We start from the raw sequence: 56,948 nt of genomic DNA, 5'->3' as shown, positions 1-56,948 counted from the left end.
ACAGCACAGACCTATCGTGGTTCCTATTGTCATTGATGGTTTTCGTCGTTCGTTTGATCGCAAAGGATTGCGTATTAAGAAGAAAGGTATTTTACAATCATTTGTAATTAAAGAACCTTTAAAAATTGATTATGATAATGCAACGGTTGATGAAGTAGTGGAAATGATAGAATATGCTATTGAGCAACATCCATCCTTTTTAAAGGTAATTCCTTCTGAAATTTTAGACGAACAAGCAAAACTTGATAAAGAAAGAATGTGGAAATATTAGCATAAAAAAAGAGAAGCAATTGCTTCTCTTTTTTGTTTTAATTTACAGCTTCAACCTTATAACCTTTTTTTCGAAGTAATTTAATTACACCTTCATCTCCAGCTAAGTGGCCAGCGCCAACACCAAAGAACGTTGGCATTTCTTTAGCCGTTTTAATAATTATTGGAATCCAATTTTTATTTCTATTGTTTAATAAAACATCTTTATTATCCGCAGTGATTTTATTATCCGAGTCATCCATCATTTTCAACATCCCTTCGATATCTTTGCTGTTATAGCTATCCATTATTTTCTGGAATTCTATTTTGTCTTTTTCTAAACCGTTTTTTGCAGTTTTTAATAGTTCATCTGCTTGCGTTTGGTATGGAATTGCATCAAAAACTTTCATTTGTTCTTCGACTTTTTCCAAACCATATACTTCTTCATTTTGCTCTTTCGTCACGCGCATTAGCTCTGATTCTACTGATGCATATTTACAGTCTAATAATTTTGGCATCAACATAGCACTAACCATAAAAGGCTTGAATGTATCAAACATTTTGGCTGACATTTTTATGTTTTCCTTCAAAAATACATCAACAATTTCAAAGTCTTCAGCACTTAATAATGTAGAAAGTTTCTCATCATCATTCATTTTCATATACTTCATCATCTGCATAGGCATCGCCTCGTCGTCCATATCAATCTCTAAAAACAGTTGCTCTGTTTCGTCTAACGCTTTTAAAGTATTCGCGTCTAATGTTGCATCACAAGTAGCGTGAATGGTACCAAATAAATAAGACGGACTCTTCAAGCCTTTACCTGATATTTTCCATAACAAGCTCTTTTCTAACTCCTGAGCATTAGCAAATAGGGAAGCAAAAATCCCAACAAATAAAAATAACTGTTTCATTAAAAATCAATTTTTTTAAGTTCGTAATAATTCTTTTGAAGTCGCTTCATTAATATTCCGTATAACAACCTATAAAACAACCAAATAAGTCCAATAAAAACAGCAATTACAATAACAAAAATCGTAATTAAAAAAATGGCCTGAAAATTATTTGAATTTTCATTTTGCATCCCTTGATTCAATAATTTTTGAAACTCTGAATCATACATAAACTGGTAGGTGAAGCCAAATATTATTAAAGAAGATAACATTCCTACATTATACCACACATAATATTGTACCGTTTTTCTAGTTTTTAGAATGCTTTGCATTAATTCTTTGACCGTGTCTGTAGTATTAATTGCTTTATAATTTTTATAAAACAAGTAGATGAAAAACAAGATAACAGCATAATGCAAGAGGTCTATAACAGCTATTATTTTGTCTAAATGGATTTCTGCTAAGGTGTTTGAATACGTGTCGTTTGGAACTAAAAAAGAAAATATATTCCACAATACAAGTTCTAAAACACTAATAATCAATATCCATTTCACAATCGACGACGATCGTTTATGCAGCATGCCATAAATATCTTTTTCGGTTACTTGGTCAAAAATGTTTTCGTTTTTTTTCCAGTCTTTTTTTAATATTTCTAATTCATCCATAATTACGGATTTAATATTTTTCTTAATTTTCCTTTCACACGGTTCATTTTTACCCGTGCATTTACTTCACTAATACCTAATGTTTCAGATATTTCAGTATAATTCTTGTCTTCTAAATACAAGAAAACCAGCGCTTTCTCAATGTCATTTAACTCACTTATGGCGCTGTATAATAATTTTAATTTTTCTTCTTCCTCAAAATTGTAATCCTCCTGCGTTACCTTGTGGAACGTGTTGTCAAACTCAATGGTGTCAATCGTTCTTTTCTTTTTTCGGTAAAGTGTAATCGCAGTGTTTAATCCCACTCGGTAAGCCCAAGTGGTAAATTTAGAATCGCCTCTGAAGTTCGGAAAAGCCTTCCACAACTGAATCGTAATTTCCTGAAACAAATCTTTATGAGAATCGGCATCAGTAGTATACAACCGACAAATTTTGTGGATTATATTCTGATTTTCTTTTAACTGCTGTACAAAGAGTGCTTCCGATTCTGATTTCATATACAATAAGTAGTTGTTTGGGCTATTATGTTACAAGTATACTTCTTTTTTGGAGCAATTTCCTGCTATCCATTACAAGTTTTTACAAACAATACTTTTTTTGTAAGTTCTAAAAAGAGCTTCTTAGGTCGCTTTTTTACAACAACAAAAAATAGCATTCTTTCATAAAAAGCTTTCCATTACTATCAGGGCTATGAAATAGTAGTGCTAAAGAAATTATATTTTTTATTTTTTCAAAGTAATATTCCTGCAAAAAAATCTAAGAATGGTTAATCAAAACCGTATCTTCGTATCAATTATTAGTGCTTAAAAAAATGAATGTACCTCGTAGTAGTTTTCCTCGAATTGTAATCGTTGGTGGTGGTTTTGGTGGCATCTCTTTAGCTAAAAAATTACGCAATAAAAACGTACAAGTAGTTTTACTAGACAAACACAACTATCACAATTTCCAACCCTTAATGTATCAAGTCGCAACTGGTGGATTGGAACCTGATTCTATTGCTTACCCAATTCGGAAAATAGTTCAAGAATACAAAGATTTCTATTTCAGAATGGGCGAAGTACGCGAAATTGACGGCGAAAAAAATATTATTTATGCCGATATAGGCGAATTGAAATACGATTATTTAGTTATTGCAACCGGTTCAAAAACCAATTATTTCGGCAATAAAGAAATCGAAAGCAACAGTATGGCTATGAAAACGATTCCACAATCGCTAAACATTCGAAGTCTAATTTTAGAGAATTTCGAACAAGCTTTACTAACAAATGATATTGACGAACGCCATAGTTTAATGAATTTTGTTTTGGTGGGTGCCGGACCAACAGGAGTAGAGCTAGCCGGAGCATTGGCCGAAATGAAAAAAGCAATTCTACCAAAAGATTATCCTGATTTAGACGTACGAAAAATGGAAATCAACTTGGTGCAAGGTAGTGATCGCATTTTAGATTCAATGAGCAAAAACGCTTCAGAGAAAGCCGATAAGTTCCTAAAGGAATTAGGCGTTAGTATTTGGAAAAACGTTCGCGTAACCGGTTATGATGGTAAAATAGTGACTACCACCACAGATTTGTCATTTGATTCCGCTACTGTTATTTGGACGGCGGGCGTGCAAGGCGCTTTGCCTCACGGATTAAAAGCCGATAGTTTTGTAACAAGAATCAATCGGATTAAAGTCAATCAATTTAATCAGGTCGAAGGTTACGATAATATTTTTGCCATTGGCGATATTGCTTTAATGATTTCCGATAAAAATCCGCAAGGACATCCAATGATGGCGCAACCTGCGATGCAACAAGGAAAATTATTAGGCGAAAATTTAGTCCGTTTATTAGCCAAAAAGCCAATGAAACCTTTTGTCTACAAAGACAAAGGCTCAATGGCAACCATTGGTCGCAATAAAGCGGTTGTAGATTTACCAAATTATAAATTCAGCGGCGTTTTTGCTTGGTTTGTTTGGATGTTTGTGCATTTGTTTTCGCTAATCGGATTTAAAAACAAAGCGGTTGTCTTCTTAAATTGGGTTTACAATTACGTCCGATTTGATCGCGAAGCACGATTAATAATGCGACCTTATAAGAAAAGAAAGCAGATTAGTTTTACAAGTGATGAAGTTTAGTAATTACTGAACACAATTTATTGCTCACTGCCAACTTTCTCATAACCAATCGCTAAACCGACAAATTTGCTGTAGCCTTCCATTCCGTCTTTTTGTTGGTTTAGTTTTAGGAAATTATCGTAAAAATATTCGAAGAATGTATTAATTGGCGTTTTGTATTCGTTCCAGAAAACCTCGTTTTCGTCAAAGTTTTTCAGCACTCCTTTGTTAATTTTTGCTACATAAGGTTTAGAACTTCCTTCTTTTAAATGCTCTAGATTATTCAAACCATAACGCAAAGCAAAACTATAGGCCGAATACTGAAAATATATATCATCATTTTTAGAAGCGGTTATAAATCCAATGAAATTACATTCACTTTCACTTCCAATTCCCGTTTGATGTGCCATTTCGTGACAAGTAGTTAAAGGCGAAGTATATTTTGGTTTCAAATAATTCACTTGTGCTTCATTTGTAAACGGATTCAAATAACCACCAAATCCCATATAACTCAGCGGAAGACTAAACAAAGAAGATTTAATACTTTTGTTTTCATATCGAAACTCCTTTAAATCTTCAGGCAATTTGTTATAACCTGCTAACGATTTTTCGTAAATTTCTGCATCAGAATAGGGAATCACAACAATTGCTGTGTCATTTTTAGTGATTTCGAATTGCAAAGTATTCGTTTTCGATATCATTTTTTCAATGAAAACTTCTAATTCTTGCTGGGAATATTCTTTTTCAATTTGTAATTTTTCATGCAAAGGAACTCGGTAATAATTCATTCCCCACAACAAATGAAAGAAAAAGTAGAAAAGCGAAATCCAACTCAAAACTGCCAATCCATTATTTTTCCATTCCTTAAAAAAACCAATGCGGTGTTTCCAAATCCATCGAACTAACAAAATAATTAGAATTAAGTAAATCACATCGCCAAATGAAAACGGTAATTTACCTAAAATGCTTCGCGATAAAAAAGCCAACTTCGGATAAAAACCGTTGCTGTACCAGTTTTCAATAAAATCAGGAAATAGCCCAATAGTTTTTACAAGGATAATTTGGACGATTAAAAATATAGGAAGTAGGAATTTTCTTTTCACAATGCGTTTTTAAAATGTAAATATAATCACAAATCAATTTGTAAAGAAATTAAACTTTGTAACTTTGTTGCATTGATATTTAACACACACACAAACATAATGAGTCAAGAAGTTAGAAATTTAGAGCCGAAAGCACTTTGGAATAAATTTGCCGATTTAAATGCCGTACCAAGACCTTCTAAAAAAGAAGAACGTGTTATTGCTTTTATGATGGAATTTGGGCAAAAATTAGGATTGGAAACGTTTGAAGATGATATTCGTAACGTAATTATTCGCAAACCTGCAACTCCAGGAATGGAAAACCGCAAGCCAATTGTTTTACAAGGACATTTGGATATGGTGCACCAAAAAAATAACGATACTGATTTTGATTTCGATACCCAAGGAATTGATATGTATGTTGATGGCGATTGGGTTCGTGCTAGAGGAACAACACTTGGTGCTGATAATGGGTTAGGAGTAGCGATGATTATGGCTATTTTAGAATCTACTACAATCAAACATCCAGCTATTGAAGCTTTGTTTACTATTGACGAAGAAACTGGAATGACAGGTGCTTTAAACCTTAAAGGAGGAATTCTTAAAGGGGAAATCTTGTTAAATATGGATACGGAAGAAGATGATGAAATTGACATCGGTTGTGCCGGTGGAATTGACGTTACTGCAACGAGAGATTATAACGAAGAAGAAACTCCAGAAGGTTCTGTAGGTTATACCATTACTGTAAAAGGATTGAAAGGTGGTCATTCGGGAATGGATATTCACAAAGGATTAGGGAATGCAAACAAGATTATGAACCGTTTATTATTTGACGGATTTGAAAATTTTGGCTTGCAAATTGCCGAAATCTCAGGCGGAAGTTTGCGTAATGCCATTCCTCGTGAAAGCGTTGCCCAAGTAATTATTGCATCAATTTATGACGAAGCGTATGTTTTTGATATGCAAGAAATCATTGGCGATATCAAAACTGAATTCAAAACAATGGAACCGAATTTGACAATCGAAATTGTTAAAAACGATACACTTCCTGCTAAAGTTATGGATTTAGGCGTTCAAGAAGGATTAGTAAGAGCAATTTATGCAGCACACAATGGCGTTTATAGAATGTCAGCGGATATGGAAGACTTAGTAGAAACTTCGAACAATATTGCAAGAGTAATTGTAAAAGAAGGTCAAATTACGATTCAAAACTTAACACGTTCATCAGTAGAAACTTCTAAAATGGACTTGGCAAATGCCTTGCGTTCGGCTTACGAATTATTCGGTTGTGAAGTTGAATTTGCAGGAAGTTACCCAGGTTGGACACCAAATGTAAATTCTGAAATATTAGACGTCTTGACTTCTATTTACGAAAAACAAAATGGTGAAAAAGCGAAAGTAGTAGCTTGTCACGCAGGATTAGAATGTGGAATTTTAGGCACAAATTATCCGGAAATGGATATGATTTCTTTTGGACCAACAATTCACGGAGCACACAGTCCAGATGAAAGAGCTTCAATTAAATCGTCTCAAAAATTCTGGGATTTTGTTTTGGAGATTTTAGAGAATATTCCGGTTAAAGCATAAAGATTTAGAAATTCTAGAGAAACCGCTGAAGTGATTCAGCGGTTTTTTTTGTATAAATTCAAACTAAACTCTTACATCATATAGCTTAAAAAAAGGCTCACTTTCGTGAACCTTTCTGTTTACTTAACTCAAAATAATTAAAACTATCAGCGGAAAAATTATTCCTGCTGCGGCTAGTTTCCAACCGCGTTTTTTGAATGTATTTTTACCGTGCGTAACCATTAAGGTTCCTGTGATGGCAATTAATATCAATGAAATTCCAAAAATATCAGAGTAGTAAATCCACCAATTGGAAGTGCTTTTATGTAATTTCATTGTTTGACTAATGATTGGCGTTTTGTTAAATGCTACGATTTCACCAACTCCCGTTTCCATATCGATTTCTACATCGTGCTTTTCAAAAGAAATTTTAAAAGTGCCTTTCTTCACACTTTGACGACGCATTTTATCATCTATGCCCAATTCTTTTCCTAAATTTTCAGCAAATTCTTCAGTAATCTGACTTTTATCAGGAAGCGCAACTTTTATTACTTTTGTATTGACAGTATATTTTTCGGGATGCCAATTTTCTCTGTGGTTCATTAAAATTCCTGAAAAAGCAAAGGAAACTATTAGGCCAACATAAAAGTAGCCAAAATCGCGGTGAATATCTCTGATTAATTTTTGTTTCATAGTAAAAAGGTATCTTGTTTAGAATTAAAATCTATAACGTACTGAAGTCATTACTTGTCTTGGTGCAATTGGATTCACACTGTAATTTTCGTGAACTGTATAATTTAATTCGTTGGTAATATTCGATAGTTTACATAAAATCGAGATATTTTGCCAATCGTATCCAATAGAGGCATCAATAGTTGTATAACCATTTAAAGGTATTTCACGGTCATAAATTCCATTAGGTTTTGTTGGGTCAATTTGATTGTTATAACCTCCTAAACGATTTCCAAGATAGTTTCCAATTGCGCCAAAAGAAACATTTTTAAACATTCCGCTTGGTAATTTATAAAAGAAACTCAAATTTGCAGTATGTTGTGGTGTTCTTGTTAAACGATCGCCTTCAATAAAACTTCCGGTTATTCCTGATGTTTCTGTATAACGCATATCGTTGTAGCTATAACCTGCGTTGATATTAAAGTCAGTTTCAGGTTTGTAGGTGATGTCGATTTCAAATCCTTTACTAGTAGTTTCGCCACTTAAAGATTTTACTTGATTGTTTGTATTTATGTTTCCATTAGCATCTAATTCTGCCATTTGTGCCAAATTACTATTTACGATTTGATAAAACGTAAGATTAGTAGTTAATGCTCCATTTAAGAATTCATTTTTGATTCCTGCTTCAAATTGGTCAATAATTGATGGTTTGATAGCTTCGTTGTCAATTGTAACTCCAGTATTTGGCGTAAAAGAATTGGAATAACTTGAGAACAAAGTAAGCGTTTTTAAAGGTTGATAGATTAATCCTACTTTAGGAGAAAAAGCTCTATCATTTCTAATTGTTTCTTCTTTAACCGTATTTGCATCTAAATCGTACGTTACGGGTTTCGCTTCTTGATACGAATATCGAATTCCTGCTAATACTTTAAATTGATCTGTAAATGAAATCAAATCTTGTGCATAAATTCCATAACGTCCTGTTTCTGTTTTTACTATTTTAGTTGCTCTCGATGGTAAAACAGGACCTTCATTTGCTTGATCGTATGATGCAGGATTGAAGATATTAACTTGATCATAATTTGTTACAAATGCTCCTGTTGTAGCATTGAAGAATTTAAAAGTATAAGCATCGGTATTGGCTAATTCCGTGTCGATTCCTGTAAATAGTTGGTGTTTTATTTTTCCAGTTTTGAAATTTCCTTGCAAGCTAATTTGGTTTGCGAAAATTTGCTCTACTGCTTTATTTCTTCCGTAAGGACGATCCCAATTGCCATTTACTTCTGGTCGAATACGTTCGGTTGCAATTGATGTTCTATCATAATCCTGAAAAGAGCTGTTGAAGTTTAATTTCCAATTTGAATTAAATTCGTGGTTTACTAATATAGAAGTTGTTGCTTGTTTGGTAGTTCCATTTGACCATTTAGCACCTAAAAAAGCACTTCTTGGTACAGCAGCAATTTCTTTTCCAATAAGTGCAGTTCCGAAATCAGGTGTCCAATCGTCACTCATATAATCTCCTTGAACTGTGATTTCTGTTTTATCATTGAGTCTAAATAAGAACGAAGGATTAAAGTAATAACGTTCTTTAGTTACGAAATCACGGAAACTTTCTGAATTTTCATAGGAAGCATTTAAGCGGTAAGCAATTGAATTATTAAAAGCGCCATATAAATCTAAAGCAGGTTTATAAAAATTGTAACTTCCAGTTTGCATCGTAATTTCGCCACCCGTTTTAAAGTTTGGCGTTTTAGTTACCATATTTAGAATTCCTCCTGGCGTAACATTTCCATACAATAAGGCAGCACTTCCTTTTAAGATTTCCACTTTTTCTAATGAAGAAACTTCAGGAATGGAACCACTAGAAAAACGGAAACCATTTTTAAACATATTATTAGACGACATATCATAACCTCTAGACCAAAATGATTCTTGGGCACCACCACGCGCCGAACCTACATAGACTCCATTTGCATTTTTGATAATATCACTTAAGCGAATGGATTGTTGTTGTTGAATAATTTCGGAACCAATTACTTGAACGGCTTGTGGCAAATCCATTGTTTTGATTCCCGATCGGTTAACTGAAGATTTTGTTGGATTGTTTTTTGAAACCACCACCACTTCTTTTAATCGTTTCACCGAATCATTTTCTGTAAAGTAGTTTTCGCTGGTATCATTAATGCTTTCTTGTGCAAAAGCGTTAAAGGATAATAATAGAACTGTAGTTATAAAGATATTCTTAAGCATCTCTTATTTAGATTTAATTAAAATAACGATGCAAATATAAAAACTCCTTTTCAAATAATAAAACTTATTTAGATTAAATTTAAATAAAAATTATAAATTACTGATTTTCATAAAAATACAAACAATTAATATTACGAATATCATTGGTAAGCGTTGATTTTAGTATGAATTAAAAAAAATTGAATTAAAAAAAAGGCTTATGAAAGTAAGCCTTTTTAAATAAATTATTTCTTATTTTTCTTATAAATTGGTATGAAATAACTTACTGTATAATTTATACCAGCTCCAAATTTTCCATCATAAGTCCGGTTAAATCCGGGAATATATAAGTTTTCAAAATTATCAGGTTGTTTGTTGGTTACTAAATAATTTAAACGGACCGAGAATCCTAAATATAAATTATTGAACAACTCTGCTTTGATTCCGCCAACAACTTCTAACCAACTTGCGCTTAATCCATCAAATTTTTCACCAGAAGTAATAATAGTTTCACCATAATAATTAGAAGGATCATAAATTTTATATGTATTTAGCGTTTGGCTCATACTACTTACACCATAACGCATTCCTACATAAATCATATTTTCCATATCCAACCAATTTTCAAAGGAGTTGTAATCAAAACCTACTTTAAAATAAGTTCCTTTTGTAGTGAAGTTCAAACGATCGTCATCAACTGTTTTATCTTCATTACCTATTTCTCCTGCTATATAAAAGCGATTTGTTAAGCGATAATCGGCAACAACTTCTAAGCCTTTATAATTGCTATCGTACAATGATTTTGTCAAACGGTGTAAGTCAACGCCAATTCGCAAACCATAACGCTCCGGATAAACCACTTTTGTAGTATCTTTGGTTTGTGCAGTCCCTAACAGTGAAAAACACAATAAAGCGAGACTAAAAATAAATTTTAATGTGTACTTCATTTTCGTTTGTAATATTAGGTTGAGAAACTTGTATGTTTTGAATCCAGTTGTTGGCATCTGCTGTTAATTCAACTGCATTAGTTGTATTTAATTGAAAAATAGTTTTATAACCACAAGCTCTTGAAAGATAAACGTCGTTTGTATCATAATTAAATTTGATTACATCAATATTTTCTGATGTATCTCCGGCATTCAATAAGAATTCAAATCCAGATTGTGTAGCATTCGAATTTAAAGGAATGGAAATCTTACTAGCATTCGACAAATACCTTTCTACATTATCAGCAGCTAAATCTTTATTAAAAACTACAGCATTAGTGGTTCCGTTTAGTAAAACTTTTAGATTCGTAACGTTCTTTAAAACAGTAGGATTAGCAGCATCATAAAATTCTATTACCATAAAAGGGGTATTAGCATTTCCGTCTGCACAAATGTCGTCTTTCTCGCAATTCCAAAAGGAAACGGCTAAAAGTAAAACCAATAAAATTGAACTAAATTTTCTCATCTGAATTAGTTTCTTTTTTCTAATAAAACCACATTTTCTACGTGATGTGTTTGCGGAAACATATCCACCGGACGCACACGAACCACTTTATATTTTTCATCCATCAAAGCTAAATCTCTTGCTTGTGTTGCTGAATTACAACTTACATAAACCACACGATTGGGTGCGATTTTCATAATTTGTTCTACTACATCTTTATGCATTCCATCGCGAGGTGGATCGGTAATAATTACATCTGGATGACCGTGTTGTGCAATGAAGTCGTCATTAAAAACGTTTTTCATATCCCCAACATAAAATTCACAATTTGTGATATTATTACGAGTTGCATTCGCCTTAGCGTCAATAATTGCTTCTGGAACTGCTTCCACACCAATTACTTTTTTGGCTGATTTTGAAACGAATTGAGCAATAGTTCCCGTTCCAGTATATAAATCGTAAACAATTTCATTTCCGGTTAAACCAGCAAACTCTCTTGTGATTTTATACAATTCATAAGCTTGGTCTGAATTGGTTTGGTAAAATGATTTCGCATTGATGCTAAACTGTAAACCTTCCATTTCTTCTAAAATATGATCACGACCTTTAAATAAAATAATGTCTTGATCATACAAAGTATCGTTTAATTTCTGATTGATAACATATTGCAACGAAGTAATCTGTGGAAAACGTTCGGCAAGAAAATTCATCATCAATTCGATAGCTGTTTTATCCTTTTCAAAAAACTGAAGTAACACCATCAATTCACCGGTTGAAGCGGTACGAATCATTAAAGTTCGCAATAAACCTGCAACAGCTCTTGGATTAAAAAAGCTTAAATTGTTTTCGTTTGCAAAACGTTTGATTTCGTTTCTAATTTCATTCGAAGGATCTTCTTGCAAATGACATTTTTCAATATCTAAGATTTTATCCCACATTTTTGGAATATGAAAACCTAAGGCATTTTTATTTTCAAATTCGGTTCCCGATTGAATTTCTTCATCGGTCATCCATCTTGCATTTGAAAAACCAAATTCCATCTTATTTCTGTAGAAGAATTGCTTTTCTGAACCTAAAATAGGCTCAAAATCGGGCAACTCTATTTTACCAATACGTTTTAAATTATTGAAAACTTCTTGATTTTTATAAAATAATTGCTGACTGTAAACCATATTTTGCCATTTGCAACCACCACATGTGCCAAAATGTTGGCAAATAGCTTCAATACGATGTTCCGAAAATTCGTGAATTTTTATAGCTTTACCTTCGTAATATGCTTTTCTTTTCTTCACAGTTTGTACATCTACCACATCACCGGGTACAACATTTGGTAAGAAAATTACTTTGCCATCAGGTGCTTTTGCGACTGATACACCTTTTGCACCTGCATCAAGGATTTTTACGTTTTCGAATACGATTCTTTCTGTTTTCTTTTTTCCCATAGGGCAAAAATAAGAATTGTTATCTTCTTTTAATCTATTTTTTTAATTAATGGTGAATTTTTAATTTTAAAAATCATTTTGTTCGTAATTTAGCTTGTAAAATAGCTGTAATTATGAGTAAAACATTCAAAAGTGCCATTTCGAATATTGATTATCCCGAAAAGAGTCGCATTGCGGCAAAAACTATTCGTACTTCAATCCTGAAATTGATTATAAATGACTACCCAGATTTTACTTTGAATGATTCAATTTCGGTAGATGAATTAAATATTTATCGTGAAAAATACATTGCAAAATTTTTACAAACCGAAATTTCGGAATTATCCGATTTAGAAAAAAATGTCGTGGATTCAATTGGCAAAGATACTTCGTTTGTAGCCCAAGTTGAAGATGAACCCGATGTTCGAAACACAGGTCAGGTAATTGCCGATAAAGTAGCCTCATTTGGAGGAAGCTGGACCTTTATCATTTCATTTTTCGTTTTTATTACCATTTGGATTGGTTCAAACGTGATTCTTTTCCTCGACAAAGGATTTGATCCGTATCCTTTTATTTTATTGAATTTAATTTTGTCTTGTTTGGCGGCTCTTCAGGCTCCAGTAATTATGATGAGTCAAAATCGTCAGGAAGAAAAAGATAGAGAACGTTCTAAAAAAGATTACGTAATCAACCTGAAATCGGAATTAGAAATTAGAATGTTAGATGATAAGATCGATCATATAATTATGCATCAACAACAAGAATTGATCGAAATTCAAAAAGTGCAAATTGAAATGATGAATGATATTTTAAACCGAATTAAATAGAAACGACTATTTTTGCAGTAAATCAGAAATTTATTTATGAAAACGCACTTAGCTTTACTTCGAGGAATTAACGTTTCAGGCCACAGTATGATTAAAATGGATGCATTAAAAATGGCTTTGGAACGCATCGGATTTAAAAATGTGAAAACCTATATTCAATCAGGCAATGTATTTGTGGATTCGGAAGAAGAAAATGGTCCAAGTGTTGGATTTATCATAAAACAAGAAATTTTCAAAGTGTTTGGTCACGAAGTTCCAGTAGTTGTAATTGGAAAAACAGATTTAGAAGCTTGTTTAAAAAATAATCCTTATTTAAAAGAAAATGATTGCGATTTAAAGAAATTATACGTTGCTTTTATTGGAAAAGAATTGTCAAGTGGCTCTTTAAATGATTTAAGGATAAGTCAATTTAAACCCGATGAAGCGGCGATTGATAGTAGTAGAATTTACATAAAATATGCCGTCGGTGCTGGCAAAACTCGATTAGACCAAAAATACATTGAGAAAAAATTAAATACGGTCGCTACCATAAGAAATTGGAATACTGTAACCACTTTATTAGAAATGTATCAAGAATAAATTCTGTTAATTTTTAATTAAGGTTTTCTTATTCATTTTGTTAAGTTGTTGGTTATTAATAACTTTGAGAAACAACTAAAAAAAACACTATGAAAAGAAATGCAACAGCAGTCTGGAAAGGAACTTTGAAAGAAGGAAATGGAACATTAACCACGCAAAGTACGGTTTTAGAAAATACGCAATATTCATTTAAAACGCGTTTTGAAGATGGAATCGGAACAAACCCTGAGGAACTAGTTGCTGCGGCACATTCAGGATGTTTTACCATGCAAATCGCTGCATACTTATCAGAAGAAAATTTCGAAATTGAAAATATAGAAACGAAATGCGAAATTAATTTAGTTGATCTCGTAATTGTTGGTTCACATTTAAAAGTGGAAGCAAAAATTAAAGGGATTACAGATGATAAATTTCAGGAGATTGTGAAAAAAGCAGAAAAAAATTGTTTGATTTCAAAATTATTCAACACCAAAATCACTTCTGAGGCGACTTTGTTGTAATGGATTAATTAGAACCTTTCTAGATTGTAATAATTTTTACTTTATTGTTTTTTTAAGTAGGAGCTAAATGAGGTAAAATTTATATTTTTGTATCATTAGGATGATTTCTCTCCAAAAGAAGGAATTGCGATGTAACTATCAATAAAATTAAAATTTATGTCAGTTTTAGAAAAAATGACTTCGGCAGAAGCAATTGCATTAGAAGAAAAATACGGAGCTCATAATTATCACCCACTTCCTGTTGTATTAAATAGAGGAGAAGGTGTTTATGTTTGGGACGTTAACGGAAAAAGATATTATGATTTTTTATCAGCCTATTCAGCTGTTAATCAGGGTCATTGTCATCCAAAAATTGTTGGCGCTATGATGGAACAAGCGCAAACATTAACTTTAACATCAAGAGCATTTTACAATGATAAATTAGGAGTTTATGAAGAATTTGTAACGAACTATTTTGGATTTGATAAAGTATTACCAATGAATACTGGTGCAGAAGCGGTTGAAACTGCTTTAAAACTGTGTCGAAAATGGGCTTACGAGAAAAAAGGAATTAATGAAAATGAGGCGCAAATTATTGTATGTGATGGAAACTTCCACGGAAGAACTACTACAATTATCTCGTTTTCAAATGATGAAAATGCACGTAAAAACTTCGGACCTTATACTGCTGGTTTTATTAGCGTTCCTTACGATGACGTAGCAGCTTTAGAAAAAGCCATCAAATCATCAAAAAATATTGCTGGATTTTTAGTAGAACCAATTCAAGGTGAAGCTGGAGTTTATACGCCAGCAACTGATTATTTAGCAAAAGCAAAAGCACTTTGTGAAGCTAATAACGTTTTGTTTATTGCTGATGAGGTACAAACAGGAATTGCTCGCACCGGTTCGTTATTAGCCGTTTGTGGCAATTGTTCTTGTGATGCTACTTGTGAAAAACAAGCCACTTATGTGCAACCTGATGTTTTAATTTTAGGGAAAGCTTTATCAGGTGGTGCTTATCCTGTTTCGGCAGTTTTAGCTAATGATTCGATTATGAATGTAATTAAGCCCGGACAACACGGATCTACTTTTGGTGGAAATCCAGTTGCGGCTGCTGTTGCAATGGCTGCTTTAGGAGTGGTTACTGACGAGAAATTAGCTGTAAATGCTCGTAAATTAGGAAAAATTTTCCGTGATGAACTAGATGCATTTATTGCTACTTCAAATATTGCTACTTTAGTTAGAGGAAAAGGTTTATTAAACGCAGTAGTTATTAACGACACAGAAGAAAGTGAAACCGCTTGGAATATTTGTATGCGTTTAGCTGAAAACGGTTTATTAGCAAAACCTACACACGGAAACATTATTCGTTTTGCTCCACCATTGGTAATGACAGAAGCAGAATTGAGAGCTTGTGTTGAAATTATTATCAGTACTTTAAAAGAGTTTGAAAAATAAGATTCTGAAAGTATAAGTGGTTCAAAAAAATAAAAAAACTCCGATTGAAATATAATTTTCTTTCGGAGTTTTACTTTTATAAAAAATAATTGACTATTTATTCCAAAGTTTCGGGAATTCGCTCAAAATCTATTTTGTCCATTCTATTTTTCGAGAGAAATACATTACGGCGGCTAAGATTAGGAATAATCCAATGCTTCCAACTAATAAGGCGTAATCTTCGAGCTGGATTATCACGTAAATAAATGTGTATAAAACGGTTAGTGAAATTGCGATAAATAGCGGGAATTTTTTGTCTTTTAAGATGGAGATGGAATACAGAGAAATTAAGGCGATTACGGAAGTTCCTGAAATGGCATAAGCCAATGAAAAACTACTGTGTTCGGTGATGGAAATTAGCAAGGTATAAAACATAATTAAGGCTATTCCAATCATAGAGTATTGAAAAATATGGATGTTGATTTTACTAATCGATTGAATTAAAAAGAAGATTAAAAACGTTAATCCAATTACTAAAAAACCATATTTTGAGGCTCTCTCGTTTTGTTGGTATTCATCAACTGGCGTTATAAAATCGACTGCTAAACTGTGTTGGTATATGGAAGGTAAATTGCCAAAATACTGTTGGGAAAACGGTCTGTTGAAATGTAGAATTTTCCAATCGGCTTTGAATCCTTTGTTCGTAACCTCTCTTGTTATTGGAGCGTGATTGCCATTAAAACTCGGGGAATTCCAGTTCGAATTCATAGTTACAGAGGTTGTTTTACCAATTGGAACTACTTTAATTTGCTGACTTCCTTTGAATGAAATATCAAATTTGAAATTCACGTCATTTTGACTCGAACCATAATCGAAATAGTTGGTTTCTAAACTTTCAATGCTATCGCCTGAAGTCGTATTTGCCGGTTCGAAAGTGAGTTTTTTGGAATTGAAATTTATACTTACTTCGTCTTTTAGACTTTTTAAATTGGTAGTTTTGATGATGATTTTAGACTGATCCCAATGGATATTTTCAACGGGAATGTTTTCGAAATTTGGTTTCGAAAATTTCCCGTCGAATTTCATTTCACTAGTAAAAACGTTGGATTTATAAATGCTTCGTTCTAATGGTTTTTCCATTGTGGTTTGAATGTTTGCTTTCAATTCTTCGGGAAAAAAATAGGCGAAATTATTTTTCTTTGTAACAGGATCGGTATAAAGTATTTTTAAAATGGGTCCTTGAAATGCTATTTTTCCACCCCATTTTGATGTGGTTTCGGTAACTACTTCCTTTTGACGAAGGCTTCTTTCTGAGATTAAATTTTGTACTAAAGAAAGCGGAATTAGCAATACCAAAGTTAAAATCCCGACCAAAATCATTTTGGCTGTCGATGATTGAAAAATTGAAGTTTTTGGTTGAATTTCTGGCTGAATTTCTGGTTGATTTTCCATAATTGTTAAAGTTTAGAATGGTGAATTTGATATGATATTATTTGAAATGATAAAAAAATAAAGTATTGCAATTGGAATATTTGCGAGTACGACTAAGCCTTGTTTTTCGATGGAATATCTATTAGTTGGATTTGTTATCCAATCATAAATAAGTTTTAGAAACATTATTCCATTCACGAAAATTGCGGTTAGCGTATAATATAATCCGATCACAAATAAAGTATCGGAACGTGGAATGAGGAAATGCGTACCAAATAAAAGTGTTCCAATTGTAAATGAAATAAAAGCGATTTTCGTAGAAATTGATAAGTTTAAAAAATAGTTTTCCATAGTTGCATTAGTTTTTATTGATGTTAAATGAGTGTTGAAGTGTTACCAGCGGAAGGGATAGCATATTCAGAAAATCCAAACCATAAAAGGGATGAGCTCTTTTACCTTTTTTAAATTCCTTTTTGAAATAACTATTTTTTGTGGGATAAAATAATGTTCCAGAAAGAATTACCAGTAGCAAATACAAACTTCTTTTTCCGTTTCCGAAAAGATAATATTGCATTCCAATTTCTTCGACAACTGAAATTCCGGTGTTGGTTAAGACGTGAATTACATCGTGATCTTCTAGTTTTGGTTGGATTTCAAAATTGTATTTCAGCAGGAAGCAACCCAAATGATATCCCAAACTATCCGCCGGAAGTAGAATTAATTCAGGAATATTTATTTCCCAAGCTTTTCCTTTTTTGATTAACTTTTGATATGGTTTTTTGCTGAGTTCATACATTTTTTCAATAAATAAATCTTTCATAATTTTAATTTAAAAGTACTTTGAATTTCAAAGTAAATAGACAAAAAAATAGTTTTAGCTTTTCTTAATTAATTTTTCAAGTGCTTCAATGTGAGCAGTAAAGGCAATTCTTCCTTCTTTTGTTGCACTATATTTTGTATTAGGTTTTTTACCAATAAATTGTTTTTCAATCTGAATGTAATTTTCTAATTCCAACGCTTTTGTATGCGAAGCTAAATTGCCATCGGTTACGCCTAAAAGTTCTTTTAGCATATTAAAATCGGCACTTTCATTGACCATCAATATCGACATAATCCCCAAACGAATTCGGTGATCAAAGGCTTTGTTGATATTTTGGATGATGTTTGGCATTGGTATAGTTTAAAAGTTTATGGTTTAAAAATTATTGTAAATAGTTTGCACTAATACAGATTCGTAAAGTTGTGATGGAGCTACAACAGCTTCATTATAAGGGATTTTACTACCGTAACGTTCTTTCATTAGTTGCTGAACTACCGGATGATTTAAATTAAAATCTTTCAATTTTTTAGTCTGGCACAATTCAATATTAGCTCCGTTTTTATATATTTTCCAAACTAATTCAGAACAATATATTTTATCGTCGCTCCAACCAAAATACAAATCATAACTTTTGTTGTTGAATGTTTTGCCATACGTTTTCATTTTATTCAGAATTTCCTTTGACAATAGTTTATCTGAATTCTTTAGACGTTGGACCACATATTTAGAATCTTTTCCTTGTGCTATCCAATCTTTTAGTAATGTCATTTTTACAGGTTGAACCGCTTCATAAACGTAAGATTTTCCATTTTCGATAAAGATAATTCCACAATGAGAAAATGCTGATTTTGTAGCAATTTTAACAGCTTCACACTGTTTTGAATTTGAAGATTGAAATATAATATCTCCATCCTGAAAAGCAATAGTTGCGATTTGTTTAAAATTAAAGGAATAGCAAACCAAACTTAAAATAAGTAAACCTAATAGCTTTTTCATATTACTTTCTTTCGTATTTAAAATACATTAAACTGCCATATAAAATATGACATCCACCAAAACCTAATGCCCAAAATAACAAACCATAACCTAAAAACCAAGTCGATAACAAACCTAAAACAATCATCGTTAGGCCGAGATATCGAACATCTCCAATCGTATATTTGCTTGCATTTACTACTGCTAAACCATAAAAAACAAGTGTTAATGGTGCCACTAAGCCTAACATTTCTTTCTCAATTAAGAACAATATAAAAAAACCTCCAGTAGCTAATGGAATCATAAAGTTGATTGCTAATCTTCTCGTAGCCGCGTTCCAAATGTGCTCGTTGCTCTTTTTAGCTTTCTTTATGCTTAAGATTATTCCCGTCGCAATTGAAGCAATCAATACTAAACCTGCAATGACTAATAATTTAATAATTGCTTCTTCCGAAATCACTAAGTTTTTGTAAGTACCAAGTGTTGAATTATCAAAATAAATGGTCTTGTAAGCAAACCAAGCACCAATTAAGGCATAAGTTCCAGCTAAAATTCCAGACAAACCGCTCAATGAAATAAAGCGTGCCGATTTGTTCATCAAGTTTTTGATTTCGGTAATGTCGTTCAGATATTTTTCGTTTTCCATTTTTAAAGTACTTTGAACTGCAAAGTAAATAAATGTTTTTCAATTTGAAGTTATTTATTTCAATTATTTTTTAATTTAATGCTTAATTGTTGATTTTCAAGTGTTTAAATGTTATAAATGAATACTAAAATTTAAGATATTGTCTTGCTGAAGTCGTTTCAGCATCTAAATGTATACATCAATTTACAGACTTTACTGTACTAAATTACTTTTTCGAATCGAAGTAGTTATCTTTAACTAAACTTTAATAATCGTTAGCATTTTGTTTAATGATTTATGCCTAATTTTATAATTATGAATAAAATACATAAATCAGGATTCTATTTTAAAAATTACGAAGCACCTTTTCAGTCGCCATTTGATAAGTTGTTTCCGATTTTTAAAGAATTAATCACACATACTTCAGGAGATTTTGACGAAGCTATTGATTGGTTACGCCAATTGGATGTGGAATATAAACTAACCACACCAGAATATACAATTGATGATTTCATTGAAGATTTAAAGAAAAAAGGCTACATCAGAGACGAGTTAAAACCAGACGGATCGGGCGGAACAGCAATTACTGCAAAAACCGAACGAGCAATTCGCCAATCGGCTTTAGACCAAATTTTCGGAAATCTGAAAAAGACTTCACAAGGAAATCACAAATCGAAACAAGTTGGAACAGGCGATGAACAAACTGGCGATTTTAGGGAATTTAATTTCGGTGATTCTGTCGAACAAATTTCGTTAACCGAAAGTCTTAAAAATGCCCAAATCAATAATGGAGTAGGCGAGTTTATGCTCACAGAACGCGATTTAGTTGTGGAAGAAAGTCATCATAAATCGCAAATGAGTACGGTTTTGATGATCGATATTTCCCATAGTATGATTTTGTATGGCGAAGACCGAATCACTCCAGCGAAAAAAGTGGCGATGGCTTTGGCCGAATTAATTACGACCCGATATCCAAAAGACACCTTAGATATTTTGGTTTTTGGAAACGACGCCTGGACTATTAAAATCAAGGATTTACCTTATTTGCAAGTGGGACCTTATCATACCAACACCGTTGCAGGATTGCAATTGGCGATGGATATTTTAAGAAGAAAACGAAATACCAACAAGCAAATTTTTATGATTACCGATGGAAAACCGAGTTGCGTTCGCGAAAAAAACGGTGAATATTATATGAACAGTAATGGTTTGGATCAGTATATTGTGGATAAATGCTACAGTCAAGCGGCTCAAGCCCGAAAATTACACATTCCAATTACCACTTTTATGATTGCTCGCGATCCGTATTTGCAACAATTTATAGATCAGTTTACAGAAGCCAATCAAGGAAAAGCATTTTACACCGGATTGAAAGGTTTGGGCGAAATGATTTTTCAGGATTATGAAACCAATAGAAAGAAGAAAATTAAGTAAAAAGCAGTGTTCAGTTTTAAGAGTTCAGTTAACAGATTTTAAAAATTTCTTTAATCTGTTTTCTAAAAAAATAAGATAATTCAATTTACAAGATACAACAATACAATTTACACAATTAAGATGATGAAAGAAAAGACTTTAGGCGAATTAAAAAAATCGGGATATCAATCTCAAAATATAAAAGACGAATTAAGAAGCAATTTACGAACCAAAATAAAAGCGGGTGAAGCTACTTTTGAAGGAGTTCACGGTTTTGAAAATACAGTAATTCCGGAATTGGAAAGAGCTATTTTATCGCGACATAATATCAATTTATTAGGACTTCGTGGTCAGGCTAAAACCCGTTTGGCTCGTAAAATGATTGAACTTTTAGACGAATATATTCCGGTGGTGGAAGGTTCGGAAATTAATGACGATCCATTAAATCCAATTTCAAGATTTGCTAAAGATTTAATTGCCGAAAAGGGTGATGAAACGCCAATTACTTGGTTGCACAGAAGCGATCGTTTCTTTGAAAAATTAGCGACTCCAGATGTTACGGTTGCTGATTTAATTGGTGATGTTGATCCGATAAAAGCGGCCAATTTAAAACTGAATTATGCTGACGAACGCGTGCTTCATTTCGGGATGATTCCAAGAGCCAATCGCTGTATTTTCGTAATTAACGAATTGCCCGATTTACAAGCTCGAATTCAAGTGGCTTTATTCAATATTTTGCAAGAAGGTGACATTCAAATCCGAGGTTTTAAATTACGAATGCCTTTAGACTTACAGTTTATTTTTACGGCTAATCCAGAAGATTATACCAATCGTGGAAGTATTGTTACGCCGTTAAAAGACAGAATTGGATCTCAAATTTTAACGCATTATCCAGAAAGTATCAAAATTGCTAGAAGAATTACGGAACAAGAATCGAAATTGGACAGCAATCAATCGGAAACGGTTTATGTGCCCAATTTAGCCAAAGATTTACTAGAACAAATTGGATTTGAAGCTAGAGATAGCGAATATGTAGATTCAAAAAGTGGTGTTTCTGCCCGAATGAGTATTACGGCTTATGAAAATTTAATTTCAACCGCAGAAAGAAGAGCTTTGTTAGCAAATGAAGACACAACGTCCGTTCGGTTGTCTGATTTTATTGGAATTATTCCCGCGATAACGGGTAAAGTAGAATTGGTTTATGAAGGCGAACAAGAAGGAGCGGCAACTGTTGCTCAATATCTAATTGGCGACGCAATTCGTACGTTGTTTCCAGGTTATTTCCCGAAAATTGAAAAGTTAGAAAAAGAAGATGCTAAAAATGCTTATTCTGATTTACTAGAATGGTTTTTTAACGAAAGTGGTTTTGAATTATTAGATGACGCTACGAATTCTGAATACCAACAAATTTTAGATGAAGTGAAACCTTTAGCTATTTTGGTTAAAAAGTACCAACCAGAACTTCCCGCTGAAGATGTTTATTTTATGAAAGAATTCATTTTATGGGCTTTGGTAGAATATAAAAAACTATCCAAAAATCGATTAGATTCAGGCTACCAATACAAAGATTTATACAGTAATTTCATCAGTAAATTGTAATAAAAAAAGTCGCTTTAAATGAATAAAGCGACTTTTTTTTATGATTTTTGAAAATTATATTCTAAAAATTCCACCAACAGTTATGATGCGTTGTAAGAACCAAAATTCTTGTGAAGCAGAATCAGCACTGCTTTTTGTAGTTTTAATATCATTCATATTGATGTAACCTCCTTTTAATTCCGTTTGGATGAAAAAGTGTTTCAAAAAGGTAAAGTTTAATCCGGCTTTTGCCGAAAGTCCGTAACCTGAAATATGAAAATCATCGTGTCTGTCTTTTCCTAAAAGTGTGGTATTTGTTTTTGGATATAACAATCCAACGCCTAATCCACCAACAGTATTTATTTGAAACATATCCGTATTTGGCAATCCAAATAAGCTAGAAATATCATCAACACGAGCAATTTCGGTGTTCACATAATTCAATCCATCAGTATGTTCAAATAATAAGAAATCTTCGGTTAAGGTTAATTCATTTCCGACAGGATTTTCACCATAAGAACCTGCATTTGGATAAGCTCCTGAATATTGAACTCTTCGATCGTTATACATTACATATTTCATATGATCCACACCAATCGAAATATTATAATGATCGTTGATGAAATAACCAATTCTTAAATTCGTTTGCGGAATTGTCATACGAGCCGGATTAATATAATCTAAATGCCATCCTTTTGGCTTGTCGTGTGCTTCCACATCATAAAGTGTGAAATCATAATCAGTTCCTTTGAAACGAATGTCAGATTTTGAGAAATTTTCACGATTTCCACCCCAATAAACATAAAATTTACCTTTGTTGTGTGCTGTGTATTTTTCAGGATTTTCAACTGTTTCTTGCGAAAAGGTGTACTGTGAAAAAACACAAAAAGTTAGTACAACCATTAAAAATGGATGCTTCATTTGAAATATTAAATAATTAAAATTGATTTATTGTTTTGCGAATGGCTACTAATTTGGTCATTAAACCTTCAAAATAGTCTAAATGCAACATATTAGCACCATCGCTTTTTGCATTAGCTGGATCAAAATGAGTTTCGATGAAAATTCCATCTACACCAACAGCGATTCCTGCTTTTGCAATAGTTTCAATCATATCTGGACGACCACCAGTTACGCCAGCCGATTGATTTGGTTGTTGTAATGAATGTGTTACGTCTAAAACAGTAGTCGCATATTGTTGCATCGTAGGAATTCCTCTAAAATCAACAATCATATCTTGGTAGCCAAACATTGTTCCTCTATCCGTTACCATAATGTTTTCATTTTGGCAATCCAATACTTTTTGGACGGCGTGTGTCATACTTTCCGGACTCATAAATTGTCCTTTTTTTAAGTTTACTGTTTTTCCTGTTTTGGCAGCAGCAACAACTAAATCAGTTTGGCGTACTAAAAACGCAGGGATTTGTAAGATATCTACATAAGCAGCAGCCATTACAGCATCTTCATTCGTGTGAATATCAGTTACGGTTGGAACGCCAAATTCCTTCGATACTTTTTCTAAAATTTTCAACGCTTTCTCATCTCCAATTCCAGAAAAACTATCAATTCTTGAACGATTGGCTTTTTTGAAAGAGCCTTTAAATACGAAAGGAATTTCTAATTTGTCAGTTACGGAAATTAATTTTTCTGCAATTCGCATTGCCATTTCTTCCCCTTCAATAGCACAAGGCCCAGCTAAAAGAAAGAAGTTACCGCTCTGTGTATGTTTAATTTGTGGAATGTTATTTAAATTCATTTGTGTTGATTTTGAAGTTGCAAAGATAAAAAGAAAAACCTTCTAAACAGCAGTTTAAAAGGTTACTTATGTTACATAAATCTTAAATATTTTTCATTATTCTTTTTTGATAGGGTTTTTGATTTTGAAACCTTTCGGACAAACGATTTTACCTTTTTCGAACGTATTAAAATACATTATCAGTTTTTTTGAATCTCCTTCAAATGTCACTTCATAAATACCAATTGTTCCTGCTCCCATAGTCGTGTTTTTTGAAGGAAAAGGACAACAAGTATCTATTTTTTGGAAATTGATTTTTTCGCCATTCGGACCTTCTAAACCATTGAAATAATATTGAATATTTATAGTTTCTTGATTTTCCCTAAGCGGACCGATATTTACGGGATAATCTTCATCAAAACCATATTTACTATCAGCAGCATATTCTGTTATAAAATACATGTTATTTGAAAAAGATGGACGTTTTGCCGTGCTATCCACGTTTTTTAAGGTCGATTTAGTACTTATGCAACTGGCTAATGTAATCAAGGCAACCATTGAGAATAGATATTTCATTTTATTTTGTTTTAGGGTTTAGTAATGGAGTTTTTGTTTTTAAGATATAGGCAACAATTGCACCAAGGACGATGCCATAAGATAATCCAGAAGAGATACTTTGCCAAGTAGAAGCGGACAAATTGAAATAACTTTTTGCTTCTTCTTCCGATAGTCTTTTGCTCTCTACTGATAAAGCTACCATTTTATCGAAAAAATCAGGTACGATGAATTCGTAAGTGATAAATTGCGTAAACGGACTAAAAATAACCACAATAAATGAAATAACTATTCCTGATATAAAGCCTTGCTTCCAAGTCATTTCACCATTGTAATAGTTTTTTTTCTTATCGCGAATCGCCAAAAAGTACAACACAAAGTTTGGTATAATAATTAACATGCCAAAAAACACTTGCCATTTTAACTTTTCATCGTGAAAACCCAGTTGTTTCTCTAAAGTCATCCAGGCTAAAAATATAATCATTATTACAACAGCCCATTTGAACTCAATTTTGAATTTTTTCATTTATAAAAGATATTTAAAGAGTTAAAATTACGCTATTTTGTAACAATTGTTACAAATGCGGATCTTAATTTCTATTTTTGCACAAAATTGCGAAAAAAATATGGAATTTATCTATGGAACTTGGCATTGGTCGGTATCTGGTTTTTTAATTGGTTCGATAATGCTTCTTTTGACTTACTTTGGAAAGAATTTTGGAATGTCTTCAAACCTAAGAACTATGTGTTCAATGGCTGGAGCAGGGAAGTTTAGCGACTTCTTTAAATTTGATTGGAGAGAACAAAAATGGAGTTTAGCGATTGTTTTAGGTGCTATTCTCGGCGGATTTATAGCCTATAATTTCCTTTCCGACGGTAGTGGAGTTCAATTAAACCCACAAACAAATACGCAATTACAAGTATTACACATTGATGCACCAGATGGAAAATTACTTCCTGATGCTATTTTTAGTATAGAAATGATGCAAACGCCAAAAGGTTTTGCTATTCTATTAATTGGAGGATTGTTAATTGGTTTTGGAACGCGTTACGCTGGCGGTTGTACTTCAGGTCACGCGATTTCTGGATTGAGTAATTTGCAATTACCATCACTCGTTGCAGTAATTGGATTTTTTATTGGAGGTTTATTAATGGCACATTTGCTTTTGCCTATCATTTTTAATTAAAAAGTAAGTATGAAATTAGCTAGATTTTTTATAATAGGAATTATATTCGGAATTGTTTTAACTAAGGCAGAAGCCGTTTCTTGGTATCGTATTTATGAAATGTTTCATTTTCAATCGTTTCATATGTTCGGAATTATTGGAACTGCACTCTTTACTGGAGTTGTAGGTTTACAAATTATTAAAAGAAAAAAAGTAAAAGACTTTAATGGGAAACCTATTCAAATTGCAGACAAGGAAAAAGGTTTTTGGCGTTATATTATTGGCGGAACCTTGTTTGGATTAGGTTGGGCATTAGTAGGAAGTTGCCCTGGACCAATATTTATTTTGTTAGGAACTGGGACTTATGCAGTAGTAGTAGTCTTTATTGGAGCTTTGTTAGGAACTTATATTTATGGTTTACTAAAAGACAATTTACCTCATTAAAATTATACTACAGTAACATTTGTGGCAATTCGTCTTGAAGGGTTTTCGTAAATTTGTATCAAATAAAATGGATATATAATGGAAACTACGATACAAATACAAAATTTAAAATGTGGCGGTTGTGCTAATACAATTACAAAAAATATTGTTGTTATAGAAGGAATAACAAACGTATCAGTAAATGTAGAGGAAAGTACAGTTAATTTCAACTATGAAACAGAAGCCCAATTAGTTGAAGTAAAAGAGAAATTAAAAACATTAGGTTATCCAGAAGATGGAGCAACCAATTCTTTAGGATCCAAAGCAAAATCTTATGTAAGTTGTGCGATTGGAAAAATGAGTTAATAAAAAAGTCCCGATGAATATCGGGACTTTTTTATTTATATTAATTCGGCACTTAGTCCAGCATCTAATAATGCAGAACATTGCGGTGTTAGTTCTTCGATGGAACCCGTTTTAACCGTGCATTTACCTTTATAATGCACTAATAATGCACATTGCTCAGCTTGTAAATCATCGTGCTTACAAACTCTCACAAGTGTTTCAATTACGTGATCAAAAGTATTTACATCATCATTGTGTAAAACGATTTCGTGGTTAGCACCTACTGCTTCTTCCACTAAAACTTCTTCTTGTATTTTTTCTATCGTGCTCATTTTCTCTCCCTTAAAAGTAGTTTCACAAATCTAAAATTTAAATTACTAATCGCAAAATACTATTTTACAAATTTTAAAGCAACCCAATTGTTTCTTTCAAATTGTTTTACATACGATAAACCGTTTTTTGTGCAACTTTCTGTAATAACCGGAATATCTTCGGTATAAAAACCGCTTAAAAACAAAGTTCCGTTTGCATTCAAACAATTTACATAATGTTCCATATCATTTAAGAGAATATTACGGTTGATGTTTGCAATAATAACATCATAATTTTTCCCCGCTAATAAAGAAGCATCTCCTTCATAAACTGAAATATGTTTGCAATTATTTCGTTCAGCATTTTCGATGGAATTTAAATAACACCAGTTGTCAATATCAATGGCATCGATAGGTTCAGCACCTTTCATTTCAGCTAAAATTGCCAAAATTGCAGTTCCACAACCCATATCTAAGGTTTTCTTTCCGTTGAAATCAGTTTCTAAAATATGCTGAATCATCATATGAGTCGTTTCGTGATGACCCGTTCCAAAACTCATTTTCGGCTCGATTACGATATCATATTCCGCATTGGTTTTTTCGTGAAATGGTGCTCTCACGTGACATTTTCCATCCACATCAATTGGTTCGAAGTTTTTTTCCCATTCTTCATTCCAATTCACCGGCTCGATTTCGGCAAACGTATGCTCAATTTTAAATTCCGGATTGGTTAAAATTTGAATATCCTCTAAAATGTCAGCCGTCCACAAATCTTTTTGAACAAAAGCAGAAATTCCGGTTTCAGTTTCAATAAAACTTTCAAAAGCTTTTTCGCCTAATTCGGCAATTAATATTTCACTTCCTAATTCAATTGGTTCAATTGTAAAATGATATCCAATGTATATATTTGCCATAACAATAATTTTTTGCAAAGGTAATATTTACTTAACACACATAACATTGATTTGATGTTAAGTTTGCATTCGATAAACAACAACATAACAAATGAAAAATTTACTAACTTATTTATTACTTGTAATCAGCACAATTGCTGTTGCTCAAGACATAAAAGTAACCACAAAAGACAACGATTTAAAGTTGGCGGCACTTCCTTATTACAGTTATGGAAAAGGTTTAGGAATAACTTCGCCAGACAGTTTATTTCAATTAAATATCCGTTTTAGAATGCAAAATCGTGTCACTTTTATTCAAAATGAAGGAGAAGATGCTGCTTATTCTGGAGAAATTAGACGTTTGCGTTTGCGTTTCGACGGTTATGTTGGAAATCCACATTTTTCATACGCTATTCAATTATCTTTTGCACCTGGTGATGTAGGCGAAGTGAAAGAAGGAGAAAATATTAATATTATTCGTGATGCAGCGATTTTTTACAGGCCTAATAAACATTGGAACTTTGTTTTTGGACAAACCAAATTACCAGGAAATCGCCAACGTGTAAATTCTTCTGGAGCGTTACAATTAACCGATAGAAGTATTAATAATGCTCGTTTTACTATCGATAGAGATTTCGGATTTCAAGCCTATTACTTAAATGAGAATAAAGATAAATTCTCTTATAATTTAAAAACAGCTGTTTCAACTGGAGAAGGCCGAAATTGGACCAAATCAGCAGATGATGGCGTTGCCTTAACGGGAAAATTAGAATTAATGCCTTTTGGTTCTTTCAAAAAAGATGGAACGCATTTTGAAGGTGATATCGCAAGAGAGGAAACACCTAAAGTACTAGTTTCGGGAGCTTTTAGTCAGAATAATTTATCAAAAAGAACGCAAGGTCAATTGGGAGAAGATTTATTCGCACCGAAAACTACCAAAGCTGTATTTTTTGATGCGATGTTGAAATATAACGGTTGGAGTTTGATGTCGGCTTATATGTCTAGAGCGACAAAAGATCCAATAGCTTTTAATCCGGATGATATTACAGAGTTTAATTATGTGCCGGTTGGAAGTGGAATGGATTATCAAGTGAGTTACGTTTTCCCAACGAATTATGAGGTAATTGGTCGTTTTTCAACCCAAAACATGCACGATGATATCAAAGCATTTACACCCGATTCAAAACAATATTCTTTAGGTGTAACCAAATATTTATGGGAACACGCTTTTAAATTGCAAGGAGAAGTAACTTTGTCTGATTTAAGTTATTTCGACGGAAGCAATAAACAAAATTGGTATGTTCGTTTTCAAGTTGAAATAGGAATTTAAAATGCTACATAAAAGTAAGAAAAAAATCACAAGTCAGTTTTTATGATTTGTGATTTTTTTATGATTTAATTCTAGTTATTTATTTAGATTTGGTTTTTCTATTACCTTATAAACCAAAAAATATGCAAAAAACTATTCTATTTGTTGCACTTCTTCTTGTGCAATTAATTTACGCACAACAAGAGAAGTACGATGTTGTATTTAAAAATGTAAAACTTGTTTCGTTAGATAAGAATACAATTACCGAACTTCAATCGGTAGCCGTAACAAGAGGTAAGATTTTAGTTATTGAAAACACTAAAAAATCAAAGTTAAAAGGCGTTAAGGAATTCGATTTAAAAGGACACTATATTATGCCTTCGCTTGCGGATGCTCACGTTCATTTGCCAGAAGAAGAAACTGATTTAAAACGATTTTTTGAATTAAATTTGATAAATGGTGTTACTAAATTGCGTTCGATGCGTGGCGATTGGAAACATATAGAATGGAGAAATAAATACAACAATGAAAATAGTTTTTATCCGAAGCTCTATCTTTCTGCTCCTCCCATTAGTAGAAACTACGATTTAACGACAGAACAAATTGAAGCTTTTGTAAAAGGAGCTAAAACCAATAAAATGGAATTTATAAAAATATTAAGTATTAAAAATCAAGATATTTTTAAGGAATTAGACAGTGTTTGTAAAAAATATGAAATGCCGTTGGGAGGCCATTTTCCTAGATTAGCTTCTGGAATTAGTTTGAATGAGGAAGTTTTTTTTAATTCGAATTATAAATCAATTGAGCATTTAGGTGGTTTGGCTGGCGAAACAACTCTTTTGAGCTCTAGAATTAAGGCCATTAAAGAAAATAATATTTACGTATGTCCGACATTAAGTTGGTACAGCATTGGTTCGGGACAAAATACTTTTGAAGAATTGCCAAAGTTGACAGGAATGGAATTTATTTCTGACGCAATGATGCAAGAATGGCTTGAAAGTACTAAAAAATATAGAGAAAAAATTGGAGAACAAGCTTATAAAGATGAGGTGGTAAGTGAAATGAAAGATTTGGATCAAAAATATGTTATCATTGAAAGATTACAAAAGGAAGGCATCAAGATGTTATTGAGTCCGGATGCATCTTCAAAATATATGTTGACGGGTGTAAATATGATAACAGAAATGGAATTATTGAAAAACGCTAAGTTATCAAATGCTGAAATTTTACAAATGGCAACCCGTAATTTTTCAGATTTTTTCAAAGGTAATTATGGAGTTTTAGAAGTAGGAAAAGATGCTGATTTTATTGTTTTAGAAACTAATCCTTTGAAAGATTTAAAAGCCTTGACGAAAGTAAATGGTGTTTATTTCAACGAACAGTTTTTAAATAAAAGTCAATTAGAAACTATGAAACAGAATTTGTTGCAAACCACGAATAATCAAAGTGCTAAAAATGAATAGATTATATTTTATATTATTTTTGATTTTGTTTATTCAATGCAACGGACAACAAGTTAAAAACGAAACTCCCGAAGCAAAGAAAATCAGACAAGAAGCAATCATTCAAGAACACGTTTATGATTGTGCCGATAAAATTAACTATACCTCCAGAATGCAAGAATATCAAGCGTGTTTGGATGCTGGTTTGAAAAAAGACAGCACAATTGCCTATTTGTGGCAACAAAAAGCGATGCCCTATTTTAAGGCTAGAAAGTATGAAATAGGAATGCCGTTAGTTGACAAAGCGGTGCAGTATGATGAAAAAAGATGGTTAGATTACAGAGCTTTTATTAAATGTATTTTTGCGAAAAATTATAAAGAAGCGATTGTAGATTTTGAAAATTGTATCGTGAAATTTGGGAATCAATATGTGCAAGATCATACGTATGCATTTTATATTGGGATTTCGAATTTGCAATTGAATGAATTTGAAAAAGCCGAAGCAATTTTTAAAAAAGATATCGAAGCCCAAGTGATTCAATTTAAAGAAGCCCACTTTTTAGATTTGTTTTATTACGGAATTAGTAAATTTGAACTAGGGAAATGGGAAGAAGCTATCGTGGAATTTGATCGATCATTGAAGCAATATCCCGAATTTTCTGATGTTGAATTTTATAAAGCAATTTGTTTGTTGCGTTTGAATAAAATAGAAGAAGCCAAGCAATTGTTTGCAAAAGCCGAGGCCGATTCTAAAAAAGGATTTACGATTAATGAAGACAATGCTATTTATGAAATTTATCCTTATAAAGTTAGGTTTTAGTGAATGTCAATTGTGTTGAAAAACTTTTCGTAATTAGCAACTATGTTTCCGCAAACAAACTTAATTGTCAGCAATTGTAATTTTTGGTTATTAGAAAACATACTTTTTTATTAAGACTTTTGATTGTTATAATTGTAATTAAAAGTTTGTAAAGTACTGTTCCTAAATCAATCCGTTCAACTCTTCAGAATTCCACCCATAAATCTTTTCATTTTTCATTAATAATTTTCTATTTTGCACACAAATTATAAAAAATGAAAAACGCCCCATTTATTACAGACGACACCATTGTTTTTGGATTTTTAATGTTATTATTGGCATTGGTATTTTATACTTCTTCTCAAAAAGAAGGTATTTGGAAAAAATTCTATGTTATCTTTCCGTCATTGTTGATGTGTTATTTGCTTCCTTCGATATTTAGTTCCTTAAATATCATTTCGCCAGAGTGGACTGAAATCGGTGAAAATGGTGAAATAATTACTAAAAAATCATCTATTTATTTCATTGCGAGTCGTTACTTACTTCCCGCGTCCTTGGTTTTACTCACCTTGAGTATTGACTTAAAAGCGATGTTCAAATTGGGGCCAAAAGCTTTGATTATGTTTTTCACAGGAACTATCGGAGTTATTATCGGCGGGCCAATTGCCATTTTAATTGTATCCATTTTTTCGCCAGAAACAGTTGGCGGTGCTGGTTTTGATGCCGTTTGGCGTGGACTTTCCACCATTGCTGGCAGTTGGATTGGAGGAGGAGCAAATCAAGCGGCGATGCTTGAAGTATTCAAATACAACCAAGAAAAATATGGTGCAATGGTTTTAGTAGATATTGTGGTGGCTAATATTTGGATGGCCGTTTTACTATTTGGTATCGGCAGAAAAGAGAAAATCGACAAATGGCTAAAAGCTGATAACAGTTCTATTGATGAATTGAAAGATAAAATGACAGCTTATGCTGATAATGTTACCAGAAATCCAACGTTAACCGATTTAATGGTTATTCTAGGAATTGCTTTTGCAGCAGTGGGACTTTCACATTGGGGAAGCAACACGATTTGTGATGTATTGAAAGCAAACTTCGAAATCGTAAATGACCCAACGAGTTTTGCCTCCACTTTTGGCGACCGCTTTTTCTGGATGGTTACTATTGCCACCGCTTTAGGAATTATATTTTCATTCACAAAACTAAAGCAATATGAAGGTGCGGGTGCGAGTAAAATAGGGAGTGTTTTTATCTATATTTTGGTCGCTTCTATCGGAATGAAAATGGATTTGGGTTCAGTGGCTAGTAATCCTGGTCTGCTGATTGTAGGGCTAATTTGGATGGCATTACACGTTTTGCTGTTGATTATAGTGGCAAAACTGATTAAAGCTCCGTTTTTCTTTCTTGCAGTGGGAAGCAAAGCCAATATTGGTGGAGCGGCGTCGGCACCAATTATCGCTTCGGCTTTTCATCCTTCTTTAGCGAGTGTTGGCGTTCTTTTAGCCGTTTTTGGATATGTTGCGGGAACTTATGGAGCTTTGTTAGCGGCGTTTTTGATGGAAGTTGCGGCTCCGAAGTAGGCAATTTTTTTAAGTTGGAAAAGTTTGAAGTTGTACTAACTATAGAATTATAAATTTATAAAATAATTTATGTTCCTAGCACAAGGTTGCGTGAGTGATCGTAGAGAAAATCCTTTTATGGAGTTTTTTACGGAATAAAAGATTAAAACGAAGAGCACGACCTGAAAGGGCACGCCCAAAATAGTATTTAAAATCTGCAAAATTGAATTTCCTACAAACCATCAAAATTCATTACCTTTGCATCAATTATTATTTTATTATGTTACATATAGGAGAGTTCAATACGTTAAAAATACTTAGAGATACAAATGTTGGCTTGTTTTTAGGAAGCGAAGAAACACAGGATGATGATGTTTTGTTGCCGAATAAATATGTGCCGAATAACTTCGAAATTGGTGATTCAATGACGGTTTTTGTGTATTTGGATCACGAACATCGCCCTGTTGCAACGACAATAAAACCGTATATTCAATTGAATGAATTTGCCCATTTGAAGGTGAATTATATGAATGAATTTGGAGCGTTTTTAGATTGGGGTTTGGAGAAAGATTTGTTTGTTCCGTTCAAAGAGCAAGCACGTCCGATGGAAGAAGGAAAGCGATATTTGGTGTATTTGTATATGGACGAAAAAACGAAGCGTTTAGTAGCATCGAGCCGTACCAACAAGTATTTGAGTAATGAAAATATGGATTTGGAACCAAATGAAGAGGTTGATATTTTAATTTCGCACATTACTGATGGTGGAATTAACGTAATTATCAATCAAAAACACAAAGGTTTAGCTTATAAAAATGAAGTCTATGCGGATGTAAAACCGGGTATGAAAACGGTGGGATATATCAAAAATATTCGTCCGGATGGAAAGATTGATGTGATGCTTCGCAAAGTAGGAGTGGACGCTATTGAACCTTCATCGCAACACATTTTAGATGAGTTAAAAGCCAATAGAGGATTTTTGCGTTTGACGGACAACTCCAATCCGGAAGACATCAAAACGGTTTTGAAAATGAGTAAAAAGAACTTCAAAAAAGCCGTTGGAAATTTATACAAACAGAAATTAATCGAAATTAGAGAAGACGGAATTTATTTGGTGTAAGGTTTTTAAAACATATAAGTCATATAAGTTTTTTGATGTAATGCTCTTTATTACTGCTATTTTTGAACTTAAAGATATTCTCGTTTGAGAAGTTGATAGATTACATTTAAGAAATAAAACACTTCTAAATGACTAATAAAAATAAAATATATCTAGTTTTAAGTGTCATAGTTTTACTACTGACTTTTGTTGCTATTTTTCAAAATTTCGAAACAATTGAATTTTTAGGAATGCAAACGGAAGTGATTTGGATTCCAATTTGGATCGCAGTTGTGATTTTACCACTTTTAAATATTTATGAAATCGCGGTAACAATTGACGGTTTTAGTAAATATTATTGGTTAGGTTTACTGCTAAACGTAATTACTATGTTTTTTATACTTCGTGAATTTAAAATGGAACTTCTACCTTAGTTTCAACATTTATTCTCCTTCTTCATCATTAAATTTGAACGGATAATCGCCAAATTTAGGAGCTAATCTTTTTGTTTGGTAAGGTTTGCGGGTGAATTTATTTGATATCGCAATAATTGTGACAGAATCTTTTCGCAAAGTTACGTACGAAGCCGTATTTCCGTGCCACCAACCGTTGTGGAAGAAATATTTTTGTCCTGTTTCAAATTCTAGCATTCGGATTCCTAAACCGTAATTTCTTGTTCCTTTTCTTTCATAACTATAGCCTTGAAACATTTCGTCTTTCATTTTTGTGCTCAAGAATTTTTCAGAATAAAGAGCTAAATCAAATTGTAATAAATCGCGTGGCGTTGTATATAAATTTTTATCACCATAAACGGCGTCTAAATATTCAAAAGCTAAACGTTTGTAATTTCCCTTATACGATTGACTTACTTCTTCTTTTGTTGCCATATCGCTAAAAATAAAGGTATTTTTCATACCAAGTGGATCGAAAATCATTTGTTGCAACGCCTCAGGAAAGGTTTTTTCCGTAAGTTTTTCAACGATTAATGCCAATAACGCATAATTGGTATTGCAATAGCTAAAGCGTTTTCCTGGTTTAGTTTCTAAGCCAATTTTCTTCGTAGCTAACAAAGTTAAAACATCTTGATTTGTTAAGACGTCTTTTTTATTCCAAACGCCTTTGTCATTTGTGAAATAGGCATAATTTCGCAAACCACTTCTGTGATTTAACAACATTCGAACGGTAGTTTCTTCGTATGGAAATTCAGGTAAAATTGTGCTGACTAAATCGTCTAACTGTAATTTATTTTGCTCTACTAATTTTAAAATTGTAACTGCCGTAATTACTTTACTCACAGATGCTACGTGCAAAGGCGTGTTCTGAGTGATCGAATCGTTTTTTTCTTTGTAGGCAAATCCAGAGTAATTTTCAAATAAAATTTCCCCGTTTTTGGCTACTAAAAACGATCCGCTAAAATCTTTGGGGTTGATTTTATCGGCATAAAAAGCTTCTATTTCATCTCTTTTTTTCTTTCTGTAAACTGTAGTTAATGGTGCAAAATCAACCGCATATTCAGAAACATTTCCTTTGATGTCTTTTACAGTAGATTCTTTTTTTATATCGGGCTTTTTTTGGCATCCGAGAATAAATAGAAACAAAAAAAGGATAGGTGTGTTTTTTAACATTGTAATTTTATTCTTTTATTATGATGTTTGGGTTGCTTTTCAAGAGTTCAGCTACAAACTGATCTCTGTTTTTTGGTGAAATATAAACATCATCGTATTGATTGTAATTGATAATTAAGCCTTTGTGGCTCCAGCCTAATTTTAATGTGACAGGTACAAATATAGAATTATTGTACTCAATTTTTCTTATTTTTTGAATATCAATTTTTCCTTTAAAAAAGCCACATTTGTATTTTAGTACTGCATTTAAAATGCTATAATAAGTTGTGAAAAATGAATAGAATAAAAAGACAAAGAGCAATCCAATTATAGTTAATGGAATCCATATTCCTTCGCCTTTATTTTCGTCACTTGGAGCACAAATAGCAATAAAACTAAAAATGCTTAGTAGAAAAACAAAGATGAAATAACTAAATATTGATTGTTCGGATTTATAGAGCATTCACGTTCGTGATTTTTTATCAAATTAATGATTTTTGATTCTGAAAACAAAGCAATATTTCTATTTTAACAAGTTTTTGTTACTATTCGATTGTAAAAAAATCATTACCCAAAGCAATAACATATTGAAATTCATAGTTTTGAAGAGACGCAAATAGCCACTTTAATATCCTTAGTCATTTCAGATATTTCTTGGCGAGCACGATTAAATTACTAAAGTAATATATTGCAAAACTTCATATATTTTTACTTAAATTTACATTTAATATTTTTTAATATAAGTGCTATTTAAACATACTGAAAATGAGTAAAATTAACTGGAAAACCGTAAAAGAATTTGAAGATATCACCTATAAAAAATGCGATGGCGTAGCACGTATTGCCTTCAACCGTCCAGATGTGCGTAATGCTTTTCGACCGCATACAACTAAAGAATTGATTGAAGCATTTTACGATGCACAAGAAGACACTTCTATTGGTGTAGTGTTGCTTTCGGCAGAAGGACCAAGTTCTAAAGACGGTATTTGGAGTTTTTGTAGTGGTGGCGATCAAAAAGCAAGAGGTAGTCAAGGTTATGTGGGTGCCGATGGGTATCACCGATTAAACATTTTAGAAGTACAACGAATGATTCGCTTTATGCCAAAAGCAGTTATTTGTGTAGTTCCAGGTTGGGCTGTTGGTGGCGGTCATTCGCTTCACGTGGTTTGTGATTTGACTTTAGCGAGTAAAGAACACGCAATTTTTAAACAAACTGATGCTGATGTTACTAGTTTTGATGGCGGTTATGGTTCAGCTTATTTGGCAAAAATGGTCGGACAAAAAAGAGCACGTGAAATCTTCTTTTTAGGAAGAAATTACTCCGCACAGGACGCGTTTGAAATGGGAATGGTAAATGCCGTAATTCCTCACGCTGAGTTAGAAGATACTGCTTTTGAATGGGCTCAAGAAATATTAGAAAAATCGCCAACGTCTATAAAAATGCTAAAATTCGCAATGAATTTAACAGATGACGGAATGGTTGGTCAACAAGTTTTTGCAGGTGAAGCCACGCGTTTAGCTTATATGACAGATGAAGCAAAAGAAGGAAGAGACGCGTTCTTAGAAAAACGTAAGCCTAATTTCGAAAAGAAATATTTACCATAAAGTTTAGAATTTAGAAGTTAGAATTCGGAATTTAGAATTCAAGAAGTGCAATTTTGAGAATGAATTTTTAGTTTGAAATTGCAATTTTCTCCTAAATTAAATATCAGAAATATGAGGTATAAATTATTATCATTATTATTTATAAGTGCAAGTTTTTTATTTGCTCAGGATTTGCCGACTGAAACTAATAATAACACTAAATTTCAAGTTGGTGTACATTATTTAGGCAATTTAAGAAATAACAACATCATTAGTGACGGATTTAATGGAGTTGTTGGAATTTCTGGTAATTATGCTTTTTATCAAAATGATAATTTAGCTTTTTCAGCAGGTTTAACATTGGATTATTTGCAAACAAGAGATGTTTTTCTTCAAAACGATATATTAATTTGGAATCCAAATATTAGTGTCGAAGCAAATCTTTTTAATGGAAAATTAACTCCTTTTTTCGGAATAGGTTATGCATTTTTCTCTAATAAATTTCAATATGTGTCGGGTGTGTTAGATCCTTTTGATCCTGCGTTAATGGCAAGAGAAAAAAAATTGAACTTTAATGGAATTACAATAAATCCAGGAGTAAAATATCATTTATCAGAATTATTGTTTTTAGAAGGAAGTTATAAATATTACCCAGTAAATTCTAGTGATATGGATGGAACAGCAAATGTGCATTTAATCAATTTAGGCATAGGTTTTAAATTTTAATTATGGAAAACTTTTCAAACGAAACTATTGATCTTCAAAATCTTCCAAAATTTGAAGAAGTACAACTAAAACCCTTACAAAAGAAGTACTTCCAAGTTATGTTGGTGAATTTCTTCGTGTTATTCGGACTAATTTTTATAGGATATGCCATAGTATTTATATTAAATCCATTTGAATGGACGCAAATGTTTATAAACGGAATTTTACCAGTAATTATTCTAGTTTGCATAGCTAGTTTTTTTTATATAAAATTGAGTTTCAGCAAAAAAGGCTTTGCTTTTAGAACGCACGATGCCATTTATAAATCGGGTTTAATTTCGGAAAGCACTACAGTTGTTCCGTTCAATCGTGTGCAACACGTGGCTTTACACCAAGGATTTATTGCTCGAAATTTAGGATTAGCTTCTATTGAATTGTTCACTGCCGGCGGAAGCAGTTCGGATTTAGAAATTCCGGGATTATTATTGGAAGAAGCTCAGCAAATTAAAAATATGGTTTCTCAAAAAATCAACCCACCAAAGCAAATTCCACTAAAAGAAGATCCAGAAGACGTATTTTCTGAAACCATAATCTCAGAAAGTAATGAGTAATTCTGTAGATTTTTCGAAACCACAAAGGCAATCACTCACTGGAATTCTAGTGATGTTTGTCAATACCTTGCAAAAGAGTGTTCGTGCTTTTTGGCCGATATTGCTGTTGTGGTTAGTAAAATTCGAGACTTTAAATAAATTAGTTGTTTTTGGAAGTGTAGCCGGTTTTCTGATTGTAATCGGATTTTTCTCGTATTTGCAATATTGGTTTTTTACCTTTTATATTGACGAAGAAACCAATGAATTTGTGATTCAGAAAGGTGTTTTGAAAAAGACTAAAATCACGATGCAATTGCATAAAATTCAACAAGTAAATATTAATCAGAGTTTAATTCAACGTTTGGTAAATGTCCATAAACTAGAAATCGATACCGCCGGAAGTGACAAAAAAGAAGGGTCAATTAGTGCCATTTCACACGAATTAGCGTTGATTTTAAAAGAACGCTTGATCCATTATTCAGAAATTAATCCAACTTCAGAAAATACTATAAACGAAAGCGAATCGGAACCAACAGCTTTCGTGAAAATCGGAATTTTAAGTTTGATAAAAATCGGATTTACTTCTAATTATGTAAAGAGTTTCGCTCTTATATTGGTTGTTTTTAGTACAATCTTAGAAAACGTGAGACAAATTAATGTAGCTGATGAATACGTTGAAAATCAAATTAATACTTTAGATGCTTTACCGATTCTCACTTCGGTTTTAGTATTTATTGCGATAATAATCGTTTTGGTTTTAGTTGTGAATTTGGGTCGAACGCTATTAAAATATTTCGATTTTACAATTCAGAAGAGTCATCAATCGATTGTGTTGACTTATGGATTATTGGCCACAAAAAATATTTTATTGAATCCTAATAAAGTGCAAATTGTAAAAATCACTCAAAATTATTTACAGAAGAAATTAGATGTCACAACCATTGGAGTGCGTCAGGCTTCTAGCGATGCTACAAAACAAACCGAAAAAGATAAAATTGAAGTGCCCGGTTGTTCTCAAAATGAAAGCAATGCGATTCTAAAATTGCTATTCTCAAAATTACCCGAAAAAGGAATTCTACATTTACCAAACTGGCGGAAGTTAGGAGTTAATACGTTCTTTTTATGGATGGTTCCAATTGCTATTGCTATACTTTTAAATTGGAATAATGCTTTTTTCAGCTGGAAGGAATTCGCTCTTTATGCTATAATTTTCTCCGTTTTTGCTGGGGTCTTACTTTGGTTTTCCTTCAAGAATTATAAATTATATGTGTCAAATGATTTCATCATCAAACAAAATGGTGCTTGGGATATTGATACAACCATAATTGAACCTTATAAAATTCAAGCGATTCAAACGCAACAATTTGCTTGGCAGAAAATAACCGATATTGGTTCGGTAACAATGTCAACAGCTGGTGGAACTGTCAGTTTTACAACGGCAAATTACACAGAAATTAAAAAGTTAATCAATTATTGGTTGTACCAAATTGAATCATCTGATAAAAATTGGATGTAAAAAATTGAAATAAAAAAATATGAAAAACTGGATTCAAGCCGCACGATTGCGAACGTTACCTCTTTCTATTTCAGGAATAATTGTGGGAAGTGCTTTTGCTTATTACCAAGGGTTTTCCGATTGGAGAATCGTAGTTTTAGCATTGTTGACGACTTTAGGCTTACAAATTTTATCCAATTACGCCAATGATTACGGCGATGGAATAAAAGGAACCGATGTAAATCGAATAGGAGAGAAGCGTTTGGTTGCCGCAGGAGTTGTTTCTGCTTCTCAAATGAAAAAAGCAGTCATAATTACGGCTTCAATCACATTTATTTTAGCAGTAGCTTTAATTTATTTTGCTTTTGGAAAGGAAAATTTCGCATTAAGTTTAATTTTTATTTTACTAGGAATTGGTTCTATTGGTTCCGCAATTAAATATACCGTTGGGAGTAATGCTTATGGTTACAGCGGTTTTGGTGATCTCTTTGTTTTTATTTTCTTCGGATTGGTTTCAGTTATTGGTTCTAATTTTTTATTCACGCATTTTATCGATTGGACCTTGTTTTTTCCTGCGATTGCTATCGGATTGTTAAGTGTTGCTGTTTTGAATTTAAACAATATGCGAGATATTGAAAATGATAGAATTGCTGGAAAGAATACTTTAGTGGTCAAAATGGGATTAGAAAAAGCGAAAAAATATCATTACACTTTAATTTCTATAGCTTTAGTTTTATTTGTCTTTTTCAGTGGAATGATTGCTATAAAAATGTACATTTATTTGCCAATTATTTTGGTGCTAGCAATGCATTTAAAAACAGTGAAAAAGTCTAAAAAATATGAAGATTTTGATCCAGAACTAAAAAAAGTGGCGTTAAGCACATTTGCGTTAAGTCTATTATTTTGTTTAGCTTTAGTTTTTCTAAGCTAAATATTTTTATAACAATTAATTTTTGTAAACTATGAAAATCACATTTTACGGTCACGCTTGTATTGGAATTGAAGTCAATGACGTCAATATTATTGTTGATCCATTTATTTCTGGAAATCCGAAAGCTTCTCACATCGACATTAATTCGCTTAAAGCCGATTTTATTCTACTTACTCACGCACATCAAGACCATATTTTAGATGTGGAAACGATTGCTAAACGTACCGACGCAGTGATTGTTTCTAATTTTGAAATTGCGTCGCATTATGGTGAAATGGGATTTAATTTTCATCCGATGAACCACGGCGGAAGTTGGGATTTCGAATTTGGAACTGTGAAATATGTCAATGCCATTCACACATCTTCTTTTCCAGACGGAAAATACGGCGGACAACCAGGCGGATTCGTAATTGAAGGCGAACGCAAGAATATTTACATCGCCGGAGATACTGCTTTGACTATGGATATGAAATTAATTCCAATGCGAACCAAATTAGATTTAGCGATTTTACCTATTGGAAGCAACTTCACAATGGATGTTGAAGATGCTATTTTTGCTTCAGACTTTGTGGAATGTGATAAGGTTTTAGGTTATCATTACGATACTTTTGGTTACATTGAAATAAATCACGAAGAAGCCAAACGTAAATTTTTCGACAAAGGAAAAGATTTAATGCTTTTAGAAATTGGTCAAAGTATTGAATTGTAATTCTTTGGCATTTAAATTGCATTTAGCTATTAAAAATTAAAATGAAAAAATTTTCATATACAGTTCTTTTCTTATTATTAACGGCACCTTTTTTCGCTCAGAAAACAGATGGATTTTGGGATAAAGAACGGGCAACTTCAAAAGAAATTAAGCTTTCAGCAGGAAAGAGAACCGTAATTAAAGCGGAAGATTTACCGGTGGGAACCACTGAATTTGTCTATCGAATTACCGTTTTAGATGAAAATCAAAAACTGACTTCGAGTTTAGTTTCGGTGTTAAAAGCCATTCCTGATCCTACCGGAATTAGCCAAGGAACAGCAGGTGCCATTCATTTAACTTCTTCCATTGCAGGAAATGACAAATGTACTTTTGCTTTGTTTCAAGAAGCAACTTCTGCAAACTTATTCCTAAAAGAAGGCAAAACCGATAAAGCGTGTTGGGAACAAAAAGAAAAAGTAAATAAAGATGCGAAGTTGATTTCAGCATCATCCTTATGTTTAGCGAATTTACCAAATTTATGGTTCGGTTTTGAAAGCCAAAACTGGGTAATGGATCAAAAAATAGTTTTAGAAGTTGTGCCTTGGGTCGATTATAAAGCCAGTAGAGGTTGGGATAAATCTTCTAAAAACGAATTAGTTGCAATAGCAAAAAAACTTCCTATTGTACCAAAATTGACCAAAAAAGAACAGTTTTATGCTAATTTCATTGAAAATATCACCAAAAAATATACTTATCGTGAATTTACTCAATTGTTGTCAGTTGAGAAAAATTCTGAAATTGAAAAAATTACGGAAGAAAGTTTAAAAAGTACTGGAGAACTAAAATTGCTCTATGATATCATTCGTGATAAATCATTCGTAGCTTTTCAAAAAGGAAGGTATGAAGAAGCTATTGAAACAATTCAAACGGAAATAATTAATAAAAATCGAGCTATTTCAATCGATTTTGGTATCTTAGGAGATTATTATCTGTATTCAAAACAATTTACAAAAGCAGAAGAAGCCTATTTACAAGGTCTGAAAATGAATCCGACTGAAATAAATTTCCAATTGAATTTGGCACACGTTTATCTGTTTACTGATAGAATTTCGGAAGCCAAAACAATTCATAAAAAGTATGCTCACGAAAGTTTATTCACCGGAAAAACTTGGACTGAACAAACAAAAATAGATTTTGAATCTTTTGAAAAGCATCAATTACCAACCAATAACTTCAAGAAAATCTTGAGAGTTTTAGAATAACCATTGAGGTCTAGGTATTTAAACTAGTAACCTTTTTAACCTTTTAATCCTATTTTGAAAGCAACCTATAAAAAGTATTTACTAAATTTTAAACATCCAAGTGGCACTTCACGAGGAATATTGACTGAAAAAGAAACTTGGTTTCTACTATTGGAAGAAAACGGAAAAACAGGAATAGGCGAATGTGGCATTTTGCGTTCCCTTTCTGTAGATGATCGACCGGATTACGAAGAAAAATTAAATTGGGTGTGCGAAAATATTCATTTAGGAAAAGACCAACTTTTGGATGAATTAATACATTTTCCTTCCATTCAATTTGGAGTTGAAACTGCCTTTCTTTCATTAGTTTCCAAAACACCTTTTGATTTATTTCCTTCCGAATTTACGGAAGGAAAAAAAACGATGCAAATTAACGGTTTGGTTTGGATGGGTGAAGAAGATTTTATGAAATCTCAAATCGAAGAAAAATTGGCAGAAGGTTTTACTTGCATTAAATTAAAAATTGGAGCCATCGATTTTAAAAGAGAATTGGAATTACTACGTTTCATCCGACAAAATTTTACGGCTGATCAGATTGAAATTCGAGTAGATGCAAATGGTGCGTTTAAACCAGATGATGCGCTTGAAAAAATGCAACAATTATCTCAGTTTAATTTGCATAGTATCGAACAACCGATAAAAGCCAATCAAGTTTCAAGAATGCGATTGCTTTGTGAAAATCCTCCTTTTCCTATAGCATTGGATGAAGAATTAATAGGTGTTTATGGCGTCGAAAACAAACAAGAATTATTAGAAAAAATAAAACCACAATATATTATTTTAAAACCAAGTTTAATTGGCGGATTTAGCGGCACTATAGAATGGGTTTCCGTTGCCGAAAAACTGAATATTGGTTGGTGGATTACATCCGCTCTAGAAAGCAATGTAGGTTTAAATGCCATTACGCAATTCACTTATACCTTAAAAAGTAGTTTGCCACAAGGATTAGGAACTGGAAGTTTATATACCAATAATTTTGATTGTCCGTTAGAAATTAATAGAGGTCAAATTCAATACAATCCATCCAAAAAATGGAATATTGAAAATTTAGCGTAAATAAAAAATCCAACAATTGTTGGATTTTTTATTGGTAAAAAGAAGAAATTTATTATTTCTTTTTATCTGTATTGATATCTACTTCAACATTTTTCTTCTTATCGGTAGTAGAAAATTCTACCCCGTCTTTTCCAACACTAATAGAAGTTCCAGGTTTTGGTTCTTCAACTTTTACAGGAACTTCCACTTCTTTTTCTATAACTACTGTTTTTTCAATTACTTCAACAGGTTCTTTTTTTTCTGTACACGATGTTAAAAACATAAATGTAATACTTGCGAATGTCAAGGCTATCTTTTTCATAATTTCTAAGTTTTAATTTGATAGGTGCAAGATAGGTCGGTTTTTAAGTAATTGTGTTGTAAGATTTTAAGATTTTGTTGTATAATTGAACTATTTTCATAGACTAAAAATAATTTTCAAGATAAATGCGAGTTGAGCCTACTTTAGGAACTTCGTGATAATTTGCTTAATTTAGCAATTCATAACTTATACTTCATTTTATGTTTCGTTTAAAATTACCAACCGACCCAAGATGGGCAAATATTGCTGAAGGAAATTTAGAAGAAATTCTAACAGATCACGCTTGGTGCGAATTAAAAGCATCGTCAAATGCGATTATGTTAATTAATATGTTGCCTGAATTTACTGAAATTACAACCGAGTTAACGTCGATTGCAATGGAAGAATTGGATCATTTTCAGCAAGTACACGAAATTATAAAAGAACGAGGTTGGGTTTTAGGACGCGAACGCAAAGATAGTTACGTAAACGATTTGTTCAAGTTTATGAAACCAGGGAATCGCAAGCATTTAATTGTGGAACGAATGTTGTTTGCCGCGATGATTGAAGCCAGAAGTTGTGAACGTTTCAAAGTACTTTCAGACAATATTGAAGACCAAAAATTAGCTGAATTTTATAGAGAATTGATGATTTCAGAAGCCAATCATTACACTTCGTTTTTAAATTTCGCACACGAATTAGCAGAGGAAGGTTATGACGTAAAAAAACGATGGGAAGAATGGTTAGAATTCGAAGCAAAAGTAATTCAAAGCTACGGTAAATCGGAAACGATACACGGTTAGGAGCCGAATTTTGTCATACTGAACTCGTTTCAGTATCTCAATTTACTGGTATTAATAATTTTTAATCCATTCGAAATTTTTATGGGTAATGGTTTCTTTTTGTAAATTTAAAAATTCAATATAAGCTTTTGCGGCAGGAGACATTTTTTTTGATTTTAACCAAATTAAATTCCAAGAAGTATTTATCGGAAGTCCGCTTACAGGAATAATTTGTAAATCATTATTTTTAAGCTCATTTCTTAGTCCTATTAATGGCATAATTGAACAACCTAGTCCCGCTAACACCGCTTGTTTGACAGCTTCATTGGAGGTTAATACTAGTTTTTTCCGTACCTCAAATTTATTTTTTGAAAGAAAGTGTTCCATAGCTTCTTTGGTTGCAGATCCAACTTCTCTATAAATTAAAGGATATTCTTCAAATAATTTTTTTTCAGAAATACCTTTTTTAAATTCCAAACTATTACTCGCTACATAAAATAGTTTGTTTTGCATTAATTCTATTTTTTCAACATTTAATTTCTTTGGCAAAACTGAAACTAGAGCGAAATCAACTTCGTTTTTTTCTAAACTTTCTAAAACTCTAGATTTATTAGTAACGTCCATTACCAATTCAACCCCTTCGTTTTGCTTCATAAAATCGGATAGGAAAAAAGGCATTACATATTTTGCTGTAGAAACGACCGATATTTTGAGACGCCCTGATAATTTTCCTTCATACGCTAATGTTCTAAAATTAATGGCATCGGCCTCGTTTATAATTTTTTCTGCAGCAATTGCAATCTCTTTTCCAAAATCAGTTACATAAAGTTTTCGTCCCACAACTTCAGTTAATGCGATAGGAAACTGATCTTGAAAATTTTTAAGTTGAATTGAAACTGCTGGTTGTGTCAGATTCAGCACTTCAGATGCTTTTGTGATGCTTTGTAATTCGGTTATTTTTAAATAAACCTGCAATTGATGTAGTGTAAAATACATAAAAATTATTTATACATTAGATAACAAATATAAATAAAAATTTATAGATAATAAATTTAATCTTTGCCCTAGAAAATAAATAACAAGTATCAAACACTATTTAAAGTATTATTTATGGAAACAAAAGAAGGGAAAACTGGCGAAAATGCTATTACGAACATTCAATTGGTGAAAGGTGAATTTACACCTGTTGAGGCATCGCACATCATTATGAATTTGATTAGTGAAAAAGTTAATTTTCATAAAATAGAACGTCTCCAGATATGGGAAGCTAATCACAATTGCAAAACAGAGCAGATTGATGCTAGGATAGAAGAGTTGGAAAACGAAAAACTAGTAGCCAAACAATTAATAAGCAGAGCAAAGGAGCTTGGAGCAAAATTAAAGATCAATAGTTCTCTTGAAGTAAGTTTCACAGAGGTTTCTCGTTTTTAATTTTAATTTAGCAAACACGGTTTTCATAATCAATAATCATTAAAAAATAAAAAATGAATTCTGAAAATACTACAGCTTTTCAAATCGCAAAAATATCAGCAGACACGGGTAAAAATTCTCAAAATTTAATTACTGCTAAAATCATTACATCTTTTTTATGGTTAGTATTTATTGGTAATTTAACTTTCCTTTCCTTAAATTTTAATTCCTTTCCAGAGTGGGTCATGGGCGACTTACTAAAAATCAATCGGTTCTCTTTGTTAATCTGGACTACCGTAACTTTTTTTAGCGCAATAGTAAGCAGTTATGCTAGTAATTATCTAAAGGGATTTAAATACCACGCTCGATTTATGTGCATAAGTTTAGCTTTTACTTCCTCAGTTATGCTTCTTGTTATAGCTAATCACGTGTTCCTCTTTTTATTCAGTTGGTTGTTTATGGGAATTTTTATGGCACAATTAATTGGTATTGATAAAAATTGGGGTGAAGCACGAGAAGCTTCGAAATATGCTCAAAAATATTTTTTATTAGGAACAGCATTTTTAACCTTAGGCTTATTGCTTTTAGCTTTTAATAGCGGCATTTTCACACTTTCTGAAATAACCTCAATTGTCAATGAACTTCCTACTTTCATTACAATTGCTGCGGCACTTTTAATAATTGCAGCAACAATTGTACAATCTGCAATTTATCCTTTTCACAAATGGTTACTCTCTGCAATGACTTCACCTACGCCTGCTTCTGCTTTAATGCACGCGGGATTTGTAAACGGATCTGGAATTTTATTAGCACTTTTTGCAAGTTTATTATTCGCTTCTAATATGTTAAATGTACTTTTTATTATTGGTGGTTTAACGGCTATAATCGCTCAGTTCACAAAACTTTTACAAGTGAATGTCAAGCAAAAATTAGCTTGTTCTACCATTGCGCAAATGGGTTTTATGATTATGCAATGTGGCTTGGGGTTTTTCAATGCAGCAGTTGTTCATTTAATTCTGCACGGTTTTTATAAAAGTTATCTATTTCTATCAGCGGGCGAAGAGATAGCTCAAACAAGACCTGAAAAGGCTATCGAATTAAAAATCCAACCCGGTCAAGCTTTTCTTGTTGTGTTGTTTGGTGCGCTAGGTGCATTTCTTTTTGCCACTTGGACAGGTAAAGGAATGCAATTAGATAGTGGCGTATTTTTAACCATAATCGTTGCAATAACAGTTGGCCAAGCAACCTATAATATCCTAAAAGAAAGAAGTCTATCTGTTGTACAAAAAATTACCGTTCCACCTTTATTGTTTATTTCTGGAATAGGTTTATATGCTTTAATGTACAACGGGGTAACTATTTTAATGTCCGATATGCCAATGATAGATCAACCTTTAGCCTTGTCTTCAACCCAAATTATCTTCAACGTAATCTTTTTAATCGGATTTTTTATTATGAAATTAGGAAGCTATAAAAAAATCCCTTGGCTTTATGTCAAGTTAATGAATATGTCTCAACCTTATAAAAAATCAGTTTTAATGTATAAATCTAAAGCAGTATAATATGAGCCAAATTATCTTAAACAGCATTGATCAAGCATCAAAAGTCATCGGAAAAACCTGGCCTTTATATAGTTTTGTAACTTCAAATCCTTTGTCGGGTTACGAAAATACATCTTTCAAAGAAGCTTTGTTTACGGCGGAACAATATTTAAACACAAATGTGTTTCCTGCGGCAAAATTATATCAACAAGCTTGGGAAAATGGCGCTATTTCCAGAGAAGTATTGATTAGCCTTCTGAAAGAAAATGGATTGACAGAATCACCAGAGCATTATTTAAAACAAATTACAGCGCTAAAAAGTGTTGAAAAATTAAATGAAAATCACGAAGTGGATCGAATTATGGCTAAGTGGTTGGCTGCTTTTATGGATGAAGGTTTGGCCGAGTGGGAAATGCCTTTTAAAAGTGAAGGATTTTATACAGCTTGGAGAAATTTAGTAATTTATGACGCCGAAACAGGTGCTACATCGCTTAAAGAAATTCCAAAAACGAGCTTAGAAACGATTGAAATAATACTAAAGGATTATTCTGAAGCACATTACACATCAATTTTCACACATCATTTAGCATCACTTCCTGGTTGGACGGGTTATATCAATCATCGAGAAAGTTCTGGCTCCGATTGGCAACAAGAGTTTCCAATTTGTATGATGGACTATTTGGCAGCAAGACTCTGGACTGCAAAGAAATTGAATATTTCCATCCTGCCAGAAAAACCAAAAGCTACAATTGGAAATGAAATAGCAAAATTACAATATGTTTGGCTGAAAGCTTGGGAGAAAAGTTGGCAAAATGCATTACTAGCTACTTTACAAGACAATTCACAATTAAGCGAAACAATAGCTGAAGTTCCTGATGCGCAAATGGTTTTTTGTATCGATACGCGTTCAGAATTAATCAGAAGACACGTAGAATCGAAAGGAAATTATGAAACGTTTGGTTATGCCGGATTTTTTGGAATTGCAATGGATTACACCGATTTAAAAAATGGAATCACACGAAAATCTTGTCCACCAATTGTAACATCCGCTTACACGGTATCCGAAAAGCCTCAAGCTAAAAAAGAAGAAGTTTTTTCAAACTTCAAAAATAAAAATAAGCAATCACAATTTACGAATCATTTCTTGACCCGAATGAAGAATATGTTGCCATCTGCCTTTGGTTTTGTCGAAGTTTCAGGTCTTTTTTACGGATTTTCACTTGTAGGAAGAACTTTAATTCCTAGAAAATTACATCAAATAAATAGAGGAAAAGAAGCGCAAACAGAAGCTATTTGCGAACCTAATATTCATAAAGCTATTAGTGCCGAACCTATCCCTGAAGATATTTCACTAGCGGAAAAGGTAGGAATTGTAAAATCAGGGTTTGATTTAATGGGTTGGAAACAATTTGCACCGCTAGTAGTTTTTGTAGGACACGGAAGTCATTCCACTAACAATCCTTTTGGATCAAGTTTAGATTGTGGTGCTTGTGCCGCAAGTCCGGGAAGGCATAATGCTAGAATGCTTGCTAAATTAGCTAATTTACCTGAAGTAAGAAACGCTTTGGCAGAACAACATAAAATTGTAATTCCTACCAACACCATATTTATAGGAGCTGAACACAATACTACAACAGACCAAATTGAATTATTTGATTCGGAAGTTCCACAATCTTATCAAGCCCAACTACAAGTTTTGAAAGCTAATTTAGCGAAAGCGCAACAAACAGCTACCCAAGATAGACTCGGTTTAAACTCAAATGGTGTCTCGACAGCCGAACAAAAAGCAAACGATTGGGGCGAAACTAGACCTGAATGGGGATTAGCCAAAAATGCGGGTTTTATAGTAGGCTCGCGTAACTTAACAAAGCATAAGAACTTAGATAGTCGTTGCTTTCTACATTCTTATGAATGGAATCTAGATCCCACGGGTGCAGCACTTGAAGGAATTATGCAAGGCCCGATGGTCGTGACGCAGTGGATCAACAATCACTACTATTTTTCCACGGTCGACAATAATGTTTATGGCGGAGGTTCTAAAATAACACACAACATCACCGGAAAATTTGGAGTGGTGCAAGGAAATGGTGGTGACCTGAAAATGGGATTGCCAATGCAATCGTTATTTGAATCAGACGAAGTAATGCACCATCAACCTTTGCGACTATCGGTACTTATTAACGCACCTGTTATGCGTATCACAGAAATATTAGAAAGAAATAATGACCTAAAAGAATTATTAGATAACGAATGGATTTATCTACTAGCTATGGATCCTACTCAAAATAATCAAGTAGTGAAATATGAAAAATCGATGCGATGGGTTGCGGAAACTACAAAAAAGGTTGCTTTGAAAAATGATAAAATAGAAGAGGCATCCTTAACAGAAAGTAATTAATAAAGTATGAATGAGAAATTAAACGGTCACCACATTTTTGGTGGCCGTTCCCTTGTAATTGCAACGATGCATCAAAAAGAAAGTGTTGTTGCACCACTTTTAGAAGAAGAATTGGGTGTAAAATGCTTTACAATTCCAACTTTAAATACAGATGTTTTCGGAACGTTTTCTGGTGAAATAAATCGAAATAATTCGCCCTTGCACACGGCAAAATTAAAAGCTTTTGCAGCTATAGCTTTGTGTGATGCTACTTTAGCAATTGCTAGTGAAGGTTCTTTCGGCGCTCATCCAGCTAGTCTTTTTGCGACTGCAAATGAAGAGTTAGTAGTTTTGATTGATAACAAAAATCAGCTGGAAATTGTAGGAAGACATTTGACTTTTAAAACCAATAGTAGCAGACAAGAAGTCAATAATTTATCCGATTTCGAAGAATTTAAAATAGCTATTGGTTATCCAGCGCACGGCGTCATTTTAAAAATACAACACGATATTACAAATGAAAAAGTCATTCATAAAGATTTCGCTTCGCCAAAGGAGTTGAATGAAATAGTTAGCTCTGCATTAGAAAAAAATCATAAAGTTGAAGTTGAAACCGATATGCGAGCGATGCATAACCCTACGCGAATGAAAGCTATTGAACAAGCGGTTCTCGATCTTGTTAAAAATTGCAACTCTTTTTGTCCGCAATGTAATACAGCCGGATTTACTATTCAGTCCGTGATTTCCGGTCTTCCTTGTGAATTGTGTCTTGTGCCAACAAAGTCTACAAAAGCCTATCGCTACCAATGCCAGAAATGTGATTTTATTGAAGAACAGCTGAAAGACGGAAGTGGATTTGAAGACCCAACATTTTGCGATTACTGCAATCCGTAGAATGGTTTGTTTTAGCAGAAAATTATTTACTATTCTTCGCTTCAATCCATTTACTCATAAATTTCGTGCTCTGTAAACTCTGATGTTGCAAAATTTGTCCTAAGAAATTTTGATTCCGATGCGATGTAATATTTTCAACTAAATCTTCAATTTTAATAGCAAAATCAGGTTCAAAAAGTGCTTTTTTATACACTTTTTCTAAAATTGTAAAACCGTTTTCTTGAGCCGTTTCCCAAGAATAGTTGTCGGAATATAAAGCTACAGCTTTTTCAATAAAATCTTCGTTATTTTCGGAAACAAATCCGTTCCAAGGCAAATCGTCGTGCATTGCTTCAGCTCCCATTTTTGTAGTAATTGAAGGCAATCCAAATTGCATCGCTTCAAATAATTTCCCTTTTAAACCCGCACCATAAGGAATTGGAGCTAGTAAAACTTTTGCTTTCGAGAAAACGTCTGCGACACTTTCGGCTCTTCCTTTAATTAAAAAACCATCTTTTTCATTGTGCAATTGTTTTGCTTTTTCGGTTACATAAGCACCATAAATATGCAATTCGGCTTCCGGAAGTTGTTTTTTAATCGCTTTCCAAAGTTGTTTCAGTTGTAAAACCGTTTGCCAATTCGGTTCGTGCAAGAAATTTCCAATACTTATAAAATGTTTTCTTTCTGAAAAATCTCGAATCTCAATCGAATTATGTTCATTTAAAAAAGGCAAATAAAACAATAAAGAAGCATCGATTTTAAACGTTTCAACAGCTAATTCCATCTCAAATTTCGAAATCAACAAAGTCAAATCGCATCTATAAATCGACGCCATTTCCCGCTTAAAAACATCCGATATATAATCTTCAAATAGCAACAATCTGTTTTGCTTAAAAGCAACTTCTCGGGCTTTTCTTAAAAAATGCAAATCTTCAGTATCTAGTATTCGCAAGGCATTCGGACAGTTTTCAAGCACACGCCAACCATATTGTTCTTCCATCATAAAACGGTCAAACAAAACGATATCCGGATCTAATTGCTTAATTTCTGCATCAAAACTGCCTGCATTTAATTCAATATTTTTTGTAGTTACGGAAAGCGAAACCAAATCGGCCGAAAAATCACCTTTAGATGCCGCAGATAAAAAAGTAACCGCATAATCTTGTCGCTGAAATAAAGCAATAATTTGCAACATTCTGCTTCCTGCTGCCGTCGATTTTGGTTCCGGCCAAACGCTTCCGATGATTACTAAATGTTTCATAAAGCAAAAGTAAAGTTTTTATCTGACTCTTTTGGGCGTTACCACAAGGGTCGCGTTTTCCGTTGCAATCTTTTTTGTGAAATTGAAAAAATTTCACAAAAAAGGATTTCCACTGCAACCGCTAACGCTGCCCTATCTTTCAATCACAAATATTTTCTTACATTTACTAAAATAATTAGTTATGATTTCTTTCTTTAAATATTGCCCACGTTGTGCATCAACCGATTTTAGTTTTCCAGAAAACCGTCGTTTTTTGTGCAATACTTGTGGATTCACTTATTATCACAACATCGCAGCCGCTGTTGCAATCGTTTTCACATTCGAAGACAAAATTTTATTTACAGTACGAAACATCGATCCCGATAAAGGAAAATTAGATTTACCCGGCGGATTTATCGATCCAAACGAAACGGCAGAAACAGCAGCTTGTCGCGAAATCGAGGAAGAATTAGGAATTGCCATTCAGCCGCAAGATTTGCGATATATTACTACTTCACCTAATAACTATTTGTATAAAAACGTTCCCTATCGCACTTTGGATATTTTCTACGAATGTGCATTGCCTTCCGAAGTAATCAAAATTAAAGCTGAAGACGAAATTCAGGAATTAATTTGGGTACAACGCAGCCAAATCGATTTATCTAAAATCGGATTTATATCGATACGAAACGTAATTGAAAAATATTATTTAGTTTAGGCACAATTCGTAAAACCATCGGGCATTGGACGATATGCATAATATTGTAAAACCTCTTCGATGGCTAATTTTAACGCCTTGTTTATCGGCACAATGATATTCCCTAATTTAAAATCAATTTGGGATAAATTCATATAATAATCGGTGAAAATAGGAACTTCCAATCCGTTATTGATTAATTCTATGGACTTGTCGAGGTTTTCTTTTTGACCTTCTTTAATGATTTTGCAAGTTACTAAACGCAATTTTCCGTATTTGTCGTTGTTGGCACCAAAACCAAAAAGACGACAAATTAAACCACGATATTTATAATCACTGCATTTTCCTTTGTTCTGGTCCAGCAAAGAAATTGGACTATAAATTAAACAAGTATGTGTAGTTGTATTGTTTAATTTTGCTAAGATTTTTTCAGCTTCACCATTTACAAATAAATGAAAAGCCCAAGGTAAAAACTCTAGTGGTGAAGCATCTAATTCCGGATGATTACAGCATTTTCCGCAGCCTGCAACGCAACTTAATTTTGTGTGATTTTGAAATTCTGCAATTTCTGAATCGAGATCATAGAATAATTTTTCTACTAAAACAACACGTTCTTCTATAGACATATTTTTTTTTCGAAGGTACTATAAAAAGGAATTTGTTGTTAGATTTGGTATATTTTTTTTCAATTTTTTAAAGGCTATCTCATAATTTTATAACATTATCTAAAAATTCTAAAACAGTAAGATTTTCTTTTCTTTTACTTTTAATTCAATTTAAAAGAATCGATTATGAAAGATAAAAAGACTAGTGTAGAAATAAAACATGTGGGTGATGAAGCTATGTCAATTCACAAGAGAAAAAAGGGCAGAGGCTACCAATATTTTGATGAAGATGGCAATAAAATTACCGATAAGTTATTGTTAAGCAGGTTTCGAAGACTTATAATTCCGCCAATGTGGAGCGATGTTTATATTTGCAAATGGGATGATGGCCACATTCAAGCCATTGGAAGAGACGCAAAAGGAAGAAAACAATATATCTATCATTCTGAATTTGAAAAAAAGAAGCAAGAAGAAAAGTTTGCCAAAATGAAAAAATTTGGCAAATCTTTGACCAAATTCAGAAAAAAGGTTTTGGAAGACATTGCCACAAAAGAGTGGAGTAGGCATAAAATTTTAGCACTTATCATTTTGCTTTTAGATGAAACTGGCATTCGGATTGGCAACAAACAATATGCGAGTCAAAACGGAACGGTTGGTTTAACGACTTTGCGAAGAAAACACATGACTTTCGATAAAAATCAAGTCGTTTTTGAATACAAAGGAAAAAGTAATCAAATGCGTCACGTTGAAATTGACGATGCTCATTTGGTTAAATTAATTAAGAAATCGTCGGAATTACCAGGTTATGAAATTTTCAGATACAAAGATGAAGATGGCCAATTTTATGCAGTTGATAGCGATGATGTCAATGAATATATTCGCACGTATATGGGTAAAAGCTTCAGTAGTAAGGATTTTAGGACTTGGGTCGCGAGTAGATTGGCGGTCGAACTTTATCCTTACGCAATCGAAGCTTTAGCGCAAACTAAAAAAAGAAAATTCAGCAATACGTTGATTCGAATGGTTGCTGATGAATTAGGAAATACACCAAATATTTGTCGCTCTTATTATATTCATCCCAACATTATGCAAAAAATTGAAGAGAAAAGTCTTCCAAATAAATTTCACGAAGATGACGGAATGAAGCAATTTGAACTTACTTCGTCTGAAAAAGAAGTGATGAAGCATTTGTAGCAAACTTAAAACTTTACTTTCCTTTAAAAAAAATGTTTGTAAATTTTATCTAAAGTTTATTTATATTCGCATTTGATTTTAAAATTTGCACTAAATTTTATAAGTAATTTGTGCTTTTGTAGGTTGTTTAAAATACGAATTAAATAGATTCAAATTAATAGGATATAAAATGAAAAATAGTTGTTATTTATTGATTTTACTTGCTTTTTTTCAACTTATGAGTTGTAAAGAATCTATTTCAGACACTGTTGTTGCAAATAATGCTGCACAAATTGTAACCGATACAATCACAGATGAAGTTGACAATGTAGATCGTATTAAATATAAAGATTTAATCATTTATCCACTTCATAGTTACGATAAAATTGCCAATCAATCTACGGGTTTTATTCCTTTAACGGATAGTTTTTCTTTTAGCGAACACAAAGATTCTATTGTAATTTCAGCTGAATATTTAGGAAAAAATGAATTTGAACAATTTCATACTTTAAACGAAAAATACCGAACGCGTTTTCTTAAGTTTATGAAGATAAAAGAAACCGACAACGTTTTTATTTACAATTATCGTTTAGATTCAATTTACACTTTTCAAGTAAAAGAATTACCGCTTCTAGCTCATATTTCGTTATATGGAACTGATGATTCAGTTATGCCTTATGACTATTTGATTGGTTTTGATTTGCAAAATTTCTTACCTATAAATGATTTGGGGATTTACTACGATGCTTTCGTTTATGTCGGGCGTGAAAATCCATTCAATACGGGAAAAATTAAACCTATTCTTTGGAAAAAAATGGCAGCAAATCAGCTGCCAAAAGAAATTAAAAGTAAGGCGATTTCTTCCACAAAAATCAATAAGCTTTATAAATTTCAAATGAATAGCTTTGATTATTTTCTGTTAAATGACACGCATTTAGTAATCGTGGAATCAGCAACTAAAAAAATAATTCTAGAAGAAATTTTTGTCGAAGGAGAATCGGAATCACCCGCTCCACTTAGTTTTGAAGGGATTGAAAATGAGAATTTGCCTCAACAGTGGACAGGGAATTTATTTAAAAACAAACCCGCCGTTTTTTTTGGATTTCAATACCATTCTTTTGGTTGTGAAGGAATAAATTTCATTGAAAATCCCGGAAATAGTATCTACATCTATTGTGATAACAGACATTAAAAACCAGCGTAAAACATTTTTTTATATGGTAATTGTAATTTTAAAATACAACTATTTTAGGAATTAGAATTTTAACGCCAGTTAAATTATTGAATATAGATAGGGCCTACATTAGTTAATAATTTTCATTTCACACGCATAAAATCGATTGATAAATTAGCGGACAATGAAATGGTTTAGCAAAAGAGCAATGCTTTAGATTTATCAAAAAAAAAACATTAAAGCATAACCACAAGGAATATTCACTAAACGTTTGAATTCAATTTAAGATCAAAGGTTACTTGCGATTAGAACAGATGAAATCAATACATTTAAAATTAATAAAAGTTGTATATATTTGAGGATGGTTATTAGTTACCAGCAAGCAATAAAAAATAGAATAATTAACAAAAATAAACTGATGAAAAAATACATTACTATATTAACTATTTTATTTTCAATTTTTTCTTATTCTCAAAGAGAAAATTAAGAATCGACTACAAGGAAATTTATAGAAAAAGCTCAATTTAAGAGAATTAATAAAGATTGGTCAACTATTGCAGAGTTTAAGTCTGGAATTGGAGAATATGTAAATTTTTATCCAATAGAAGTTATTGACCTTAAAAGTAATGAAAAAGTAAATGCGCTTCAATTAGATATGTTTATCAAAAATCCTGATACATTTAAAACTGTTTGGGTGGGTATTGATGAAGTTGAAGAGTTTATAACTTTCGTAGAAAAAAAT

General features: G+C 32.7%; 62 protein-coding genes (2 of these 62 only partly in view). 35 read left to right on the top strand and 27 right to left on the bottom strand.

Annotated elements, in window-relative coordinates:
• Positions 1–271, top strand: the end of a protein-coding gene (locus T1L09_RS09775) for a lysophospholipid acyltransferase family protein (RefSeq protein WP_322550778.1). Its footprint begins 539 nt before the window's first position; the window shows 271 of its 810 coding nt (coding positions 540–810); its start codon lies off the left edge, out of view; the stop codon is at positions 269–271.
• A gap of 37 nt (positions 272–308) precedes the next feature.
• Here the strand turns inward: T1L09_RS09775 and T1L09_RS09770 are convergent, their stop codons facing one another.
• Genes T1L09_RS09770 through T1L09_RS09760 form a run of 3 tightly spaced genes read right to left on the bottom strand, consistent with a single transcriptional unit; the run spans position 309 to position 2,304 of the window.
• A complete protein-coding gene (locus tag T1L09_RS09770) occupies positions 309–1,163 on the bottom strand; it encodes a TraB/GumN family protein (protein ID WP_322550777.1) in 855 nt (284 codons plus the stop codon).
• Positions 1,163–1,807, bottom strand: a complete 645-nt coding sequence (locus T1L09_RS09765) for a hypothetical protein (RefSeq protein WP_322550776.1) — start codon at positions 1,805–1,807, stop codon at positions 1,163–1,165. The genes T1L09_RS09770 and T1L09_RS09765 overlap by 1 nt, the downstream gene beginning before the upstream one ends.
• A gap of 2 nt (positions 1,808–1,809) precedes the next feature.
• Complete coding sequence (locus T1L09_RS09760) at positions 1,810–2,304, bottom strand: RNA polymerase sigma factor (RefSeq protein ID WP_322550775.1); 495 nt, start codon at positions 2,302–2,304, stop codon at positions 1,810–1,812.
• 314 nt (positions 2,305–2,618) lie between these two features.
• Between T1L09_RS09760 and T1L09_RS09755 the strand changes: the two genes are divergently transcribed.
• The gene (locus T1L09_RS09755) at positions 2,619–3,923 is read left to right on the top strand and encodes an NAD(P)/FAD-dependent oxidoreductase (protein ID WP_322550774.1); all 1,305 of its coding nucleotides are present in this window, start codon (positions 2,619–2,621) and stop codon (positions 3,921–3,923) included.
• A gap of 17 nt (positions 3,924–3,940) precedes the next feature.
• Here the strand turns inward: T1L09_RS09755 and T1L09_RS09750 are convergent, their stop codons facing one another.
• Entirely contained in the window at positions 3,941–5,005 is a 1,065-nt protein-coding gene (locus T1L09_RS09750; protein WP_322550773.1) for a DUF3810 domain-containing protein, read from the bottom strand.
• Between the two features lie 99 nt (positions 5,006–5,104).
• Between T1L09_RS09750 and T1L09_RS09745 the strand changes: the two genes are divergently transcribed.
• A complete protein-coding gene (locus tag T1L09_RS09745) occupies positions 5,105–6,571 on the top strand; it encodes an aminoacyl-histidine dipeptidase (protein WP_322550772.1) in 1,467 nt (488 codons plus the stop codon).
• A 123-nt stretch (positions 6,572–6,694) separates the two neighbouring features.
• Here T1L09_RS09745 and T1L09_RS09740 read toward each other — a convergent pair whose 3' ends face one another.
• The 5 genes from T1L09_RS09740 to rlmD all read right to left on the bottom strand — a co-directional run bounded on the left by T1L09_RS09740 (position 6,695) and on the right by rlmD (position 12,324).
• Positions 6,695–7,243 carry a PepSY-associated TM helix domain-containing protein gene (locus T1L09_RS09740; protein ID WP_322550771.1) on the bottom strand — a complete coding sequence of 183 codons (549 nt, stop codon included), beginning with the start codon at positions 7,241–7,243 and terminating at the stop codon, positions 6,695–6,697.
• 24 nt (positions 7,244–7,267) lie between these two features.
• Positions 7,268–9,472: a TonB-dependent siderophore receptor gene (locus T1L09_RS09735; RefSeq protein WP_322550770.1), complete on the bottom strand. Its 2,205-nt coding sequence runs from the start codon at positions 9,470–9,472 to the stop codon at positions 7,268–7,270.
• A 224-nt stretch (positions 9,473–9,696) separates the two neighbouring features.
• Entirely contained in the window at positions 9,697–10,398 is a 702-nt protein-coding gene (locus tag T1L09_RS09730) for a DUF6048 family protein (RefSeq protein ID WP_322550769.1), read from the bottom strand.
• Positions 10,370–10,903 (bottom strand): DUF6452 family protein, encoded by a 534-nt coding sequence (locus tag T1L09_RS09725; RefSeq protein ID WP_322550768.1) that lies wholly within the window; start codon positions 10,901–10,903, stop codon positions 10,370–10,372. The genes T1L09_RS09730 and T1L09_RS09725 overlap by 29 nt, the downstream gene beginning before the upstream one ends.
• Positions 10,904–10,908: 5 nt before the next feature.
• Complete coding sequence (gene rlmD, locus T1L09_RS09720; protein ID WP_322550767.1) at positions 10,909–12,324, bottom strand: 23S rRNA (uracil(1939)-C(5))-methyltransferase RlmD; 1,416 nt, start codon at positions 12,322–12,324, stop codon at positions 10,909–10,911.
• A gap of 113 nt (positions 12,325–12,437) precedes the next feature.
• Here rlmD and T1L09_RS09715 point away from each other — a divergent pair, with 113 nt between their 5' ends.
• From T1L09_RS09715 to rocD, 4 genes are all read left to right on the top strand, one after another.
• Complete coding sequence (locus tag T1L09_RS09715) at positions 12,438–13,130, top strand: DUF1003 domain-containing protein (protein ID WP_322550766.1); 693 nt, start codon at positions 12,438–12,440, stop codon at positions 13,128–13,130.
• Positions 13,131–13,166: 36 nt separating this feature from the next.
• Positions 13,167–13,709 carry a DUF1697 domain-containing protein gene (locus T1L09_RS09710; RefSeq protein WP_322550765.1) on the top strand — a complete coding sequence of 181 codons (543 nt, stop codon included), beginning with the start codon at positions 13,167–13,169 and terminating at the stop codon, positions 13,707–13,709.
• Positions 13,710–13,798: 89 nt separating this feature from the next.
• Positions 13,799–14,209 (top strand): OsmC family peroxiredoxin, encoded by a 411-nt coding sequence (locus T1L09_RS09705; protein WP_322550764.1) that lies wholly within the window; start codon positions 13,799–13,801, stop codon positions 14,207–14,209.
• Positions 14,210–14,365: 156 nt separating this feature from the next.
• The gene (gene rocD, locus T1L09_RS09700) at positions 14,366–15,646 is read left to right on the top strand and encodes an ornithine--oxo-acid transaminase (protein WP_322550763.1); all 1,281 of its coding nucleotides are present in this window, start codon (positions 14,366–14,368) and stop codon (positions 15,644–15,646) included.
• Positions 15,647–15,775: 129 nt separating this feature from the next.
• Here the strand turns inward: rocD and creD are convergent, their stop codons facing one another.
• Genes creD through T1L09_RS09670 form a run of 6 tightly spaced genes read right to left on the bottom strand, consistent with a single transcriptional unit; the run spans position 15,776 to position 19,497 of the window.
• Positions 15,776–17,077, bottom strand: coding sequence for a cell envelope integrity protein CreD (gene creD / locus T1L09_RS09695; RefSeq protein WP_322550762.1), 1,302 nt, complete (start codon positions 17,075–17,077; stop codon positions 15,776–15,778).
• Positions 17,078–17,089: 12 nt separating this feature from the next.
• The gene (locus T1L09_RS09690) at positions 17,090–17,407 is read right to left on the bottom strand and encodes a hypothetical protein (protein ID WP_322550761.1); all 318 of its coding nucleotides are present in this window, start codon (positions 17,405–17,407) and stop codon (positions 17,090–17,092) included.
• Positions 17,408–17,414: 7 nt separating this feature from the next.
• Positions 17,415–17,876 carry a hypothetical protein gene (locus T1L09_RS09685; RefSeq protein WP_322550760.1) on the bottom strand — a complete coding sequence of 154 codons (462 nt, stop codon included), beginning with the start codon at positions 17,874–17,876 and terminating at the stop codon, positions 17,415–17,417.
• Positions 17,877–17,930: 54 nt separating this feature from the next.
• Positions 17,931–18,227 carry a winged helix-turn-helix domain-containing protein gene (locus T1L09_RS09680; RefSeq protein WP_322550759.1) on the bottom strand — a complete coding sequence of 99 codons (297 nt, stop codon included), beginning with the start codon at positions 18,225–18,227 and terminating at the stop codon, positions 17,931–17,933.
• A 24-nt stretch (positions 18,228–18,251) separates the two neighbouring features.
• A complete protein-coding gene (locus T1L09_RS09675; RefSeq protein ID WP_322550758.1) occupies positions 18,252–18,872 on the bottom strand; it encodes a YiiX family permuted papain-like enzyme in 621 nt (206 codons plus the stop codon).
• 1 nt (position 18,873) lies between these two features.
• The gene (locus T1L09_RS09670; protein ID WP_322550757.1) at positions 18,874–19,497 is read right to left on the bottom strand and encodes a hypothetical protein; all 624 of its coding nucleotides are present in this window, start codon (positions 19,495–19,497) and stop codon (positions 18,874–18,876) included.
• A 294-nt stretch (positions 19,498–19,791) separates the two neighbouring features.
• On the opposite strand from T1L09_RS09670, the gene T1L09_RS09665 reads away from it, so the two are divergent.
• Together T1L09_RS09665 and T1L09_RS09660 are read left to right on the top strand one after the other, a co-directional pair.
• Entirely contained in the window at positions 19,792–20,910 is a 1,119-nt protein-coding gene (locus tag T1L09_RS09665; RefSeq protein WP_322550756.1) for a vWA domain-containing protein, read from the top strand.
• A 120-nt stretch (positions 20,911–21,030) separates the two neighbouring features.
• The gene (locus tag T1L09_RS09660) at positions 21,031–22,488 is read left to right on the top strand and encodes a magnesium chelatase (RefSeq protein ID WP_322550755.1); all 1,458 of its coding nucleotides are present in this window, start codon (positions 21,031–21,033) and stop codon (positions 22,486–22,488) included.
• A gap of 54 nt (positions 22,489–22,542) precedes the next feature.
• Here the strand turns inward: T1L09_RS09660 and T1L09_RS09655 are convergent, their stop codons facing one another.
• From T1L09_RS09655 to T1L09_RS09640, 4 genes are all read right to left on the bottom strand, one after another.
• Complete coding sequence (locus T1L09_RS09655) at positions 22,543–23,388, bottom strand: hypothetical protein (protein WP_322550754.1); 846 nt, start codon at positions 23,386–23,388, stop codon at positions 22,543–22,545.
• 16 nt (positions 23,389–23,404) lie between these two features.
• Positions 23,405–24,223 (bottom strand): 3-deoxy-8-phosphooctulonate synthase, encoded by an 819-nt coding sequence (gene kdsA / locus T1L09_RS09650; RefSeq protein ID WP_322550753.1) that lies wholly within the window; start codon positions 24,221–24,223, stop codon positions 23,405–23,407.
• Between the two features lie 96 nt (positions 24,224–24,319).
• On the bottom strand, positions 24,320–24,778 hold the full coding sequence (locus tag T1L09_RS09645; protein WP_322550752.1) for a 2-dehydro-3-deoxyphosphooctonate aldolase: 459 nt from the start codon (positions 24,776–24,778) through the stop codon (positions 24,320–24,322).
• 1 nt (position 24,779) lies between these two features.
• Positions 24,780–25,283, bottom strand: coding sequence for a DUF4199 domain-containing protein (locus tag T1L09_RS09640; RefSeq protein WP_322550751.1), 504 nt, complete (start codon positions 25,281–25,283; stop codon positions 24,780–24,782).
• A 100-nt stretch (positions 25,284–25,383) separates the two neighbouring features.
• Between T1L09_RS09640 and T1L09_RS09635 the strand changes: the two genes are divergently transcribed.
• From T1L09_RS09635 to T1L09_RS09625, 3 genes are all read left to right on the top strand, one after another.
• Positions 25,384–25,944, top strand: coding sequence for a YeeE/YedE family protein (locus T1L09_RS09635; RefSeq protein ID WP_322550750.1), 561 nt, complete (start codon positions 25,384–25,386; stop codon positions 25,942–25,944).
• Between the two features lie 9 nt (positions 25,945–25,953).
• Positions 25,954–26,367, top strand: coding sequence for a DUF6691 family protein (locus T1L09_RS09630; protein ID WP_322550749.1), 414 nt, complete (start codon positions 25,954–25,956; stop codon positions 26,365–26,367).
• A gap of 78 nt (positions 26,368–26,445) precedes the next feature.
• A complete protein-coding gene (locus T1L09_RS09625) occupies positions 26,446–26,712 on the top strand; it encodes a heavy-metal-associated domain-containing protein (protein WP_322550748.1) in 267 nt (88 codons plus the stop codon).
• A gap of 35 nt (positions 26,713–26,747) precedes the next feature.
• Here T1L09_RS09625 and T1L09_RS09620 read toward each other — a convergent pair whose 3' ends face one another.
• Both T1L09_RS09620 and prmA read right to left on the bottom strand, forming a co-directional pair.
• Complete coding sequence (locus T1L09_RS09620; RefSeq protein ID WP_322550747.1) at positions 26,748–27,023, bottom strand: ATP-dependent Clp protease adaptor ClpS; 276 nt, start codon at positions 27,021–27,023, stop codon at positions 26,748–26,750.
• 59 nt (positions 27,024–27,082) lie between these two features.
• Entirely contained in the window at positions 27,083–27,916 is an 834-nt protein-coding gene (gene prmA / locus T1L09_RS09615) for a 50S ribosomal protein L11 methyltransferase (protein ID WP_322550746.1), read from the bottom strand.
• A gap of 91 nt (positions 27,917–28,007) precedes the next feature.
• Between prmA and T1L09_RS09610 the strand changes: the two genes are divergently transcribed.
• From T1L09_RS09610 to T1L09_RS09585, 6 genes are all read left to right on the top strand, one after another.
• Positions 28,008–29,225 carry a porin gene (locus tag T1L09_RS09610; protein WP_322550745.1) on the top strand — a complete coding sequence of 406 codons (1,218 nt, stop codon included), beginning with the start codon at positions 28,008–28,010 and terminating at the stop codon, positions 29,223–29,225.
• 122 nt (positions 29,226–29,347) lie between these two features.
• Positions 29,348–30,667, top strand: coding sequence for an amidohydrolase family protein (locus T1L09_RS09605; protein WP_322550744.1), 1,320 nt, complete (start codon positions 29,348–29,350; stop codon positions 30,665–30,667).
• Positions 30,660–31,466 carry a tetratricopeptide repeat protein gene (locus T1L09_RS09600; RefSeq protein WP_322550743.1) on the top strand — a complete coding sequence of 269 codons (807 nt, stop codon included), beginning with the start codon at positions 30,660–30,662 and terminating at the stop codon, positions 31,464–31,466. The genes T1L09_RS09605 and T1L09_RS09600 overlap by 8 nt, the downstream gene beginning before the upstream one ends.
• Positions 31,467–31,720: 254 nt before the next feature.
• The gene (locus tag T1L09_RS09595) at positions 31,721–33,025 is read left to right on the top strand and encodes a DUF819 family protein (RefSeq protein WP_322550742.1); all 1,305 of its coding nucleotides are present in this window, start codon (positions 31,721–31,723) and stop codon (positions 33,023–33,025) included.
• Positions 33,026–33,284: 259 nt separating this feature from the next.
• Entirely contained in the window at positions 33,285–34,121 is an 837-nt protein-coding gene (locus T1L09_RS09590; protein WP_322550741.1) for a CvfB family protein, read from the top strand.
• A 128-nt stretch (positions 34,122–34,249) separates the two neighbouring features.
• Positions 34,250–34,534 carry a hypothetical protein gene (locus T1L09_RS09585; protein ID WP_322550740.1) on the top strand — a complete coding sequence of 95 codons (285 nt, stop codon included), beginning with the start codon at positions 34,250–34,252 and terminating at the stop codon, positions 34,532–34,534.
• A 9-nt stretch (positions 34,535–34,543) separates the two neighbouring features.
• Here the strand turns inward: T1L09_RS09585 and T1L09_RS09580 are convergent, their stop codons facing one another.
• Both T1L09_RS09580 and T1L09_RS09575 read right to left on the bottom strand, forming a co-directional pair.
• Positions 34,544–35,725 (bottom strand): serine hydrolase domain-containing protein, encoded by a 1,182-nt coding sequence (locus T1L09_RS09580; RefSeq protein ID WP_322550739.1) that lies wholly within the window; start codon positions 35,723–35,725, stop codon positions 34,544–34,546.
• 7 nt (positions 35,726–35,732) lie between these two features.
• Complete coding sequence (locus tag T1L09_RS09575) at positions 35,733–36,167, bottom strand: PH domain-containing protein (RefSeq protein ID WP_322550738.1); 435 nt, start codon at positions 36,165–36,167, stop codon at positions 35,733–35,735.
• 302 nt (positions 36,168–36,469) lie between these two features.
• Between T1L09_RS09575 and T1L09_RS09570 the strand changes: the two genes are divergently transcribed.
• The 8 genes from T1L09_RS09570 (at position 36,470) to T1L09_RS09535 (ending at position 44,054) form a co-directional block, all read left to right on the top strand.
• Positions 36,470–37,309, top strand: a complete 840-nt coding sequence (locus T1L09_RS09570) for a 1,4-dihydroxy-2-naphthoyl-CoA synthase (protein ID WP_322550737.1) — start codon at positions 36,470–36,472, stop codon at positions 37,307–37,309.
• A 111-nt stretch (positions 37,310–37,420) separates the two neighbouring features.
• Positions 37,421–38,014, top strand: a complete 594-nt coding sequence (locus T1L09_RS09565) for an outer membrane protein (RefSeq protein WP_322550736.1) — start codon at positions 37,421–37,423, stop codon at positions 38,012–38,014.
• Between the two features lie 2 nt (positions 38,015–38,016).
• Complete coding sequence (locus T1L09_RS09560) at positions 38,017–38,604, top strand: PH domain-containing protein (RefSeq protein WP_322550735.1); 588 nt, start codon at positions 38,017–38,019, stop codon at positions 38,602–38,604.
• Entirely contained in the window at positions 38,597–40,099 is a 1,503-nt protein-coding gene (locus tag T1L09_RS09555; RefSeq protein ID WP_322550734.1) for a PH domain-containing protein, read from the top strand. Before T1L09_RS09560 ends, T1L09_RS09555 begins: the two co-directional genes overlap by 8 nt.
• A gap of 19 nt (positions 40,100–40,118) precedes the next feature.
• Positions 40,119–41,009 carry a 1,4-dihydroxy-2-naphthoate octaprenyltransferase gene (gene menA / locus T1L09_RS09550; RefSeq protein ID WP_322550733.1) on the top strand — a complete coding sequence of 297 codons (891 nt, stop codon included), beginning with the start codon at positions 40,119–40,121 and terminating at the stop codon, positions 41,007–41,009.
• Between the two features lie 31 nt (positions 41,010–41,040).
• Positions 41,041–41,718, top strand: coding sequence for a metal-dependent hydrolase (locus T1L09_RS09545; RefSeq protein WP_322550732.1), 678 nt, complete (start codon positions 41,041–41,043; stop codon positions 41,716–41,718).
• 41 nt (positions 41,719–41,759) lie between these two features.
• Positions 41,760–42,959, top strand: a complete 1,200-nt coding sequence (locus tag T1L09_RS09540; protein WP_322550731.1) for a tetratricopeptide repeat protein — start codon at positions 41,760–41,762, stop codon at positions 42,957–42,959.
• A 54-nt stretch (positions 42,960–43,013) separates the two neighbouring features.
• On the top strand, positions 43,014–44,054 hold the full coding sequence (locus tag T1L09_RS09535) for an o-succinylbenzoate synthase (RefSeq protein WP_322550730.1): 1,041 nt from the start codon (positions 43,014–43,016) through the stop codon (positions 44,052–44,054).
• Positions 44,055–44,106: 52 nt separating this feature from the next.
• Here the strand turns inward: T1L09_RS09535 and T1L09_RS09530 are convergent, their stop codons facing one another.
• On the bottom strand, positions 44,107–44,355 hold the full coding sequence (locus tag T1L09_RS09530; protein WP_322550729.1) for a hypothetical protein: 249 nt from the start codon (positions 44,353–44,355) through the stop codon (positions 44,107–44,109).
• A gap of 200 nt (positions 44,356–44,555) precedes the next feature.
• Here T1L09_RS09530 and T1L09_RS09525 point away from each other — a divergent pair, with 200 nt between their 5' ends.
• On the top strand, positions 44,556–45,137 hold the full coding sequence (locus tag T1L09_RS09525) for a MiaE family protein (protein WP_322550728.1): 582 nt from the start codon (positions 44,556–44,558) through the stop codon (positions 45,135–45,137).
• Positions 45,138–45,188: 51 nt separating this feature from the next.
• On the opposite strand, the gene T1L09_RS09520 is transcribed toward T1L09_RS09525, so the two are convergent.
• A complete protein-coding gene (locus T1L09_RS09520) occupies positions 45,189–46,112 on the bottom strand; it encodes a LysR family transcriptional regulator (RefSeq protein ID WP_322550727.1) in 924 nt (307 codons plus the stop codon).
• Positions 46,113–46,226: 114 nt separating this feature from the next.
• Between T1L09_RS09520 and T1L09_RS09515 the strand changes: the two genes are divergently transcribed.
• The 4 genes from T1L09_RS09515 to T1L09_RS09500 are packed head-to-tail and all read left to right on the top strand — an operon-like array spanning position 46,227 to position 51,338.
• On the top strand, positions 46,227–46,547 hold the full coding sequence (locus T1L09_RS09515; RefSeq protein WP_322550726.1) for a hypothetical protein: 321 nt from the start codon (positions 46,227–46,229) through the stop codon (positions 46,545–46,547).
• Between the two features lie 53 nt (positions 46,548–46,600).
• Positions 46,601–48,088 carry a proton-conducting transporter transmembrane domain-containing protein gene (locus tag T1L09_RS09510; RefSeq protein ID WP_322550725.1) on the top strand — a complete coding sequence of 496 codons (1,488 nt, stop codon included), beginning with the start codon at positions 46,601–46,603 and terminating at the stop codon, positions 48,086–48,088.
• Position 48,089: 1 nt separating this feature from the next.
• Entirely contained in the window at positions 48,090–50,465 is a 2,376-nt protein-coding gene (locus T1L09_RS09505) for a DUF2309 domain-containing protein (protein WP_322550724.1), read from the top strand.
• 6 nt (positions 50,466–50,471) lie between these two features.
• Entirely contained in the window at positions 50,472–51,338 is an 867-nt protein-coding gene (locus T1L09_RS09500; RefSeq protein WP_322550723.1) for a DUF6671 family protein, read from the top strand.
• 22 nt (positions 51,339–51,360) lie between these two features.
• Here T1L09_RS09500 and T1L09_RS09495 read toward each other — a convergent pair whose 3' ends face one another.
• On the bottom strand, positions 51,361–52,578 hold the full coding sequence (locus T1L09_RS09495) for a glycosyltransferase family 4 protein (protein WP_322550722.1): 1,218 nt from the start codon (positions 52,576–52,578) through the stop codon (positions 51,361–51,363).
• Positions 52,579–52,759: 181 nt separating this feature from the next.
• On the opposite strand from T1L09_RS09495, the gene T1L09_RS09490 reads away from it, so the two are divergent.
• On the top strand, positions 52,760–53,275 hold the full coding sequence (locus T1L09_RS09490; RefSeq protein ID WP_322550721.1) for an NUDIX hydrolase: 516 nt from the start codon (positions 52,760–52,762) through the stop codon (positions 53,273–53,275).
• Here T1L09_RS09490 and T1L09_RS09485 read toward each other — a convergent pair.
• Complete coding sequence (locus T1L09_RS09485; RefSeq protein WP_322550720.1) at positions 53,272–53,880, bottom strand: YkgJ family cysteine cluster protein; 609 nt, start codon at positions 53,878–53,880, stop codon at positions 53,272–53,274. The genes T1L09_RS09490 and T1L09_RS09485 overlap by 4 nt on opposite strands.
• A gap of 165 nt (positions 53,881–54,045) precedes the next feature.
• On the opposite strand from T1L09_RS09485, the gene T1L09_RS09480 reads away from it, so the two are divergent.
• From T1L09_RS09480 to T1L09_RS09470, 3 genes are all read left to right on the top strand, one after another.
• Complete coding sequence (locus tag T1L09_RS09480; RefSeq protein ID WP_322550719.1) at positions 54,046–55,053, top strand: DNA topoisomerase IB; 1,008 nt, start codon at positions 54,046–54,048, stop codon at positions 55,051–55,053.
• Positions 55,054–55,270: 217 nt separating this feature from the next.
• A complete protein-coding gene (locus T1L09_RS09475) occupies positions 55,271–56,224 on the top strand; it encodes a hypothetical protein (RefSeq protein WP_322550718.1) in 954 nt (317 codons plus the stop codon).
• 637 nt (positions 56,225–56,861) lie between these two features.
• On the top strand, positions 56,862–56,948 hold the start of the coding sequence (locus tag T1L09_RS09470) for a hypothetical protein (RefSeq protein WP_322550717.1). It continues 222 nt past the right edge of the window; the window shows 87 of its 309 coding nt (coding positions 1–87); the start codon lies at positions 56,862–56,864; its stop codon lies beyond the right edge, outside the window.

It is taken from the genome of Flavobacterium psychraquaticum (assembly GCF_034497725.1).
Classification (GTDB): Bacteria; Bacteroidota; Bacteroidia; order Flavobacteriales; family Flavobacteriaceae; genus Flavobacterium; species Flavobacterium psychraquaticum.
Note: the sequence above shows the minus strand (reverse complement) of the source record. Positions and strands in the feature narration are given on the sequence as shown.

What these genes read in the sequence shown, in the direction of transcription:
- T1L09_RS09480 (WP_322550719.1), top strand. Translation starts at nt 54,046, where the DNA reads ATGAAAGATAAAAAGACTAGTGTAGAAATAAAACATGTGGGTGATGAA.
- T1L09_RS09655 (WP_322550754.1), bottom strand. Translation starts at nt 23,388, where the DNA reads ATGAAGCATCCATTTTTAATGGTTGTACTAACTTTTTGTGTTTTTTCA.
- T1L09_RS09640 (WP_322550751.1), bottom strand. Translation starts at nt 25,283, where the DNA reads ATGAAAAAATTCAAAATTGAGTTCAAATGGGCTGTTGTAATAATGATT.
- T1L09_RS09755 (WP_322550774.1), top strand. Translation starts at nt 2,619, where the DNA reads ATGAATGTACCTCGTAGTAGTTTTCCTCGAATTGTAATCGTTGGTGGT.
- rlmD (WP_322550767.1), bottom strand. Translation starts at nt 12,324, where the DNA reads ATGGGAAAAAAGAAAACAGAAAGAATCGTATTCGAAAACGTAAAAATC.
- T1L09_RS09610 (WP_322550745.1), top strand. Translation starts at nt 28,008, where the DNA reads ATGAAAAATTTACTAACTTATTTATTACTTGTAATCAGCACAATTGCT.
- kdsA (WP_322550753.1), bottom strand. Translation starts at nt 24,223, where the DNA reads ATGAATTTAAATAACATTCCACAAATTAAACATACACAGAGCGGTAAC.
- T1L09_RS09685 (WP_322550760.1), bottom strand. Translation starts at nt 17,876, where the DNA reads ATGAAAGATTTATTTATTGAAAAAATGTATGAACTCAGCAAAAAACCA.
- T1L09_RS09475 (WP_322550718.1), top strand. Translation starts at nt 55,271, where the DNA reads ATGAGTTGTAAAGAATCTATTTCAGACACTGTTGTTGCAAATAATGCT.
- T1L09_RS09530 (WP_322550729.1), bottom strand. Translation starts at nt 44,355, where the DNA reads ATGAAAAAGATAGCCTTGACATTCGCAAGTATTACATTTATGTTTTTA.
- T1L09_RS09570 (WP_322550737.1), top strand. Translation starts at nt 36,470, where the DNA reads ATGAGTAAAATTAACTGGAAAACCGTAAAAGAATTTGAAGATATCACC.
- T1L09_RS09595 (WP_322550742.1), top strand. Translation starts at nt 31,721, where the DNA reads ATGAAAAACGCCCCATTTATTACAGACGACACCATTGTTTTTGGATTT.
- T1L09_RS09490 (WP_322550721.1), top strand. Translation starts at nt 52,760, where the DNA reads ATGATTTCTTTCTTTAAATATTGCCCACGTTGTGCATCAACCGATTTT.
- T1L09_RS09485 (WP_322550720.1), bottom strand. Translation starts at nt 53,880, where the DNA reads ATGTCTATAGAAGAACGTGTTGTTTTAGTAGAAAAATTATTCTATGAT.
- T1L09_RS09670 (WP_322550757.1), bottom strand. Translation starts at nt 19,497, where the DNA reads ATGGAAAACGAAAAATATCTGAACGACATTACCGAAATCAAAAACTTG.
- T1L09_RS09575 (WP_322550738.1), bottom strand. Translation starts at nt 36,167, where the DNA reads ATGCTCTATAAATCCGAACAATCAATATTTAGTTATTTCATCTTTGTT.
- T1L09_RS09725 (WP_322550768.1), bottom strand. Translation starts at nt 10,903, where the DNA reads ATGAGAAAATTTAGTTCAATTTTATTGGTTTTACTTTTAGCCGTTTCC.
- T1L09_RS09715 (WP_322550766.1), top strand. Translation starts at nt 12,438, where the DNA reads ATGAGTAAAACATTCAAAAGTGCCATTTCGAATATTGATTATCCCGAA.
- T1L09_RS09605 (WP_322550744.1), top strand. Translation starts at nt 29,348, where the DNA reads ATGCAAAAAACTATTCTATTTGTTGCACTTCTTCTTGTGCAATTAATT.
- T1L09_RS09690 (WP_322550761.1), bottom strand. Translation starts at nt 17,407, where the DNA reads ATGGAAAACTATTTTTTAAACTTATCAATTTCTACGAAAATCGCTTTT.
- T1L09_RS09675 (WP_322550758.1), bottom strand. Translation starts at nt 18,872, where the DNA reads ATGAAAAAGCTATTAGGTTTACTTATTTTAAGTTTGGTTTGCTATTCC.
- T1L09_RS09660 (WP_322550755.1), top strand. Translation starts at nt 21,031, where the DNA reads ATGATGAAAGAAAAGACTTTAGGCGAATTAAAAAAATCGGGATATCAA.
- T1L09_RS09495 (WP_322550722.1), bottom strand. Translation starts at nt 52,578, where the DNA reads ATGAAACATTTAGTAATCATCGGAAGCGTTTGGCCGGAACCAAAATCG.
- T1L09_RS09710 (WP_322550765.1), top strand. Translation starts at nt 13,167, where the DNA reads ATGAAAACGCACTTAGCTTTACTTCGAGGAATTAACGTTTCAGGCCAC.
- T1L09_RS09505 (WP_322550724.1), top strand. Translation starts at nt 48,090, where the DNA reads ATGAGCCAAATTATCTTAAACAGCATTGATCAAGCATCAAAAGTCATC.
- T1L09_RS09730 (WP_322550769.1), bottom strand. Translation starts at nt 10,398, where the DNA reads ATGAAGTACACATTAAAATTTATTTTTAGTCTCGCTTTATTGTGTTTT.
- T1L09_RS09625 (WP_322550748.1), top strand. Translation starts at nt 26,446, where the DNA reads ATGGAAACTACGATACAAATACAAAATTTAAAATGTGGCGGTTGTGCT.
- prmA (WP_322550746.1), bottom strand. Translation starts at nt 27,916, where the DNA reads ATGGCAAATATATACATTGGATATCATTTTACAATTGAACCAATTGAA.
- T1L09_RS09620 (WP_322550747.1), bottom strand. Translation starts at nt 27,023, where the DNA reads ATGAGCACGATAGAAAAAATACAAGAAGAAGTTTTAGTGGAAGAAGCA.
- T1L09_RS09515 (WP_322550726.1), top strand. Translation starts at nt 46,227, where the DNA reads ATGGAAACAAAAGAAGGGAAAACTGGCGAAAATGCTATTACGAACATT.
- creD (WP_322550762.1), bottom strand. Translation starts at nt 17,077, where the DNA reads ATGGAAAATCAACCAGAAATTCAGCCAGAAATTCAACCAAAAACTTCA.
- T1L09_RS09760 (WP_322550775.1), bottom strand. Translation starts at nt 2,304, where the DNA reads ATGAAATCAGAATCGGAAGCACTCTTTGTACAGCAGTTAAAAGAAAAT.
- T1L09_RS09705 (WP_322550764.1), top strand. Translation starts at nt 13,799, where the DNA reads ATGAAAAGAAATGCAACAGCAGTCTGGAAAGGAACTTTGAAAGAAGGA.
- T1L09_RS09580 (WP_322550739.1), bottom strand. Translation starts at nt 35,725, where the DNA reads ATGTTAAAAAACACACCTATCCTTTTTTTGTTTCTATTTATTCTCGGA.
- T1L09_RS09590 (WP_322550741.1), top strand. Translation starts at nt 33,285, where the DNA reads ATGTTACATATAGGAGAGTTCAATACGTTAAAAATACTTAGAGATACA.
- T1L09_RS09645 (WP_322550752.1), bottom strand. Translation starts at nt 24,778, where the DNA reads ATGAAATATCTATTCTCAATGGTTGCCTTGATTACATTAGCCAGTTGC.
- T1L09_RS09555 (WP_322550734.1), top strand. Translation starts at nt 38,597, where the DNA reads ATGAGTAATTCTGTAGATTTTTCGAAACCACAAAGGCAATCACTCACT.
- T1L09_RS09520 (WP_322550727.1), bottom strand. Translation starts at nt 46,112, where the DNA reads ATGTATTTTACACTACATCAATTGCAGGTTTATTTAAAAATAACCGAA.
- T1L09_RS09540 (WP_322550731.1), top strand. Translation starts at nt 41,760, where the DNA reads ATGAAAAAATTTTCATATACAGTTCTTTTCTTATTATTAACGGCACCT.
- T1L09_RS09765 (WP_322550776.1), bottom strand. Translation starts at nt 1,807, where the DNA reads ATGGATGAATTAGAAATATTAAAAAAAGACTGGAAAAAAAACGAAAAC.
- T1L09_RS09635 (WP_322550750.1), top strand. Translation starts at nt 25,384, where the DNA reads ATGGAATTTATCTATGGAACTTGGCATTGGTCGGTATCTGGTTTTTTA.
- T1L09_RS09665 (WP_322550756.1), top strand. Translation starts at nt 19,792, where the DNA reads ATGAATAAAATACATAAATCAGGATTCTATTTTAAAAATTACGAAGCA.
- T1L09_RS09545 (WP_322550732.1), top strand. Translation starts at nt 41,041, where the DNA reads ATGAAAATCACATTTTACGGTCACGCTTGTATTGGAATTGAAGTCAAT.
- rocD (WP_322550763.1), top strand. Translation starts at nt 14,366, where the DNA reads ATGTCAGTTTTAGAAAAAATGACTTCGGCAGAAGCAATTGCATTAGAA.
- T1L09_RS09770 (WP_322550777.1), bottom strand. Translation starts at nt 1,163, where the DNA reads ATGAAACAGTTATTTTTATTTGTTGGGATTTTTGCTTCCCTATTTGCT.
- T1L09_RS09600 (WP_322550743.1), top strand. Translation starts at nt 30,660, where the DNA reads ATGAATAGATTATATTTTATATTATTTTTGATTTTGTTTATTCAATGC.
- T1L09_RS09740 (WP_322550771.1), bottom strand. Translation starts at nt 7,243, where the DNA reads ATGAAACAAAAATTAATCAGAGATATTCACCGCGATTTTGGCTACTTT.
- T1L09_RS09525 (WP_322550728.1), top strand. Translation starts at nt 44,556, where the DNA reads ATGTTTCGTTTAAAATTACCAACCGACCCAAGATGGGCAAATATTGCT.
- menA (WP_322550733.1), top strand. Translation starts at nt 40,119, where the DNA reads ATGAAAAACTGGATTCAAGCCGCACGATTGCGAACGTTACCTCTTTCT.
- T1L09_RS09585 (WP_322550740.1), top strand. Translation starts at nt 34,250, where the DNA reads ATGACTAATAAAAATAAAATATATCTAGTTTTAAGTGTCATAGTTTTA.
- T1L09_RS09565 (WP_322550736.1), top strand. Translation starts at nt 37,421, where the DNA reads ATGAGGTATAAATTATTATCATTATTATTTATAAGTGCAAGTTTTTTA.
- T1L09_RS09560 (WP_322550735.1), top strand. Translation starts at nt 38,017, where the DNA reads ATGGAAAACTTTTCAAACGAAACTATTGATCTTCAAAATCTTCCAAAA.
- T1L09_RS09500 (WP_322550723.1), top strand. Translation starts at nt 50,472, where the DNA reads ATGAATGAGAAATTAAACGGTCACCACATTTTTGGTGGCCGTTCCCTT.
- T1L09_RS09735 (WP_322550770.1), bottom strand. Translation starts at nt 9,472, where the DNA reads ATGCTTAAGAATATCTTTATAACTACAGTTCTATTATTATCCTTTAAC.
- T1L09_RS09510 (WP_322550725.1), top strand. Translation starts at nt 46,601, where the DNA reads ATGAATTCTGAAAATACTACAGCTTTTCAAATCGCAAAAATATCAGCA.
- T1L09_RS09745 (WP_322550772.1), top strand. Translation starts at nt 5,105, where the DNA reads ATGAGTCAAGAAGTTAGAAATTTAGAGCCGAAAGCACTTTGGAATAAA.
- T1L09_RS09680 (WP_322550759.1), bottom strand. Translation starts at nt 18,227, where the DNA reads ATGCCAAACATCATCCAAAATATCAACAAAGCCTTTGATCACCGAATT.
- T1L09_RS09630 (WP_322550749.1), top strand. Translation starts at nt 25,954, where the DNA reads ATGAAATTAGCTAGATTTTTTATAATAGGAATTATATTCGGAATTGTT.